This window comes from Pseudomonas sp. BRG-100 (assembly GCF_000737955.1).
GTDB classification, from domain to species: domain Bacteria; phylum Pseudomonadota; class Gammaproteobacteria; order Pseudomonadales; family Pseudomonadaceae; genus Aquipseudomonas; species Aquipseudomonas synxantha_A.
Map to the genome: position 1 here is coordinate 3,985,386 of NZ_JPRX01000001.1, position 51,481 is coordinate 4,036,866.

Below are 51,481 nucleotides of genomic sequence, written 5' to 3' on the forward strand. Positions count from 1 at the left end.
TTTGGCTTCGCTTTTTTTTATGAGCGCAGATCTTGGTGGTGCAAAAAATACAGCGCCGGAACTCAGCTCGTCTGCTGCAGCAACGGATACAGCGATATCACCAGCAACGCCGCCATGCCGAAGTTGAACACGCGTAACCAGCGCGGGTTGCGCAGCACGTTGCGCAACACACTGCCGAATCCTGCCCAAACCCCCACGCTCGGCGCATTGATCAGGGCGAACACCGTAGCGATGATCACCACGTTCATGGTGTAGCCCTGCAACGGTGTGTAGGTGCTGATTGCACCGATTGCCATCACCCACGCCTTGGGATTGACCCATTGAAACGCCGCCGCGCCCCAGAACCCCAGAGGCTTGCCTTTACCTTCAGTGTCTTCGGATGCCGGGCCCGAACGGGCGATGTTCCACGCCAGGTACAGCAAGTAAGCCGCGCCCGCGTAGCGCAGGATGGTGTAGAGCACCGGATAGGCGGTAAACGCCGCGCCCAGCCCAAGCCCCACCGCCAATACCAGCACCAGGAATCCGGAGCTGATGCCCAGGATATGCGGGATGGTGCGCTGGAAGCCGAAATTAACCCCTGAGGCCAGCAGCATGGCGTTATTGGGGCCCGGGGTGACGGACGTGACAAACGCAAATAAAGCAAACGCCAGCATCAAATCAAACGACAAGGACATGGTTTTTTCCTGGAACGGGCCTTAGCACGTCACCTGCCACTCGGGTTTCGCGGTTACAGGTGTACGGAGGCCACTTAAAGTTGGAGTCAGAGCAACGAACTGAGAAAGCCGATGGCAACCATCGAGTAGAACGCTGCGCAAATCAGCCCGAAGGACTTGCGGGTCCGGGCAAAAAAAGGTTCTGCCGAATGGGCGGAAAACGCCAGGGCGTAGGTGCAGAAAATCAGGAAACCCAACAACGCACAGGCCGCCACCAGCACAAAACTCGCCCATGCCGGTGCGTTGACGCTCAGCCCCACGGTGGTCACGGTGAACCAGGTCAAGGCCGCCTTGGGGTTGGTCAGGTGAATGCCCAACCCTTGTAGATAGAAGCCCAGGTTGCGCGTCTGTTTTGCTCGCGCTTTGGCCACCGTCGTGGCGTTATGCGCCAGCGCACTGCGCACCGACTTCCAGGCCAGGAAGAACAGGTAGCAGGCGCCGAACACCTTCAGCCACAGGATGATCTGGGTGTTGGACATTAACAGCGCCGACACGCCGGCAGCGGTCATCGCGCCCCAGCACAACGACCCGGAAATAACCCCCGCCGCCAGCGCCAGGCCCGGTGTGCGCCCGTAGTTCAAGGAGGTGTTGGCGATGGCCAGGTTGCCTGGGCCCGGGCTGGCGGTGCCGATCACGTAGACCCCCAGTGCCGCTGCAAAACTTGAAAACTCAAACATAGGTGCACTCATACCCGTGGCGCCAGCGCGCAGTGAGCACCCCAAGCCACCGCGGCTTGAAGTGATGGTCAAAAAAGCTACTTGAAGCAACGATGATCCGGCTCTTGGGCGCGAATCTTCTCCATCCAGGGCTTGAGTTCCGATTGCTTGTACAGGCGCTCGCCCCAATTTTCCGGCGAGACCGGCAATGGCCGCCCCTGCAGGATGTAGTCGGTGAGCAGGTGAATGAACTGCTGCAGACAATAGGCGCCCACGTGCAGGCGCAGCGAGGAAGCCGTCTCGGCGGGCGCGACGTTGAAGCGCGCCACATCGATGATCTGCCCGCTGTCCACCGAAGGGGCCAGGTGATGGCAGGTCGAACCGTAGGTTTCATCGTTGTAGTAGATCGCGTAATGCTGGCTGCCCAGGCCCCTATATTTGGGGGGCGCCGGGTGCAGGTTGATCGCGCCTTTGCGGGCATTCTTGTAGATGCTCTGCGGGAAGATGAAGTCGCCACGGTAGGAGATGATCCAGTCGCCTTCCCAATCATCCAGGTGATAAGGGTAGGGATCGCCCGGGTCCCAGCAAAATACCTCGAGGTTGGAGAACACGGTCTTGGCGAATTCCACGCCGTGATCACACCAGTCCATAGTGCACACCGACAGCAGGACTTTGTCCTTGCATGGTTCGATCGTCTGCATCTTCATTTCTCCCTTTCCAGCTAATGTGGGTGACAACGACCGTCCCCCGGTAAGCCCGCTCGATCGCTAGTAGGCGACAGCCCTGACCACTGCATTGAAGCGCTCGACCATTTGCCCCAGTTCCCCTTCGCTGGTGATAAACGGCGGTGCGAACAGCACATGATTGCCTTGTGTGCCTTGCACTGTGCCGCTGCCGGGATAAATCAGCAGGCCGCGTTGCAGCGCCTCTTGCTTGAGGGCCGCGGCATAGGCGCCGCCGCCTCTGAATGGCGCCTTGGTGGAACGGCTCTCGACAAACTCGACGCCCACGAACAATCCGCGCCCGCGCACATCGCCAACGATATCCAGGTCAGCCAGGCTTTCCCTGAGCCAGACGCGCAGTTGCTCACCCCGTTGGCGCACTTGCGTCAGCAGGTCTTCTTCGACGATGACTTGCTGTACCTCCAGGGCAATGGCGCAGGCCAGCGGGTGGTTGACATGGGTTTGGCCGTTGCCCAGTACACCCGAGCCACGGGCCATCACCGAATGCACCCGGTCACTGATCAACAGCGCCGAGATCGGCATGTAACCCGCCGCCAGGCCTTTGCCGACCGCGACCATGTCCGGCACGATGCCGTCGTCGGTATAGGCGAACAGCTGCCCGGTACGCCCCATGCCGGCCATCACCTCATCAAGGATCAGCAGCACATCGTGGCGCTCGCACACCGCCTTGATCTTGCGAAAATAACCGGGCACCGCAGGCACCGCGCCGTTGGTGGAGCCCACTACGGTCTCGGCAAAGAACGCCGCGACGTTTTCACTGCCCAGGCTACGAATCTTGGCGTCCAGTTCATCGGCCAGGCGTGTGGCGTACTGCTCCTGGCTTTCGTCGGGCCGTTGATCACGGTAGGCGTAGCAGGGGGAGACGAACTCGGCGGGTGCAAATAGTCGACCGAATACCGACTGGCGCTGCGGGTTGCCGGAGATGCTCAAGGTGCCCAGTGTGCTGCCGTGATAGCTCTGCTGGCGGGAAATGAACACTGATTTGTCGGGCAAGCCGCGCTCGCACTGGTACTGGTAAGCGATTTTCATCGCCAGCTCCATCACCTCCGAGCCGCCGGACAAGAACTGCGCACGCGCCAGGCCGCCACTGGCTGCCACCAGGCGCTCAGCGAGCTCCTCGGCGGCAGCGGTGGTGAAGCTGCCCGCATGGGCCCAGGCCAGTTTCTTCGCTTCGCGCTCGAATGCCGCGGCGATCCGCGGGTGCCCATGGCCCAGGCTCGACACTGCGACACCGCCGCAGGTGTCGAGGTAGCGTTTGCCCGTTGCATCCTCAAGCCAAACCCCACTCCCGCCGACCGCCAGGATCGGTGAGCTGTTGAGGTTCTTGTAGATCACTTTTGACATGGGCGCAGTTCCTCAGGCAATGGGCGTTACCGTTTACTCACAGCGTGATCCCAGGCTGTCGGCGCCTGGTGAAAGCGCCGGCCGAAACGGGAAGAGTGAAACACCGAACGCGTCAGCCCGATGGGCAGCAACACGACGATAAACATCAGAAACGCAAGAAATCTCAGCACGGTAAAAGCTCCATTGAGTTAAAGGTAAGGATCAATCCAGCGGGATCTCGCTGCGCCAGTCCACAGCCTCGACGAAGGCCGGTTGGCCGGGGCGTTCCAGCACGTAACGGCCCAAAACCAGTACGTCCATTTCGGTGCGCATGAAGCAGGCGTACGCTTCCTCGGGTTTGCACACGATGGGCTCACCGCGCACGTTGAACGAGGTATTGACCAGCACCGAGCACCCCGTGCGTTCCTTGAAACTGCGCAGCAGGTAGGTGAACGGTGCGTTGTTTTCCTCGGTCACCGTTTGCACCCGTGCCGACAGGTCGACGTGGGTCACCGCCGGCAATTGCGAGCGAATATTGTTGATACTGCCCAGCCCGCGCTCCGGGCCGCCTTCTTGCCGCGACTGCTGGGATTTGATCGAGTCGGTGACCGGCGCGACCATCAGCATGTAAGGGCTTTTTTCGCAGATATCGAAATAGTTGCCGGCGTCCTCGGCCAGCACGGCCGGGGCAAACGGGCGGAACGACTCGCGGTATTTGATCTTCAGGTTCATGGTGCGCTGCATCTCGGGGTTGCGTGCATCGCCGAGAATCGAACGCGCGCCCAAGGCTCGTGGGCCAAACTCCATGCGCCCCTGGAACCAGCCCACCACCGCGCCCTCGGCCAGGCGACTGGCAACCTGGTCATACAGCCCGGCGTCGTCATAGCGGGTGAAGGGGTAGTGGTTTTCCAGCAGGAAGCGGGCGATTTCTTCGTCGCCAAAGCCCGGCCCCAGCAGGCTGCCGCTCATGGCATCAGACTTGCCACCTTCCAGGTGCGGACGACCGCTGTGCTTGACGGCAAAGTCCAACGCCGCCCCCAGGGCGCAACCGGCATCACCGGCCGCCGGCTGGATCCAGATAGAATCAAAGCGCCCCGAGCGGCTGAGCACGCCGTTGGCCACGCAGTTCAAGGCTACGCCACCGGCCAGGCACAGATTGCGCTCGCCGGTCTGCTTGACCGCGGCAGTGGCCAGGCCAAGCACCACTTCCTCGGTGACTTTTTGAATCGACGCGGCCAGGTCGCACTCGCGCTGTGAGATCGGGCTTTCGGGTTGACGGATCGGCCCACCGAACAACTCTTCAAACGCTTCGCCGACCATGCGCTCACCGCGCAGGTACTCGAAGTACTTCATGTTCAGGGTGAACGAGCCGTCCTCGCGGATATTGATCAGCTCGTCGCGAATCTTGTCGGCGTAGATCGGCTGGCCATAGGGCGCTAGGCCCATCAGCTTGTATTCCCCTGAATCGACCTTGAACCCGCAATAGTAGGTCATGGCCGAATACAGCAAACCCACCGAATGGGGGTAGGAAATCGAGTTTTTCAGTTCAAGATTGGTGCCCTGGCCGTGCCAGATCGTGGTCGAATGCCATTCGCCGATGCCGTCGATGCACAACACCGCCGCGTTCTTGAACGGCGACGGGTAAAACGCCGCCGCCGCGTGGGAGCGGTGATGCTGGGAAGCCTGGGTGCGCGGCGCCTTGCCCCGGCCCAGGATTTCGAGTTGCTCGTCGACGAACTTGAGCACGTTCCACTTCCAGCGAATCCATTCCGGCATCGCATTGATGAACGTACGTGCGCCGCCGATGCCGCCGCTGGCAAACGACGAAATCACCCGGGAGAATTTTTCCTGGGGGTCTTCGTAATAAACCACCGCCTCCAGGTCATCCAGGCTGATGCCCTCGGCGTCCAGGCAATAGGCAATCGCCTGGGCCGGGAACGCCGGGTCATGGCGCACGCGAGTGAAGCGCTCTTCCTGGGCGGCAGCGACGGGCACGCCGTCCTTGACCAGGGCGGCAGCACTGTCGTGGTAGAAGGCAGAAATCCCTAAAACATAATTAGCCATTTAACTGTGCATCCTCATCACATTCCGCCAATCCATGGAGTCGCCTGCGCCAATCGAACTGCTGGCGTGTAGGCAACCTTCTCTGCGTATCAAGACCACCATTGCGCGAATGGCAGGCTTCGTAGAACCGGGATCAAGGACACCACGAGCACCAGGCTCATGGTGATATTGAACGCCTTCAAACGTTGTGGCTGGGTCAGGAAGCGCCGCAGGTACTGCCCGAAAAACACCCAGACCATCGAACACGGTGAACCGAATACAAAAAACAACAGCGCAATCAGAAACACCTGCACCGTGTACGAGCCCAAGGGCGAGGTGTAGGCCAGCACTGCGCCCACCGCCATCACCCAGGCTTTCGGGTTGACCCACTGGAACAGCGCCGCAGCGGTGAACCCCAAAGGCTTGCCTGATTGGTCACCCAGATCGGTGGTGGGGGCACTGGCAATCTGATACGCCAGGAACAACAGGTACAACGCGCCGACCACCTGCAAGCCGTCATGCAACCACGGGTACTGGCGGAACACCGCCCCGGCCCCCAACCCGACCGCCACCAGCATCAGCGGAAAGCCGATGTTGATACCGGCCACATGGCGCAAGGTACGGCCGATGCCGAAATTGGCCCCGGACGACATCAACATCACGTTGTTCGGGCCTGGCGTGACACAGGTGGCAATCACGAACAGCACGATCGAGTAGTAATCCAGTGCCTGCATGGTCATGCCCTGCTCAACGGTAATCTTCCAGCGTGCCCTGTCGACGAATGTCCACGGACACACAATGGAAACCGCCGCTCAGACTGCGCGCGTGGCGCATCTTCAGCGGTGCCACATCGATGCCGTGTTTTTCCAGTGCGCGAATCAGCGGCACTTGCTGGTCATTGATCACCGCCAGCGACGGGTTGACCATGATGAAGTTCATGCCCTGCCAGATAGAGGCACGCGGGTACGACCAGCAGTAACCGGTGTCCACCATGTCGGGGGCCCAGATGATGTCCCAGTGCTTGAACACTTCGGGCACCTGATCCTTGCCGATGCGTTCGGGGTTCAACACCACCAGCCCTGGACGCACCAGGGTGATGGTGGTGTCCAGGTGCGTACCGTCGTAGAACCCGCTGAGGGCGTGCACGCGGTATTGGTCGCCGAGCACGCGCTTGAGCCACTCGTAGCCCATGCGGTTACCGCTGCGCGACACCAGGTAAAGAATGTCGCGGCCCATGCGCAGCACGTTGGCGGCATCGAAAATCGGCTCATCGTTGGCGATGATCGAGCCCTCGCGCGGGTTGACCCGGTAGGTACTGTCGGGCAGTTCCGGCTTGGGCGCGGAAATCCAGTTGGCGCCGCTGGCGAAGTACGCCTGCAGGTGTTCGCGGTAGGCAAAAGGTTCGAAGTAACGGCTGCGCAAGGCCATCGGCGCTTCAATGATGGTTTTGCCGATCGGCAGCAGAACGTCCCTTGGGCAGTAGTTGTATTCGCCGTCGGTCTTCCAGTCGCCGGTGCCGAACAGTGCCGCGTGATAAGTCTCTTTGGGCCGGCGCACGGTCACCCCATGGCCGACCAGGAAGGCGGCAAAGGCGTCCAGGTCTTCCTGTGCTTCTTCAACCAGTTGTTCGGGGTAAGGCCCTGACGGAATCTCATTGGGCGAGTCGTGGTGCTCGCTGTAGTCGAGGGCGAACAGGCCCTTGTCCGGCCGCGGCACGCGTGCGCCATGGGCAATACCCACGATCATTTCCTCGAGGGGGTCCCATTCGTTATGCACTTCTACCAAAGACATAATTGCTCCTCGTGGCGTTATTGTTCGTGGGTTTGCAGCAATACCTGCCGCGTGATCGGCAAGTGATGCAGATAGCCTTTTGAAGCCGCTGTGCGGGTTGGGCGCGGGAGTACATGGTCGGCCGATGAGAGGCGCAAGCGACGCAACATCGAGGCCCATTTGCCTGGCATCGGCGCCAGGGACTCATAGCCCACGCGCACGCGCTGCCATTGCGCGGCGACCTGTTCGGCACTGGTCAACGCACGCATGTACGCATCGATCGCATCGGCAGCCCAGGCCGAATGTCCGGTGGACACGTTATCAATGGTGTTGTGCAGGTCGACGAACGCCGTGCTGAACCCGTAGTGCCGTAAAAAGCGCCGCGCCGAACGATAGCTGCCGCCCACGCCGGACAGCTCCATCGCCAGGTTCATGCCGAGCACTTCGGGCATGAACGTCATCGGCAGTTTGCCCAGGCACAGCCAATACACGGGCAGGCGGAAGGAGTCTTCCTCCAGGCGCGGGTCTTCGGCGAATTCACGGCTACCGGTGGGGGCCAGTTCGAAATCCATGTCACGCAGGCCATCGCGATAAATTTTTGGATGATTGAGCGCCTCGATGCCGTTGCCCAATTCATCCCAATAGGTCTGGAACAGGGTGTAGCCCACGTGGGAAGACGCCAGCCCCAGGTCGGTAAAGCCTTGCAGCCACGCACCGTCGATCAGCGTCAGCGGCGCCAGTTGCAGGGTCGACTCGATGATTTCTTCACGGCTGGGCATTTGCGCCGGGTCGCTGTCATCGAACTGTTGGCCGTTCTGGTCATGCTTGTCCAGCAACCAGGCGCGCAGCACATTGGGGCCCCACTGGTCGGGCAATTGGCGCTCGGACGTCTTCAGCGACTGGCGCGAACGCTCAAGCCAACGGCTCACATAGGCATGGGCAAACTGGCGGGTGGCCGGCTGCAGCGCACGCCCCTGCAAGACAAAATAGGCTTCGCGCAGGCTCTTGGGCCAGTGTCCGGTGTCGGCAGGGCTGGCTGAGTCAGGGCGGGGCACCGTGGCGGCGCTGTCGACTGGCTGGCGTGGCAGTTGCGGCGTGGCGCCAGCCTGGGGCAACCAGTCGATCCACTGGCGAATCACGCTCAAGTCTGCCTCGCTGAAGATGCGGAACATGCGCCCGGTCGGCGCCACCAGGCTGGTGACCAGCAGGCTTTTTTTCGAGTTGCCCGGCACGATCAAACGGCTGCGCGACAGCACATCCAGCAGGGGCAACGGGTCGCGCTGCGCTTCTTCGATCCACAGCGCCAGGCTGCGCCCTTCAATCAGGTAACTCTGGTGATACACCGCGCCCACCCGCGCCAGACGCTGCATCAAATGCGCCATGGCCTGTTGGGGCGAAGTGGCGGTCAGCGAGGCGTTATACAGCCGCGCATTCCAGCGTTGCAGCGCGCCGAACAGCCAGTTGGCGCCGCGTAGCAGACGGGCCTGGCGCTCTTCGCCCTGCTCGATGATGCGGTGCGCGACCCATTGGCTGATATGGCGCAACGAAGCCGGTTCCAGGCCGGGGAATGACGCGCTCAGATCCAGCCGGCCGAGTTCCAGCGCCAGCCCTTCAAGCTGGCCCATGGCTGCCCAGCCCGGGCAAAGCCCGACGGCGCGCAAGGCCCAATCGACACCGCAGAGTTCATCACCGTAGGCATCGCTGCGCCGGCTGAGGGCAAGCAACAGCGCGGGCAGTTCGAACGCGTCGTCATGCAGGTCCGGCAGAGTCGCCAATTGCGCCGGCGCCAAGGCGTAGGTGGTCAGCTGTAGCTGGCCCAACAACGCGTTGAAGTGATGGCCGCGGGAGGCGTTCGGGTAGCCGACGCCGATGTCATGGGCAAACAGTTGCATCAGGCGCAGCTGCGCGGGGTCTTCAAATACCCCGGGTGCGCTCAGGCCCTGCAGCCAGCAGCCGAGCACCGAGGCCATCGGTGCCGAATAAACCGCCAATGCCTGGGCAAAAGCGCGGGCGTTGTGCTGTTCGACGGCGGCGGTGGCGGCGCCGGCATACGCCGACGCCTGTTCTGACTGCCACGCATCGATCCGCTGTGACAGCAGCGGCAACTGCACCGGCTCGACGTCTTTGCCCAGCAGGGTGTCGAGGTACTCCGTATCCAGGAAACATTCAGGCTCCAGCGCCAAACGATAGAGTTCGCGCCACCTGTCGTCTGCGGGGATGCGTGTTGGAATCGAGCCATCCATAGCCATTACCTTCCAGTGCCGCGTCAGAACATCGGATAAATGGAGGAGTCAGGTTTCTTCTTCTTTTTTCCAAACAGGCGCTGGAAAAACTTCTTGATGGATTTCATGTGCAAGTCCTTTTAGCGGGTGACATCGAGAATAAGTTTTGAAACCAGGTCGTTGCCGGCATCGGTGAAATGGATGCGGTCGACGAACTGCCAGTCTTGCGGGCCCAGTGCCTCGGCCAGCAATGGCGTGATGTCGACAAACTCCACCCCCATGGCCCGCGCCCCGTCGCGCAAGCGCTGGGCGTAGGCTTCGCGCACCGAGGTTTGCAGGATGTCGCCATACACCTCGGTGAAATTACCGAGTTGGTCGAGTTCGGCAAACAGTTGCTCTTCCTCATGGCTGCCGGTCTCGCGGACCCAGCCGGCGAGCGGTTGCAGGATGAACGTCAGCTTCGCACCCATGTCGGTGGCCAGGGCGCGCCAGATATCCAGGTGCTGCAAGGTCAGGTTGGCGGCGTAGTCGATCTGTTCCTGCATCGACGGCGGCGTGGGTTGCTCGGGCTCCTGAGGCTTGCCGAACAGATTCGACAGGCTCCAGTTGCTGGCGGTCGGCTGCTGTGGCGTCAAGGCATCGAAAAACTGATGGCAGTTGAAAAACGCGCCGTGCTCGCCCCGATAGGCGTGAGGCTGACGTGCCAGGCCAAGGTTGTTGAAACCGGAGAACAGCACGATTTCATCCACCTTGGGCAGGTGGTGCCGGTTGAGGGTGAACAGCACCAGCTCTTGGGTAGAGTTGAAGCTGCGGCCGCCGAAATTGATCCAGCGCTGGCCACGGGGATCGTTCTTCGTGAGGCGCGAAGCAAGGGTCCAGCTGTCGGCGCTGGCGCCAATGCCGAACACGGTGGAGCTGCCCGCCAACAGGCGTACCGGGCCATTACCCTTGATACCGTCGACCACCGAATAGCGGGTACCCAATGACTCGGAGTAGCGAAAGCCGGATGAATCGGTATTGACCACGGGGGAAGCATGGTCAGTGGGGTGGAAGTACATCAAATAGGGCAGCCATCGAACTTCACCGGCATCGGTGAATTTCTGTTCGTACTCGGCCATCTGCGGTGTGAGCGTCGTCCTTGTCGTCATAGCGCTTGATCCATTTGGTATTCGCTGGGCAGATTCAAACACCTGGTTGGTTTGTCAGGTGCTTGCTTTGTAGGGCATTTCTGAAAATTTGGTGCGTACAGTGCTGCTTTACTATTTTGTGACTACTTTGTACCAACCTTGTCAAAGGTCTCGTGCACTGTTATGGGACCTATCATCCCAAGGCGACGACGTGTATTGCAGATACAGCAGAACTCAATCTTTTGAATACAGATTGGGGTTTTATGCTGAAAATTTTTCAAAAAAAGGCCAATCTGTAACTTCTTAAGCGACAGATCAGAAGCTACAGTCGGGCCTATGACTCTTTACCTGAACCTCGCCGAATTCATCAGCAGCCGCATCGAGCAGGGCCTGTACGGGCCCGGTGAGCGGTTGCCATCTGTACGCACCCTCAGCCATGAGCACGGCGTCAGCCTGACGACCGTGCAACAGGCCTACCGTGTATTGGAATGTTCGGGGTTGGCGGTATCGCGTCCCAAGTCGGGCTATTTCGTGCCGTCGGACCGGCGCGTGGCACCTTTGCCACAGATGGGCCGACCCATCCTGCGGCCGGTGGACATTTCCCAGTGGGACATGGTCCAGGAACTGATACGCCTCGATCAAGGCGCCGGTATCGTGCAACTGGGGTGCGGTATGCCGGACATCAGCGTGCCGACCCTCAAGCCGCTGCTGACCGCCATGGCCCGTATCAGCCGGCGCAGCGACAACACCAGCCTGCAATACAGCCACATCCAGGGTGTATTGGCCTTGCGCGAACAGATCGCCCGGCTGTCCATCGATGCGGGTGTTCGCCTGACCCCGGCCGACCTGATTGTCACGAGTGGCTGTCAGGAAGCCCTGTCTACCGCAATCCGTGCGATTTGCGCGCCCGGCGATATCGTGGCGATCGCCTCGCCGAGCTATTACGGGATGATGCAGATCCTCAAGGCGGCCGGTCTCAAGGCGCTGGAGATCCCCAGCGACCCCGTGACCGGCATCAACCTGGAAGCCCTTGAGATGGCCCTGGAGCAGTGGCCGATCAAGGTCATCCAATTGACCGCCAACTGTAACAACCCCATGGGCTACATCATGCCCGACGAGCGCAAGCTCAAGCTGATCCGCATGGCCCAACGCTTTGACGTGCCGATCATCGAAGACGATATCTACGGTGATCTGTCGCATCGCTATCCGCGGCCACGCTCGCTCAAGTCCTTCGATGAAGACAACCGCGTGGTGTTGTGCAGTTCGTTTTCCAAGACCTTGGCCCCTGGCCTGCGCGTCGGCTGGATCGCCCCGGGGCGTTACCTGCCCCAGGTGCTGCATATGAAGTTCATCGGCTCTGGCGCCACCGTCACCCAACCGCAATTGGCCGTGGCCGAATTTATCGCCAAGGGTAATTACCAGCTGCACCTGCGGCGTATGCGCAAGCAATACAAGCGCAACGGCGATCTGATGAGTGAGTGGGTCAACCGCTATTTCCCGGTGGGGACCCGCGTCAGCCAGCCTCAGGGCGGCTTTACGCTGTGGGTCGAATTGCCCGGGGAGTTCGATACCTACGCCCTCAACCGGCTGTTGGAAGCGCAGGATGTGCAGGTGGCCAACGGCAATATTTTCTCGGCAGCGGGAAAATACCGTAATTGCATCCGGCTGAACTTCGCCAACCCACCCACCCGCAAGGTCGAGATGGCCGTGCAAAAGGTCGGGCAAACCGTTGGCCAGTTGATACAGATGGAGCTGGACAACCCCCTCACCGCGCAACAATGGCAGCCTCAGCCCTCTGCGTTTTGATCGGCTGCGTGCTCACTTGGCGGCATTTGTTCTCAAGGATCACAAGAATTAGGCTGTAGCCCTCTTTGACAAGAAGGAAAGCAGCGATGACCTGGTCTGCCAAGCAGTACACCCTGTTCGAACAACAGCGCACTCGTCCGGTCCGTGACCTGGTGGCGGCGATTCCCGAAACCGACGTGCGCACTGCCGTCGACTTGGGCTGCGGGCCGGGCAACTCCACAGCGGTACTGGCCGAGCGCTTTCCCCAAGCGCGAGTCACCGGCATGGACAGCTCCGACGACATGCTGGCCGACGCCCGCGAGCGCTTGCCGGCGTTGAGCTTCGAACTGGCAGATATCGGCGCCTGGAATCCAGCACAAAAATTCGATGTGATTCTGGCCAATGCCTCACTGCAATGGCTGCCCGACCACGCCGCGCTATACCCGCACTTGGTCAAACAACTGAACCCTGGCGGTACGCTGGCGGTGCAAACCCCGGACAATCTCGACGAGCCCGCCCACCGGTTGGCCCGCGAAGTGGCGGCCGACGGCCCATGGTCGGCGAAGATCGGCGCGGTCAAACACAATGAGCGGCACACCGCGAGTTACTACTACGAGTTGCTGAGTAAGCACTGCAGTACGGTGGATGTGTGGCGCACTACCTATCAGCACCCGTTGGCGGATCATGCGGCGGTGGTGGAGTGGTTCAAGGCGTCGGCATTGCGGCCCTTTCTTGCGCCGTTGACCGACGATGAAAAGGCCGCCTTCCTGCAGCAATACCAGGCGCGAATTGCCCAGGCTTATCCAGCCCTGGCCGATGGCACTGTGTTGCTGCCCTTTCCGCGTCTGTTCATCATCGCGACACGCTAAAGTGATCGGCGTAAGTGGCGGTCACGCGGCCGCCGTTTGCGCCTGCAGGTATTCCTGCGCCGACATGACGCCCGCATAGCCAAATGCCAGGGATGCCATGTACGCCCCATGCACCTGCGCCGCTGGAATCACCTGGCCGTTGAACTCCTGATCGCGAGTAGCGCAAGCGTCATGGATCACCGTGACCTTATAGCCCAGGTCCGCCGCCGCCCGCACCACGGCGTCCACACACATATGACTCATGCTGCCGACCACCACCAGATCGGTGATGCTGCGCTGCTCCAGCAATTCGCGCAGGTTGGTTTGGCGAAACGCATTCACAAAATGCTTGAGCACTACCGGTTCATCACCCTCGTTCAACACCTTGTCGTGCAAGCGGGCGCCGTCGGAGCCGGGCGTGAAGAACGGCGCGTCGTCGCCTTCAAACTCATGGCGTACATGAATCACCGCATCGCCTGCCTGTCGAAATGCCTGTAGCACCTGCGCCGCCCTGTCCGCCGCGGCTTCTACGCCGTCAAGCGGCCACTTGCCCTGAGGGAAGTAGTCGTTCTGGATATCGATTAGGATGAGCGCTTGCTTGGCCATGTATGTTGCCTCCTGATGGGTTGATGGGCCCAGTATCTTAGCTGGCGCCGAGGTTGAGAATTGGGCGCACCGACAATAACAGGGGGAAAACTGACAATGGCCGTGGAACGCGCGACGCTCGAACTGGGTGTATTGATCTATCAGGGCGCGCAACTGGCCGCCGTGCATGGCCTGACCGACCTGTTCGGGGTCGCCAATCGCATCGCCGCCGAGTACCAATCTGCGCAACTGCCGCTGCTGCGGGTCAGCCACTGGCAGGTGGACGCCCACGGCACGCCTGCGCGCGTGTTCGACAGCCACCCGTCGCCGGCCCAACCGATGATGGCTCTGCTGGTACCGCCGTCGATTGGCGAGTTCACCGAAGACCAGGCGCCGCCCGCACTGCTGGAGTGGATCCGCCAGCAGCATGCTGCCGGCACGGTGCTTGGCGGTGTGTGCATTGGCTCGATCATGTTGGCGCGTAGCGGTCTGTTGGATGGGCGTAGCGCCACCGCTCACTGGTCGTCCTCGGAGTCCTTCGCGGCCCGTTACCCGGCAGTGCGCCTGGAAGCGGATAAGCCCATCGTCGATGACGGCGACCTGATCACCACCGCCGGGCTGATGGCCTGGTCCGAACTGGGCCTGCGCCTGGTCGACCGGCTGATGGGGCCCAGTGTCGCCGCCGACACTGCGCGTTTTCTGGTGATCGAACACCGCGACAGTGCCAGCCAGTGCGGCAGCAACTTTGCGCCGATCCTCAGGCATGGCGACAGTGCGATCCTGAAGGTCCAGCATTGGCTGCAAGCCAGTGGCGCAGTGGATGTTTCGGTGGGGGCGATGGCGCAGGCGGCAAACCTGGAAGAGCGCACGTTTTTGCGCCGTTTTCGCAGTGCGACGGGGCTTAAACCCACCGAGTACTGCCAGCATCTGCGGGTCGGCAAGGCGCGGCAGATGCTGGAGTTCACCAACGGCACGATCGACCACATCGCCTGGACCGTGGGTTATCAGGACCCCAGCGCTTTTCGTGCACTCTTCAAGAAGATTACTGGCTTGACCCCCAGCGACTACCGCACCCGGTTTGGCGTTTGAATCGTGCAGAACGCAGGGGGGTTGGGGCATCGTCGTGCAGAATAGAGCAGGCTAACTGCCATCGCTTTTAGTGCAACTCATTGATTTGATAAACATCCCTCACAAAGCCGCGTTGGCCTGATCCCTGCAACTTTCCCACCACACACATGGCGGGATAGCCAAGGGGGACGCATGACCCCGACAAATCGCAACAAATTGGTGGTCGCACACTCGACGCGCGAAGGTGCGCCATTGCATGAGGTTGAAACCAACCGCGCATTGGCCCGCTGGCTGGCGCAGATATTGGGGCTCAAGTTCGGTGGCAGTTACGACCCCCAGATGCACGCCGGTCGCGAGCTGTACCTGCTACCCACGCAAACTCTGGTCGGTCCCGCCCTGGCGTTGAAGCTTGACGTCAGAGGGCCGGAAGATTTGTGGGGGGGCTATGTCGATCACGATTTCATTTGTACCAAAGCGATCAGCCACGGCCTGTTGAGCCCTGAAGCAAAGGCACCTGAAGGTTGGTCGCCGATCTTCTGCGAGCGCGTACGCGACGTTGTGTTGGATGGCTTGAGTGTGTTCGCCCTGGAAGACGCCAAGCCCGCCGCCGCGCGCTTGCTCTATAGTGGCCCGATCCGTATGAAACCGGTGCACGCCTGTGCTGGACGGGGCCAGGAAGTTATCCACAGTCTCGATGAGTTCGACGCGATAGTGGCGCGTCCTGACGCCGCAAAGTTGTTCAGCGCCGGCGTGGTGCTGGAACAAGACCTGCACGACGTGGTTACCCACAGCGTGGGCCAGAGCTTTATCGGTGAGCACGTATTCAGCTATTGCGGCGAGCAATACCTGACCCAGGACGGGCAGGGCGAGGAGGTCTACGGCGGATCCAACCTGCTGGTCGTGCCCGGCTACTATGAAGACTTGCTGCAATTGGCCCTGCCTGACGATGTGCGGCAAGCCATCGAGCAAGCCCGGGTTTTCGATAATGCTGCCGACGAAGCCTACCCGGGGTTCTACGCCTCGCGGCGCAATTACGACATCGCCCAGGGCCTGGACAGTAACGGCCAGCGCCGTAGCGGCGTGCTCGAACAGTCCTGGCGCATGGGCGGGGCCAGCAGCGCGGAAGTCGCGGCGCTGCAGAGTTTCATCAACAACCCGAGCCTCAAGGCCATCCGCGTGTCCTCGGTGGAAACCTACGTGGATCAAGCGCTGCCGGCGGATGCCATTGAGGTGTACCGAGGCCCGGCCGAAAACAGCGACTTTCTTCTCAAGTATGTGACGGTTCAATCTTATGACGGCTAGAAGCGAGAGCATCAGTATCGATGTAGATGACGAACAGATGAGTGGGACATTCCTCAGCCCCAAGTCCAAAGTGCCCGGCGTATTGTTTGTGCACGGTTGGGGCGGCAGCCAGGAGCGCGACCTGGAACGCGCCAAAGGCATCGCGGGGCTGGGTTGTGTATGCCTGACCTTCGACCTGCGGGGGCACGCCGGCACCGGCATTCCCTTATCGCGCGTCACCCGCGAAGACAATCTGCGCGACCTGTTGGCCGCCTACGACCGGCTGCTGTCCCACCCGGCCATCGACACCTCGGCAGTGGCGGTGGTGGGCACCAGCTATGGTGGATACCTGGCGGCGATTCTCACTTCGTTGCGCCCGGTGCGTTGGCTGGCGCTGCGGGTGCCCGCGCTGTATCGCGACCAGGAATGGCTCAAGCCCAAGCGTGAGCTGGATAAAGCCGACCTGATGGATTACCGCGGCACGTTGGTACGTGCCGAAACCAACCGTGCCCTGCACGCCTGCGCGCAATTTACCGGTGATGTGCTGATTGTGGAGTCGGAAACCGACGACCATGTGCCCCATGCCACCATCATGAGTTATCGCGCGGCGTGCCAGCAGACTCATTCCCTGACCCACCGCATCATCGACGGCGCGGACCATGCGTTGAGCGACCCGGTGTCGCAACAGGCCTATACCTCGATCCTGGTGGACTGGATTACCGAAATGGTAGTGGGTGAGCGGTTGAGCATTATCCAATCCCGATAGACGTTAAGCGGGTGTCTTCTTCACCCGCAACGCCTTGGCCTTGGCCTCCACCCCCAGGTACATCACCAACGCAATCAGCAATGGGCAAATAAAGTAGATTGCCCGATACGCGATCAACCCTGCCAGCAGACTCCCGCGCGACGCCTCATGCTGCAACAACCCGATAAACACTGCCTCCAACACCCCAAGCCCGGCGGGTATATGGGTGACCACACCGGCAATCGCGCTGATCAGCAACACGCCCAATACCAGCGGGTAATCGAGTTTGGCGGGCAGCAAGGTAAAAATAACCGCTGCCATGAGTGACCAGTTCAAGGCGCCCAGGGCCAGTTGCAGGCAGGCCATGCGCAGCGACGGCAAATTGATCTCGATGCCGCGGATCGACCACGCACGTTTTTTCGAAAACCGGCACGCCGCCAGGTAACCCAGGCTCGCGATCACCAGCAACACGCCCACACCTTGCAGAGCGCCGGTGCTGAGCTTCCAACCCGGTGGCAAGGTGACCAGCCCGCTGCTGAACACTACCCCGGCCAAGGCCATATAGCCGAACCAATTGGTGGCCAGGCTCAGGCCGAGGATCTTGGCGATATTGCTGGTGCTTACCCCCAATCGCGAATACAGCCGGTAACGCATGGCGATGCCGCCGACCCAGGCGCTCAGATTGAGGTTGAACGCATAACTGATAATGCCCACCGGCAGGATCTGCTTCCAGCGCAGGGGCTGGCGAATGTAGGTCCGGCCGATCAGATCGAAGCAGGCGTACACGATAAAACTGCACAGCGTCAGGGCGCCGGCGATCAGCAATGTGCTGACTTTGAAGTCGCTCAACGTCTGCAGCACTTCGCTCCAGTCGATGCGCCGGGCAAGCAGGGTGAAGAGCACGATCAGCAGCAGGAAGAACGCAATGGTCAGGGGCTTCTTCCAGCGCTGGAACCGTGAGCCGTTTTTCTCAGACGTCATGGGCCGGACTCTCAATGGGTTTCAAACGCGGCTTGTGTGCCGGCAACCAACTCGCCAGCGCGGGAAAGTGGCGCATGACATGGAACACCAGAAACCCCACGGTCAGGCGCCACAACCACAGGCGCGGCTTGCGCTTGGCCGGCATGGTCTGGCAATGGTCTCGTGCCAGGGCTTCCAGGCTCTGGTACAGCTGCTGGTTGAAGGCGCGGTCACGAATCAGCACGTTGGCTTCCAGGTTCAGCGCCAGGCTCAGCGGGTCGAGATTGCTTGAGCCAACGGTGCTCCATTCGTCGTCCACCAGCGCCACTTTGCCGTGCAACGGGCGTTGGCAGTACTCGTGAATCACCACGCCATCCTTGAGCAGATAGTCGTAGAGCATGCGCGCCGCCAGCTTGGCCAGCAGCACGTCGGGCTGGCCTTGCATGATCAACTGCACCTGCACGCCCCGGCGCGCTGCGTTACGAATCTCGCGCAGCAAGCGATAGCCGGGGAAGAAATAGGCATTGGCAATTACCACCCGCTGCCGGGCCTGGCTCAAGGCGTGGATATAGGCTTCTTCGATGTCGTCGCGATGCTGGATATTGTCGCGATAAATCAGGCGCACCATCCCGTCGCCGTGCTCGTCTGCCCATGGCGAAGGCCGTTGCTGGCGTCGGCGCCAACCTCTACGGGCGCGCACCTGGCGGCCACTTTGGGCGAGGGCGAAATGGTGCAAGTCGGCCACTGCCGGGCCGATGATCTGTACCGCGTAATCCTGCTTGGCTTCGGGGCCGAAGTCCCCCAGGTGATCAGCGGAAAAATTGATCCCGCCGATAAACGCCACGCTAGCGTCCACCACCACGATCTTGCGGTGCAGGCGACGAAACCAGTTGGTGCGAATGCCGAGGGTTTTGGATGCCGGGTCAAACATCTGCACGATCACGCCGGCTTCAGCCAGTGCGCGCAGAAAGGCCGGGCTCAGTTCGCCGCAGCCGAAACCGTCAAGGCTGACCACTACCTTGACCCCGCGTTGCGCCGCTTCGATGAGAATGCCTTGCAGCTCATGACCGACCTTGTCTTCAAAGAGGATGAAGGTCTCCAGCAGGATTTCCCGCTGGGCGTCGCGCATGGCCTCGAACACCGCGGGAAAATAGGCCTCGCCATTTTCCAGCAATTGCACACGATTGCCGCTCTGCCAGCCGTAGTCCAGGTCGCGGGCCTTGCTGTCATCCGGCGGCTGGTCGGTGGCGATATGTTCTACCGCAATGCTCATAACTCAATCTCCACCGACAGGGGCACATGGTCTGACAGGTGCGACCACGGCCGCGTGGTGAGCACGCGCGGGTTGTGGATGGTCAGGTTGCGCACATAGATGCGATCCAGCGGCAGTAACGGCAGGCGTGCCGGGAACGTACGCGCAGGCTTGCCGTGGGCGTGGATGAACACCTCCTGCAGGCCGCTTTGACTCAGGTCGGCCTTTTGCCGCCAGTCATTGAAATCGCCGGCGACCACCAGGGGCGCATCCGCCGGGATCTGGCCAATACGCTGCTCAAGCAAGCGCAGTTGCTGTTGGCGATGTACCTCGCGCAAGCCCAGGTGGATGCAGATGGCATGCACCTCGCGTTCGCCGCCCGGCAGGCGCAGTACGCAATGCAGCAGGCCGCGGTTCTCATGGCCGCTTTGGGAGATGTCGAGGTTGTCGTAACGGATTATCTGGAATTTTGACAGCAGCGCGTTGCCATGGTCGCCATGGGGGTAGACCGCATTGCGACCATAGGCAAACTGCGGCCAGATGCTGTCGGCGAGAAATTCGTACTGCGGCATCTTCGGCCAGTCGCTATAGCGCTGGGGATGGCGCTCGTGGGTGCCGTGGATCTCTTGCAGGAACACCATATCGGCACCGACGCTGCGCACCGCTTCGCGCAGTTCGGGCAGGATGAAGCGTCGATTCAGGGCGGTGAAGCCTTTATGGATATTCACCGTCAGCACGGTAAAACGCGTGATGGCGGTGGTGGGGGGCACGGGGATCAGCTCGGGGTGAGTCATGGCAACACTCCCGGTTCCGGCAACTGCCCGGGTGCCGTGAGCAGGTGCTTGTCCAGCCCGAAGCGCTGTAACAAATGGCGCGCATCGAAAGGCGCGCGCACCTTGATGTCATTGTCGAAAAAGCAGAACACGTCACGCTGTTTACGCACGCGGGGTTTGCGTTGCGGGGCGACAAGGTGCGCATCCGCCGGTTGTTTGCCGTGCGCCCAGCGCTCGATACGGTCACCCCAGCGTTTGAGCGCTTCATCGGTATAGCCACTGGCGTAGAGCTGCTTGTCGCCGTGTAATCGTAGGTACATGAAGTTGGCGGTGACGTCTTCGATATAGGGCCACTTGCCGGCGGTGTCAGCCACTACGAGGGCAACACCGTACTTGTCCAGCAGCTGCACAAACTCCGGTACCGCAAAGCTCATGTGGCGAATTTCCACGGCATGGCGCAAGGGTTTTTTGCCATAGGCTTTCATGCTTGCCTTGCCGTTCAGGCGCGGCTCGTGCTGGCGGGCGAGGGCGGCGGCCTGTTGGGTGTTGGTGGGTAAATCGGCCAGGAAGGCTTCGAACAGTGCGACGTCGAATTTGAAGCTGGGCGGGAACTGCCAAAGGATGGGGCCGAGTTTTTCTTTGAGCTCCAGTACCCCGGAGGCGAAGAAATTGGCCATGGGCTTGTGCACCTCGCGCAAGCGCAGGATATGCGTGACATAGCGTGGCGCCTTGACGCTGAACATGAATCCCTCAGGCGTATCGGCGTACCACTGCGCATAGCGCTTGGGGGTTTGCAGCGCATAGAAAGAACCGTTGATTTCAATGCTGCTCACGGCGCGTGACGCAAACTGCAACTCGCGTTTCTGGGTCAGCCCGTCGGGGTAGAAGTCCCCGCGCCAGGGCGTGTAGCGCCAGCCGGAAATGCCGATATGAATCGCCGCCATGGTTGCTCCTGTGGAGGTGGGGTGCGTTATGGGATGACTGCGATATTTGGCTGAAAGTTTCCACGTTCCTACAGACGGTACGGGGTGCGAAATGTGGGAGGGGACTTGCCCCCGATAGCGGTGCATCAGTCATGAAGTTGTTGACTGACAGCCTGCTATCGGGAGCAAGCCCCCTCCCGCAATTTGAATCACATGCCCGCAAACACAGGGAACGATCAAGGCTCAAACCCGTCAGTTCCTTACAGACCCTTCTGAAGGAGCCCGCTGTTTTGCTGAATTTAAAGACTGCATTACTGCTAGGGGCGCTGCTGTTCTGCGGCAGCGGCGCATTGCAAGCTGCTGCCACCGCGCCTGAGTCCGACGCGGCGGCCAAGCCCGAGTTGCTGGTGGAGGGCGGCCTGCTCGGGGCCATCAGTTCCAGCATTGATGATGTGCAGCAGAAGCTCGATCTGAACCAGAACTTTATCGACGAGTGGCGCCTGCGGGCCGACCGGGCCGCGAATGAAGTCGGGCGGCTGGTCGACCAGACCGCCGCACGCTCGCCGTGGAGTGTGGCCGGGGATTTCCTGCTGTTATCCGCCGTTTGGGTGGGTGCTTTTGCGCTGCTGACGTTACTGGGGCGCTTTATCGTGCGGCGCTTGAGCCTGCGCGCCTTTTTTCGCCGGCGGGCACGCTTGCTGGGCGTGCTGGGGTATGTGGTGCCTTACACCATCCCTGCGGTTATCTGCCTGCCATTGACGCTGTATGTCAGCCATTTTCTCGCCTCTTCCGTAGGACGGGCACTGGCGCTGTGTTTTGCCTACGCCACCAGTAGCGGCATCTTTTCCACCTCCATGCTGCTGTGCGTGATCGTCATGTTCAATGTCGGCCACAAGCGCCCGGCGGTGCAGATCATTCGCGACTATTGCCCCAAACCGCTGTTCCTGATCGGCTTCCTTGCCGCTCTCAGCGACGCGCTCACCAGCCCGCAGATCGCCCGGCAGCTGGGCGGCAACATCACCAGCAGTGTTGCGGTGTTTACCGGGCTGTTCGCGACAGTGATCTTCGGTGTGCTGGTGGTTCGCCTACGTCGCCCGGTGGCGCATTTGATTCGTAACCGGCCGTTGGCGCAGCGCCTTAAGCATCCGGCGTTGCAGCAATCGCTGCGGGTATTTTCCGGGCTGTGGTATTGGCCGATCCTGTTGATGGTACTGGTCTCGGCGATCAACTTGATCGGTGCCGGCGACGATAATCAAAAGGCCCTGCGCTGCGCCTTGTTGACCACCATCCTGCTGATCGGCACGGTATTTCTCAGCACGGTGCTGCAACACTTGTTCAAGTCGCGCAGCCAAGTGGCGATACAGCGCAGCAGTGCCTACAAGGAGCGCTTTCTCAGCCTGTTGCACGCGATATTGCGCATTGTGATGGCCATCGCTTTTATCGAGATACTGGGGCGTATCTGGGGCGTGTCGCTGTTCGAGTTCGCCCAACGCAACTCAGTGGGCCGGGCGATCAGCGATTCGCTCAGCAGTATCGGCCTGATCCTGCTGATGACGTGGCTGTTCTGGGTGGTGCTCGATACGGCGATTCAGGAAGCGCTCAAGCCCCCGGTGAACAAACGTTCCAGCCGCCAGCCCAGTACTCGGGTCAAAACCATCCTGCCGCTGCTGCGTAATGCGGTGAAAATTATTCTGGTGGTTATCTGTGCGATCACCACCATGGCCAATCTGGGTATCAACGTTGCGCCGTTACTCGCGGGTGCGGGGGTGGTCGGCCTGGCGATTGGTTTTGGCTCCCAGCAGTTGGTGCAGGACGTGATCACCGGCCTGTTTATCATCATCGAAGACACGCTCTCCATCGGCGACTGGGTGGTGCTCGATTCCGGCCACGCCGGTACCGTCGAGGGCCTGACCATCCGCACCCTGCGCCTGCGCGACGGCAAGGGCTTTGTGCATTCGGTACCGTTCGGGCAGATCAAGGCGGTCACCAACCAGTCGCGCCAATTCGCCTATGCGTTCTTCTCGGTGCAGTTCACCTACGACACCGACGTGGACAAGGCCGTGGAGCTGATCCGTGAAGCAGGCCAGTCGATTCGTGACGACGTGTTCCTCAAGTACAACCTGCAAGGGCCACTGGAAGTGTTCGGCGTGGACAAGATGGACCTCAATGGCGTGGTGCTCACGGCGCAATTCCGCACGGTATCGGGTGGGCAATATGCGGTGAGTCGAGCGTTCAATCAGCGCTTGAAAAAGCTTGTGGATAACTGTGACGAGGTGCATTTTGCGCAGACTTATCCACAGCAGGTGTTGTTGCCCAAGCGTGTGGCGCAGGAGGATGAGCCAGAGGCCGAGCAAGCCAGGCCGCAATGATGAGAGTGGCTGTTCCGGCCCCATCGGGAGCAAGCCCCCTCCCACATTTGAATGTGTTCACACATCAACATGTGGGAGGGGGCTTGCTCCCGATGAGGGCCTAAAGGTCAGCGCCTGATCAACTTCTCCTGAACTGCCTGCTGATCCATCTCCAGCAACACCTGCTGCTTGCCGGCGACCATCACCGCCGCCGGCAGCCCATCGCGATATACAATCCGATTACCGCTCACCGCCGGCACTTTGGCCCCCGGTAGCAGCGTGCCCACAAGGTTCAATGGATCCGCCCCGCACACCGCGATCAAGCTCCCGTCATGTGCCCGCCGCCGCACCTCGCGCAGCAAGGGTATCGCCTCCGGCAACGCAAACTGTTCGCCCGCCAACCCACTGACAAACCGCCCGCCACGAATCTCCCCGCGTGCCTCCAGCCGATGGAAGGTGCGCAGCAATTCACGCCAGCTCGGCAACCAATCCGCCTCGCGTTCCAGCAAGCGCCAGAACACCACGCCGTAACGGCGCAGCAGGGTCATCGCCACATGCTCCAGGGTCTCGGCCGAATGTGGGCCGGCAGCGCTGGCTGAACGGCGGACCAAGGCCCAGCGACCGGCATCATCCATGCCGCCGACAAACGCCCCGCGCCCACGTCGACTGCTGCGAGCCTGGCGTTTGCTGGCAGGCGTGGTTAGGGCGCGCAGCCCGGCGAAGCTGTCGGCATTCACCAGGCCGGCGCCTACCAGTTCCTGCAAGGCTGTCTCCAGCTCGCTGCGCAGCAGGTGGGCCTCGTGCACCAGTTCATCAAAAAACAAGGCGCCGTGTTCGCGCAGGGCCGAGTGGACTTTCTGCGCCTTGGGCGACAGCGTGGTGCTGTCGGTGGGCTCGGTCAGCCCGCTCCACAACGCTACCTGGCTACGGGGGAGCAAAACCACCGGGGTGCTGCGCAACGCCATGGCGCCGGCCTTGTTGCTTAAGCGCGTCCATACCAGCTTGCCGCTGCGGCACAGGTCATCGAGCCAGGTCGATGAATAATCCTTGATGCGCGCGCTGAGCAGGTCAGTGTCCCAGGCCGACGTGGCGGCGGCGTAGCCCTCGAGTTGGCTGACTATCTGCGGCAATACGGCGCTGCCCTGGCCACGGGTGCTGTCGGACAGGTGCTGCCAATCGAACAGAAAACGCATGAAATCCTGCAACGCCACCGGCTCGATTTCCCGGCGCAGGCGCTTGACCGTGTAGCGATGAATGCGCGCCAGCAAGTGACGTTCGCACCATTGTTCCTGCGTGGCACCGGGGCTGAAGTGCCCGCGCAGCACGTAGCCTTCCTGCTCCAGGCGCGACAGGGCCTGAGTGATTGCCGCCACGGGCAGCGCCAGGGGGGCAGCGATTTCGACCAGGTTCAACGGGCCAAAACCACTGAGGCGCGCACGCAGTACTTCTAACAGTGCTTCGTCAAATTCCCAGGGCTCGTCGAACCCGGGCAGCAGTGGCAAATCGTTAGGGTAGAGCGCTTGCAAGCAACTCAAGCGCTCCACGGCGACCCACATGCCGTTGTGCAACTGACAGGCTCGCCCGGCCTTGGCCAAGGCGTGCAGCCATGCGGCCCATTGCGGCGCAACTTCAGGGGCTGCGATGCACGCCAGGCTCATCAGCGCTTCATGCATTTCATCCACGCCGTTGGGCGCGGGCCAGGCTTCTTCGCGAACGCCGGCGATGGCCTCGGCATCCAGTGCGCCCAGGTCGTCGGTGCTCTGCGGGTCGCTCCAGCGTCGGTTGAGCACGGCCTGGGTGCGGCGCTCTTCCAGCGGGGCGTCGTCGAGAAAGGTGTAGGGCTTGGCGCTGAGAATTTCCGCAGCCATGGGCGAAGGGGCGGGCAGGTCGCGGCTGATCAATCGGACTTCACCGCGCTCCATGCGCCGCAGCAGTGCCAGCCAGGCTCCACTGTCCATGGCTTCATGCAAGCAATCGTCGAGGGTTTGTTCCACCAGTGGGTGATGGGGGATTTCGCGCTCGCCGGCGAGGTTTTCCAGGCAGGCGATCTGGTCTGGAAAGACGCTGGCGATCAGGTCTTCGCTCTTCATGCGCTGGATCTGCGGCGCCACCTTGCGCCCACCGGTGTAGCGCGGCAACGCCAGGGCCACGCCGGCATTCCAGCGCCAGCGCACGCCGAACAGCGGCGCATCCAGCACGGCCTGGATCAGGAGGTGTTCAGCACTGTTGCTGTTGAGGTAACGCCACACCTCATCCAAGGCAAAACTGTGGCTGGTAGACAGCGACAGCACGATGGCGTTTTCGCTGGCCGCCGCTTGCAGCTCGAAGTTGAAGGTGCGGCAGAAGCGCTTGCGCAACGCCAGGCCCCAGGCGCGGTTGATGCGGCTGCCAAACGGCGTGTGGATGATCAACTGGGTGCCGCCGGACGCGTCGAAAAACCGCTCCATGATCAACGTGTCCCGGGAGGGCAGGGCGCTCAGGGCCTGGCGCGACCGGGCCAGGTAATCCAGCAGTTGTTCGGCGCTGGCGCGATGCAGGCCCAGGGTGCCGGTTAGCCAGTCGAGGGCCGGTTGCAGGTCGCCGGGCGTGGCACCCAGCAAGCTGTCGATTTGCCCTTGCAAGCGCGCCACGGCCACCGACAACTCGTTGCTGCGCCCGGGTGCTTCGCCCAGCCAGAACGGGATGGTCGGCGGTTGGCCATGGGCATCCTCGACACGCACCTTGCCCGCTTCGACCCGCAGGATGCGGTAAGAGGTATTGCCGAGTTGGAAGATGTCGCCGGCGATGCTTTCCACCGCGAAGTCTTCGTTGACGCTGCCGATGTTCAGGCTCTGAGGCTCCAGCAACACGCTGTAGTCGGCGTTGTCCGGGATGGTGCCACCGCTGGTGACGGCGGTGAGCCTGGCACCGCGGCGGCCGCGCAGGGTGTGGGTCACGGCGTCACGGTGCAGGTAGGCGCTGCGGATACCCTGGCGGCCGTTGTAGCCCTCGCTGAGCATCTGCAACAGGGCCTGGTAGTGGCGCTCATCCAGCTCGGCGTAAGGCGCAGCGCGGCGAACAAGCGCCAGCAGCGCCTGTTCCGGCCATTCACGGGCGCTGACTTCGGCAATGATCTGCTGGGCCAGCACGTCCAGCGGCGCCACTGGAATATGCAAGGTATCCAGCTCGCCACGGCGTACGCAGTCGAGCAACGCGGCGCATTCGATCAAGTCGTCACGGGTGGTGGCAAACAAGCGCCCTTTGGGCGTACCGCCGACCTGGTGCCCGGAGCGGCCGACGCGTTGCAAAAAGCCATTGATCGAGCCGGGTGAGCCGATCTGGCAGACCAGATCCACCTCGCCAATATCGATGCCCAGCTCCAGGGACGCGGTGGCGATCAGCACTTGCAGTTCGCCGGCCTTGAGCCGTTGCTCGGCGTCCAGGCGCAGTTCCTTGGCCAGGCTGCCATGGTGGGCGGCCACGGCGGTCTTGCCCAGCCGCTCGCTCAGATGCCGGGCCAGGCGTTCGGCCAGGCGCCGGGTGTTGACGAAAATCAGCGTGGTGCGGTGTTCGCGGGCCAATTGCGCGAGGCGGTCGTAGACCAGGGCCCACACATCGTTGGCCATCACCGCCGAAAGCGGCACTGGCGGCACTTCGATATCCAGGTCCCGTGGGCGCGCATGGCCGATGTCGACGATGGCACACTCACGGTCGGTGCCGACCAAAAACCGCGAGACCGCTTCGATGGGTTTTTGCGTGGCTGACAGGCCGATACGGGTCAATGGCTCGGCGCACAGCGCTTGCAGGCGCTCCAGGCTCAAGGCCAGGTGGCTGCCGCGCTTGCCGGCGGCGATGGCATGGATCTCATCGACGATCACCGTACGCGTGCTGGCGAGCATGTGTCGGCCGGAATCCGAACCCAGCAGCACATACAGAGATTCGGGCGTGGTCACCAGGATATGCGGCGCGCGCTTGCGCATCTGTGCGCGGTCTTTTTGCGGGGTGTCGCCGGTGCGCACGGCGGTGCGGATCACCAGCGGCGGCAGGCCCAGGCTTTGAAGCTGCTCGGTAATGCCGGCCAGCGGGTTTTGCAGGTTGATCTGGATGTCGTTGGACAGCGCCTTGAGCGGTGACACATACACCACCAGGGTCTCGTCCGGCAGTTGCCCGCCGTTGGCCAGGCCTTGGTGGACCAAATCGTCGAGTACCGCCAAAAAGGCCGTCAAGGTCTTGCCCGAGCCGGTGGGCGCGGCGATCAGCGTTGACCGCCGCTGGCGGATCAGCGGCCACGCCTGGGCCTGGGCGCCGGTCACCGAGGGGAAGGTCCTGCAAAACCAGGCACTGACGGCGGGGTGAAAACCATCCAGTGCGCTGGCCGTTGATTCGGGAAGGTTCATGAAGTGATTGATGCCACCTGCTCCAACAAGTTGCAAACACGTACTTTATCCGTGACGGTTGCGCTACAAACCCGCAAAATGCAACGATTCTGGCAACTACCTACGGCAAGGCGCACACGCCTGTCGATAATAACCATCGTTCCAAACAGACCGGGCCTGCTCAATCTATGCGAATGCGCCTTATGTTACTGGGCGGCGGGAATGCCCTCGGGCAGGCGCTGATTCGCCTCGGTGCAGAGGAAGACATCGGTTTCCTCGCCCCCAAACCGCCCCAAGACGGCTGGGATGCCGCGAGCCTTACCCAATTGCTCGACGACACCCGTCCCGATGCATTGATCAACCTCGCCTACTATTTCGACTGGTTCCAGGCCGAAACCGTGAGCGAAACCCGTCTGGCCGCCCAGGAGTTCGCCATCGAACGCCTGGCTGAATTGTGCCAGCACCACAGCATCACGCTGCTGCAACCGTCCAGCTACCGGGTGTTCGATGGCTCGCGCGCCACCGCCTACAGCGAAAAAGACGAGCCGGTGCCCCTGGGCCTGCGCGGCCAGGCGTTGTGGCGTATCGAACAGAGCGTGCGCGCCACTTGCCCACAACATGTGCTGCTGCGATTTGGCTGGTTGCTCGATGACAGTGTCGACGGCACGCTCGGGCGGTTCCTGGCCCGGGCCGAAAAACCTGATGAGCTGTTGATGGCCGACGACCGTCGTGGCAACCCGACGCCGGTGGACGATGCCGCACGGGTGATTATCTCGGTGCTCAAGCAGCTTGATTGCGCGGCGCCGCTGTGGGGCACCTATCATTACGCCGGGCATGAGGCGACTACGCCGTTGGCCCTGGGCCAGGCGATCCTGACCGAGGCGCGCAACTTCCACGCGCTGGCCATTGAATCCCCCACTGCCCAGGCCCACGCGGCTCGGCCGGATGCGGCGGATGAACCGCAGCACGCGGTGCTGGCGTGCAAGAAGATCCTGCATACCTTTGGCATCAAGCCAAGGGCATGGCGGGCGGGGCTTCCGGCGTTGCTGGACCGGTTCTACCGCCACAGCTGACACGCTACAAAACCAAATGTGGGAGGGGCGGTGCGACGATTCGACTTGCTCCCGATAGCGATGGGTCAGTCCATGAATCTGTTGACTGACACTCTGCTATCGGGAGCAAGCCCCCTCCCACATGGGTTATGCAGTGTTGCTTAGAACTTGTAGCCAATACCCACCATGTAAACCATCGGATCCACGTCCACATTGACCTTGGCCCGAGTGCCCTGGCCCAGCGCATTGTTATCCACAGTCGCCTTGGTGCTGATGTCGATGTAGCGCGCCTGGGCGTTGATCATCCAGTTGTCGTTGATCATGTAGTCGGCGCCGATCTGTGCGGCCCAGCCCCAGGAGTTTTCGGCCTTGAAGTTGCTGAAGCCGGCTTGTTGAGCGCGACCGCCGACGTGTTCGTCGTAGATCCAGGTGTAGTTGATACCGGCGCCCACGTACGGCTGGAATGCCGACTTGTTGTCCAGCGGGTAGTACACGACGCTCAGGGTCGGCGGCAGGTGCTTGAGCGAACCGAGCTTGCCGTTGGCGGCGCCCAGTGCGGTGTTCTTGAGTTTCACGTCATGCTCGAAGGGCGTGGCGGCCAGCAATTCGATACCGACGTGGTCGGTGATCATGTAGGCGAAGTTCAAGCCCAGTTGGGTGTCGCTGCTCATGGTCGCCTTGCCGCCCAGGTTGGTGCCGGCCAGCGGGCCCTGGTCAACCTTGACTTTGCCGCTGTCGGCCTCCGGGTTGACGGTGATTGCACCGGCACGCACCAGAATATCGCCCGCCTGGTGAGCGTGTGCGACCGGGGCGACGAGGGCGAGCGCGAAGAGGGACGCGCCGAGCAGAGACTTGTTCATGGGAGCTCCAAAGGACGTTTAAAAGTTGTACGTCCAATGGTAAAGATCGTTCCGTTCGGTCTTTTGACTCAGCTCAATGAAAGGGTGATCAGCGCTACTCCTGCAGCTCGTACATGTAAATCTTCTGGGCATCCATCTGGTAACCGGCGTCGGCCAGTTCACTCGTCGACGGCTTGACCTGCATCGCGCCTTCGATCCAGTACGGCTGGTACAGCTCATCGAGCTTCACGCCGACTTCGCTTTTGACATGCACGATCTGGTTCGACGGCGGTGGCGGCACATGGATGCACGCGCCGAAATACGGCACCAGCAGAAACTCGGTGGTGCGGCCTTCTTCACTGACTTCCAGTGGCACGATATACCCCGGCAGGCGGATGTGCTGGCCGTCGAGGCTCTGCACCACCGGCGCGTTGGGCAGATCCTGCTTGGCCGCCGGCGCCGCCTCGACGGACAAGGCATCGGCCATGTTCGACAGGTCGTGCAGCGGCTTCATATTAGGCACTTCCGGTGGCGCATCCGGCGGGATCATTTCCTGCCAGGACAGGTCCTTGGGCTGTTCATCCGCCCACACGGGCACGGCCGTCAGCAGCAACAGGGCAAACAGGGCACGACGCATCGAAGCCTTCCTCATAAACGGATGGACAGGCCATCGGCCAAAGATTGTCGATAGGCGCGCCACGCGGGCACGCTGCCCATCAACAGCGCTGCCGCGAGGATACCCGCCAGCAGGGTCCATTCATATTCGCTCGGCCAGGACATCGGCAGGTCCAGCCCGTAGTTGGCCTGCAAGTAACCACGGGAGGCGGCGATGCAGACATACAGCAGGCCCACGCCTGCTACCACACCGGACAAGGCCAGGGCGAAGGCTTCGAAGATCAGCAGGCTCGCGATATGCCATGGGCGTGCACCCACCGAACGCAGAATCGCCATCTCGCGGCGGCGCTCGTTGAGGCTGGTGAGGATCGCCGTGAGCATGCCGATCAAGCCGGTCAGCACCACGAACAGCGAGATCACGAACAAGGCTTTCTCGGCGGTGCTCATCATGCTCCACAGCTCTTGCAGGGCCACGCCCGGCAGGATCGCCAGCATCGGCTCGCCACGGAACTCATTGATCTGCCTTTGCAACGCGAAGGTGGAAATCTTGTTGTTCAGGCCGAGCATGAACGCGGTGATGGCTTGCGGCGTCAGGTCCATATTGCGCGCCTGGTCGGCGCTGATGCGGCCTTTGCCCTGGGCCGGCACACCGTTGTGCCAGTCGACATGGATCGCCTCCATGCCACCCAGGCTGATGTGCAACGTGCGATCTACCGGCGTACCGGTACGCTTGAGGATGCCGACCACAGTGAAGGGTTTGTCGTCGTGCTTGACCAGGCTGACCACCGCTACACCGTGGGCCAGCACCAGCTTGTCGCCGAGTCTGTAATGCAGGGCGTCGGCGACTTCGGCGCCGAGCACCACTTCAAACGGGTCGGTAGCGAAGGCGCGGCCGCTGGCCAGTTCGAGGTTTTGCTTGCGCCCGTACTGGTAATGCTCGAAGTAGGATTCGTTGGTGCCCATCACGCGGTAACCGCGATGGGAGTCGCCGAGGGAAATCGGAATGGCCCATTTCACCTGGGGGCTGGCGGCGAAATGCTCAAAGCTGTCCCAGCGGATGTTGTTGGTGGCGTTGCCGATGCGAAACACCGAATACAGCAGCAGGTTGACCGAGCCCGAACGTGCCCCGACGATCAGGTCGGTACCGCTGATGGTGCTGGCAAAACTGTTGCGCGCCTCGACACGCACGCGCTCCACCGCCAGCAACAAGCACACGGAAAGCGCGATGGCGAAGGCAGTGAGGATCGCAGTAAAGCGGCGGTTAGCCAGGCTGGCCATGGCTAGACGAAACAGATACATCTCAAACCTCTGCGGGCGTGGCGGCGCGATTGAGTTCGGCCAGTGACAGGTTGCGGTCGAACAGTGACGCCAGGCTCTGGTCATGGCTGACAAACAACAGGCTGGCGCCAGCTTCACGGCATTCAGCGAACAGCAACTGGATGAACGCTTCGCGGGCGTCATAGTCCAGGGCTGAGGTGGGCTCGTCGGCGATCACCAGTTCCGGTTGGCCGATCAACGCACGGGCGGCAGCCACCCGTTGTTGCTGGCCGATGGACAGCGAGTCGGCGCGGCGCTCCAGCAAGTCCTTGTCCTTCAAGCCCAGGTGCGCGAGCAAGGTCGCAGCCGCCTGGTCGACACTGCCGTGGCGCTGTTTGGCCCGTTGTGCGCGCAACCTGGAAAAATGGCAAGGCAACTCGACGTTTTCGCGCACCGATAGAAACGGCAGCAGGTTGAACTGCTGGAAGATGTAGCCGGTGTGGTCCACACGGAAACGATCACGGGCGCCGGCCGAGAGTTCGGTCAACTCCTGCCCAAGCAGGCGGATGCTGCCCTGGCAGGGTTTCTGCACGCCCCCCAACAGCCCCAGCAGCGTGGTCTTGCCACTGCCGCTCGGGCCCTTGAGGAACAGGGTTTCCCCGGGTTCCAGGCGGAACGCGGGGATGTCCAGCAACTGCGGGTGACCGGGCCAGTTGAAGCCCAGGTCGGACAGTTCGATTAACGCTTGAGTCATGGGAAGTCAGTGTCGCCTGGTAGTCGAAAATGGCGCCGATCCACTGTGGGAGCTGGCTTGCCTGCGATGGCATCGCTACGGTGTGCCTGCTGCACCGCGTCGCCAGTATCGCAGGCAAGCCAGCTCCCACATGGACTGTGCTTTCAAGTCAGAACTTCAGGGTGGCGGCGGTGGCCGTCGCGTCAACACCTTGCTGACCGCTCGGGCCGATCAGTTGTACCTGAATTTTCTTGGTGGCGGGGAAGGTCTTGAACACTTGGCTCAAGTCCAGGTTGCCCAAGGCCGTCGGCGTGGCGCAGGTGAATTGGTAGTGGGCGTGGATTTCGCTGTGGTCGTGATGGTGCTCGTGAGCGGCGGCGCCTTTGCCGTCGGTGGCGTGGTCATCGTCGTCATGGTCGGCTTCTGGTTTGTCACCGAACAGCGGGCTATTGAGCTCCTGGCTGCTGACCACACACCCTGCGGCCTTGGGCAGGTTGAACAGGGCCAACGGGTTCTCCAGTTGTTTGCGTACACCGGCGACCTTGGCTTTATCGGCGGCGCTGGTCGCTACATGCTCGAAACCCACCAGGTTCATGGCCGGGCTGTCCAGTTCAAGCTCAAGGGCCTTGCCATCCAGCACGGCATTGAGACGGCCGACCCCATGTTCATGGGCGCCGAGGCTGCCGTGCTCGTGGTCATGCTCTTCGTGAGCGTGGGCAACAGCCAGTGGCAGCAGGGCGAACGGCAAAGCAAGCAGCAAACGGCGCATGGGAGGGCTCCAGGATGAAAGTTTTGTTATGTGATCTTATAACAATGAGCCGAGAGTTTGACCGCCTGCTTGGTGTTGCGCAAGCTGCATGGGAGCATGACGGTCAGAAAAATGCAGGAGTACAGCGATGTTGCGAATTCGTGGAACCATCGGCGATCTGCCGGTGGACTTGACCCTGGAACTGGACGACGGCGATTGGGCGCGCTTGGGCGCACAGCTTCAGGCCGCCCCAACGCCCAGTGCGCCAACCGCGGCGCCGGTCAAACAAAACGACGACCTATGGCAGAGCGCCCAGGAGGTGCTGCGCAAGGCAGGGCAGCTCAACGGTCTGGAATTACTCGATCAACTGGAAGGGTTGGCAGGCGATGCGGGCGCGGGCAAGCGCCTGTTGGTGCGCCTGCGCCATAGCGCCAAAGTCAAGGTGAGCAGCGGCGGGGATACGCCGCTGTACCGTTGGATCGGTGATTAGTACAACGCGGCAAACAATTTGCGGCGGTACACCGTGACCAGCGGGTGCTCATTGCCCAGCAATTCGAACACCTGCAGCAACGTCTTGTGCGGCAAGCCTTCGCTGTAGCTGCGGTTGCGGGTAAACAACTTGAGCAAACCTTCCAGTGCCGCATCGTACTGCTGGCGCGCCAGTTGCTGGATCGCCAACTGATAGGCCGCCTCGTCGTCCTGCGGGTTCTGTGCCAGACGGCTCTTCAGATCGGCGGTGTCCGGCAAGTCTGCGGCCTGGCGCAGGAAGGTGATCTGCGCCTTGGCCCCGGCCAGGGCGGCCTTGTGCTCGTCGCTTTTGACTGCGTCAAGCACGGCCTGGGCTTCGCCCAATTCGCCGCGTTCGGCCAGGCAGCGTGCGTACAGGATCAATGCGGGGGCGTTAGTGTTGTCTTCGCCCAACAGCGCCACCAGCAGCCCTTCAGCTTCACTGATGCGTCCTTCGCTGAACAGCGCCTGGGCCTGTTCCAGCGGATCCGCCGCAGCCGGTGGTGGCATCTGCACATGTGGCTCCAGCATCGCCCGTACTGCCGACTCCGGCTGCGCACCGGCAAAGCCGTCCACCGGCTGGCCATCCTTGAACAACACCACCGTCGGCAGGCTTTGAATGCCGAAACGCGCGACGATGTCCTGTTCGGCCTCGCAATCGACCTTGGCCAACAGCAACTCGCCGCGATAGCTCTCGGCAATCTGCGCCAGCATCGGCATCAGCGCCTTGCATGGCGCACACCATTCGGCCCAGAAGTCCACCAGCACAGGTTTTTCAAAAGAATTCTGAATCACCGCCTGGTCGAAGTTGGCGGTGGTGACGTCGAAGATGTACGGCGTGGGCTCACTCATGGGGCGTCTCGAATAAAGCGGGAATGGGGGCAACTATAAGGGCTGGCGCCGCGAATGGTACAGACTCACCTTGCGAAACTCCCAAGGCTCGGCCAGGTCCGGCAGGGTCAACGCGTCCAGAACCTCCAGCCGTTGATAACGCGGGTGTTGGAAGTCCCGCACCCGCGAATCGGCCACCAGCGCTTCGCGGCCACGAGTGAGGAATTGATCCAGCAGCGGCAGGTTGGCGCGGTCGTAAAGCACGTCGGCCACCAGGATCAAGTCAAAACGGTCGGCTTCGGCGAAGAAGTCGGCGCAATAGCCCAGCTCCACCGCATTGAGTTCGGCGTTGGCGCGGCAAGACGCCAGGGCCAGCGGGTCCAGGTCACACGCCACTACTTCCAGGGCACCCGCCTTTACGGCGGCGATCCCGGCTACGCCCGAACCTGCGCCGAAATCCAGCACGCGTTTACCGGCGACCCACTCGGGATGCGCCGCCAGGTAGCGCGCCAACGCCAGGCCGCTGGCCCAGCAAAAGCTCCAATAGGGCGGCTCATGCAGGATGCGCCGGGTTTCTTCCTGGCTGAAGGCGCGGTCCATATTGTCGGCATCGAGCAGCCATAGCGATAATTCGGTGCCCGGTAGCGGGCAGGGCACCAATTGCGCGTCGCCGATCAGCTCGCTCAAGGCGCGCTGCAGGTGCAGCGGTGGCGTCATGGCGCCTTGACGAGTTGCAGGGGGCCGGTGCTCTGGGTGATCGCCTGGGTGACGCGCACGGCGGGCAGGTGCAGGATCAACTGGCCGGACTGGCTGGCGCGGCCACGCAATTCAACGCGTGCACCGGCCGGGAAGGCTTCAGGGTTGAAGCGCAGGCGGAAGGCCAGGGGCTTGCCATTGCCGCTCAGCACGCTGCTGGCGAGCAGTTGCTGCGGGCGCGAACGGTCGTCGATCACCAGCAGCGCCATCTCGACTTCGGCGCCGGCGGGCACGTTGGTCAGGCTGCCGCTGATTTCCCGTTGATAGGCGGGCAGGGGGCCGAGGTCTTCAATACCCGGGACTTTTTTCTCTTGTGCCGGTGTCGGTTGAGGCGCGGCCGGTTTGGGGGCTTCGCTGCTGCAGGCGACCAGAAAACTGAACAGCGTGAGTAGAGCGAGTGGTCGTAACTGCATGTACGGCTCCAGAAAGGACAAAATCCGTGGCTTAAAAAATATCAAACATATAAGCCTGCCTATATACCGTAAAGGCTATGGCTTGTCTTGCGACGGGGATGCGCTACCATGGCCCTCCCATTTTTTGTTGCCTGCCAACCATGCACTGTCCCTTCTGCGGTGCCAACGACACCAAGGTCATTGACTCGCGTCTGGTCGCCGAGGGCGATCAAGTGCGTCGCCGGCGCGAATGCCTGGCCTGTGGTGAACGTTTCACCACCTTCGAAACCGCCGAACTGGTATTGCCCCGTCTGATCAAGTCCGACGGCAGCCGCCAGCCTTTCGACGAAGAAAAACTGCGTGCCGGTATGCAGCGCGCCCTGGAAAAACGCCCGGTGAGTGTCGAGCGCCTGGAAGCGGCGCTGGTGCATATCAAGCACAAGCTGCGGGCGACCGGCGAGCGCGAGGTCAAGAGCCTGGTGGTCGGCGAGCTGGTGATGGGCGAACTGCAAAAGCTCGACGAAGTCGCCTATATCCGTTTTGCCTCGGTGTATCGACGCTTCCAGGACCTCAATGAGTTCCGCGAAGAAATCGACCGCCTGGCCCGTGAGCCCTCCAAACAATGAAGTCTGAACAGGCAGTCCTCGACGCCCATTACATGGCGCGTGCCCTCGAATTGGCGCGCAAGGGCCTGTACACCACCCACCCCAACCCACGGGTGGGCTGTGTGATAGTGCGTGACGGGCAGATTGTCGGCGAAGGCTGGCATGAGCGCACCGGCGAGCCCCATGCCGAGCCGAATGCCCTGCGCGCCGCCGGTGAAAAGGCCCGCGGCGCGACGGTGTACGTGACGCTGGAGCCGTGCAGCCACCATGGCCGTACGCCGCCGTGCGCCGATGCACTGGTGAGCGCCGGTGTGGCGCGGGTGGTGGCAGGTATGCAGGACCCGAACCCGGAAGTGGCCGGGCGTGGCATGCAGCGTCTGGCCCAGGCGGGTATCGAGGTGCGCAGTGGTGTCCTGGAAGCTGAGGCGCGGGCGCTTAACCCGGGGTTCCTCAAGCGCATGGAGCACGGTTTGCCGTTCGTGCGGGTCAAGCTGGCCATGAGCCTGGACGGCCGCACGGCGATGGCCAGCGGCGAAAGCCAATGGATCACCGGCCCCGCTGCCCGCGCCGCCGTCCAACGTCTGCGTGCCGAGGCGAGTGTGGTGTTGACCGGTGCCGATACGGTGCTGGCCGACGGCGCCCGCTTGACTGTGCGCGCCGCTGAGTTGGGCCTGGATGAACAAACCACCGCCCTGGCCATGTCGCGCCCGCCTCTGCGCGTGTTGATCGACGGCCGCTTGCGCGTGCCGCTCAATGCACCCTTCTTCAAGGCAGGCCCGGCACTGGTCATCACCTGCGTAGCTCCGGAGAACCAGTTTCCCCGTGGCCCAGAGTGCCTGGTGGTACCGGGCGTGGAGGGCCAGGTCGACCTGCGCTCGGCGCTGGTGGCATTGGCCGCCCGTGGCGTCAACGATGTGCTGGTGGAAGCGGGCCCGAGCCTGGCGGGCGCGTTTGCCCAGCAGGGCCTGGTGGATGAGTACGTCATATTCATCGCCGGCAAGTTCCTCGGCTCCGCTGCCCGGCCGTTGCTGGACTGGCCGCTTGAGAAGCTGGTCGACGCGCCCCAACTCAAGATCACTGACATGCGCGCTGTAGGCGACGACTGGCGAGTCACTGCCATTCCCGTCCCGACAGCGAGCGTATAATTCCCGGCCTGCGCTTAAGCGTCAGCCCCTCGTTTTCAGGAGAGCGAAATGTTCACCGGCATTATCGAATCCATCGGCAGCATCCGTGCAATGACCCCCAAAGGCGGCGACGTGCGCCTGCTGGTTGAAACCGGCAAGCTGGACCTCGGCGACGTCAAGCTGGGTGACAGTATCGCCGTCAGCGGCGTGTGCCTGACCGTTATTGAGCTGCCGGGCAACGGCTTTGCCGCCGACGTCAGCCGGGAAACCCTGGACTGCACCGCGATGAACGACCTCAAGGCCGGCAGCCCGGTCAACCTGGAAAAAGCCCTGACGCCGACCACGCGCCTGGGCGGTCACCTGGTCAGCGGCCATGTCGACGGTGTCGGCGAAGTGGTGGCCCGCAGTGAAAACGCACGCGCCGTGGAATTCCGCATCCGTGCGCCCAAAGAGCTGGCCAAGTACATTGCCCACAAGGGTTCGATCACCGTTGATGGCACCAGCCTGACCGTGAACGCCGTCAATGGCGCCGAATTTGAACTGACCATCATTCCCCACACCCTCAGCGAAACCATCATGGCCTCCTACCAGCCGGGGCGCCGGGTGAACCTGGAAGTGGACTTGCTTGCCCGTTACCTGGAGCGCCTGTTGCTGGGCGAAAAGGCCGCAGAGCCTGCATCAGGCAACATCACCGAAAGTTTTCTGGCCGCTAACGGCTACCTGAAATCCTGACCAAGGGGGTGCCGCGTGGCGCTCAATAGCATCGAAGAACTGGTTGAAGACATCCGCCAAGGCAAGATGGTCATCCTTATGGATGACGAAGATCGCGAGAACGAAGGCGACATCATCATGGCCGCCGAGGCGTGCAAGCCTGAGCACATCAACTTCATGGCCAAGCACGCCCGTGGTTTGATTTGCATGCCCATGAGCCGCGAACGCTGCGAGTTGCTCAAGCTGCCGTTGATGGCGCCGCGCAATGGGTCGGGTTTCGGCACCAAGTTCACGGTATCGATTGAAGCCACCACTGGCGTCACCACCGGTATCTCCGCCGCTGACCGCGCCCGTACCGTGCAAGCCGCCGCCGCCAAAGATGCCAAGGCCGAAGACATCGTCAGCCCCGGTCACATTTTCCCGCTGATGGCTCAACCGGGTGGCACCCTGGCTCGCGCCGGTCACACCGAAGCCGCCTGCGACCTGGCGCGCATGGCCGGTTTCGAGCCGAGCGGGGTGATCTGCGAAGTGATGAACGACGACGGCACCATGGCCCGTCGCACTGAACTGGAAGCCTTTGCCGCCGAACACAACCTCAAGATCGGCACCATTGCCGACCTGATCCACTACCGCATGATCCACGAACGTACCGTTCAGCGGATTGCCGAGCAGCCGCTGGACAGCGAACTGGGCCAATTCAATTTGGTGACCTACCGTGATTCAGTGGAAGGCGACGTGCATATGGCCCTGACCCTGGGCAACATTTGCGCCGAAGAACCGACCCTGGTGCGGGTGCACAACATGGACCCTCTGCGCGACCTGTTGATGGTCAAGCAACCCGGCCGCTGGAGCCTGCGCGCCGCCATGGCCGCGGTTTCCGAGGCTGGCAGCGGTGTGGTGCTGTTGCTCGGTCACCCGTTGGACGGCGACGTATTGCTGGCGCACATCCGCGAAACCGCTGACGCCGTGCCGGTGAAAAAACCGACCACCTACAGCATCGTCGGTGCCGGTTCGCAGATCCTGCGCGACCTGGGCGTGCGCAAAATGCGCCTGATGAGCGCACCGATGAAATTTAATGCGATATCCGGATTCGACCTGGAAGTTGTAGAATACGTGCCCTCCGAATAAAGGCCGGCGATTTCTGCCCCTTGTTCGCGGTTAAATCATCACTGAGGGACGCACTTTTCGCGTCCCGGCTCTTTAAGAGATTTGTCGAATGACCCTGAAGACCATCGAAGGTACCTTCATCGCCCCCAAAGGCCGCTATGCCCTGGTGGTTGGCCGCTTCAACAGCTTCGTGGTTGAAAGCCTGGTAAGCGGTGCGGTTGACGCCCTGGTTCGCCACGGTGTGAGCGAGAGCGATATCACCCTTATCCGCGCCCCTGGCGCCTTCGAAATTCCACTGGTTGCGCAAAAAGTTGCTCAGCAGGGTGAATACGCGGCGATCATCGCCCTGGGCGCGGTCATTCGTGGCGGCACCCCGCACTTCGAATACGTAGCCGGCGAATGCACCAAGGGCCTGTCCCAGGTGTCCATGGAGTTCGGCGTGCCAGTCGCTTTCGGCGTACTGACCGTTGATTCCATCGAGCAAGCCATCGAGCGTTCCGGCACCAAAGCCGGTAACAAGGGCGCTGAAGCTGCCTTGTCCGCGCTGGAAATGGTCAGCCTGCTGTCGCATTTGGAGGCCAAGTGATTTCCGACGAAAGCGATCGTTTCAACCCGCGTGACGAGCGTCCAGCCGATGCCGGCAAGCCTTCGAAAAGCGAAAAGCGCCGTGCGGCCCGTCAGCTCGCCACCCAGGCGCTGTACCAGCGTCATATGGCTGGCACTTCGCTGAACGAGATCGAAGCGCAATTTCGCGTCGATAACGACTTCACCTTTGCTGACCAGAGCTACTTCCACGACATCCTGCACGGTGTTCCGGCCAACATGACCGAGATCGATGCTGCGCTGACGCCATGCCTGGACCTGACCCTCGAAGAGCTGGACCCGGTTGAGCTGGCGGTACTGCGCCTGTCCACCTGGGAGCTGCTCAAGCGCGTTGACGTACCGTACCGCGTGGTGATCAACGAAGGCATCGAACTGGCGAAGGTCTACGGTTCGACCGACGGTCACAAGTTCGTCAACGGCGTGCTCGACAAGCTGGCCCCGCGCCTGCGTGAAGCCGAAGTAAAGGAACACAAGCGCTAATCTGCGCTTGAGTCCCGCATGGGCGAGTTCGAGCTGATCCGCAAGTACTTCGCCGCCGCGCCTTGTGCGCAAGGCGGCGATGGCATTGCCCTGGGGATCGGCGACGACTGTGCCTTGCTGGCGCTGCCCGCCGGAGAGCAACTGGCGGTCTCTACCGATACGCTGGTGGCCGGCGTGCATTTTGCCGACCCCTGTGACCCGTACCTGCTCGGCCAGCGCTCGCTGGCCGTGGCGGTGAGCGACCTGGCCGCCATGGGCGCCGACCCCCTCGCGTTTACCCTTGCCCTGACCACGCCGACCGTGGATGCCGATTGGCTGCAACGCTATGCCCAAGGCCTGAACGCCATGGCGCAACGTTGCGGCGTGGGCTTGGTGGGCGGCGATACCACCCGAGGGCCACTGAGCCTGACCCTGACCGTATTTGGCCGCGTACCGCCCGGGCAGGCGTTGACGCGCAGTGGTGCGCAGCCGGGTGACCTGCTGTGTGTGGGCGGCGAACTGGGCGATGCCGCTGGTGCTTTGCCATTGGTCTTGGGCCAACGCACGGCGGATGCGGCAGTTGCCGAGCCGCTGCTGGCACATTACTGGTCGCCGCAACCGCAGTTGGCCCTGGGGCTGACGTTGCGGGGCAAGGCGAGCGCGGCCATGGATATCTCCGACGGGCTGCTGGCCGATTGTGGGCATATCGCCAAGGCTTCGGCGGTCAGCCTGGTGATCGAACGTCACAGGTTGCCGTTATCTACCGCCTTGCTGACATTTGTCGGCGAGGATCAGGCCCGCGTCGCGGCGTTGAGCGGGGGGGATGACTACGTGCTGGCATTTACCTTGCCGATATCCGCGTTGGCACCTTTGCGAGCGGGCGGCTGGCCGATTCACGTGATCGGTCGGGTCGAAGCGGGGCAGGGCGTGACCCTGCTCGATGCCCATGGTCAGGACATTACACCGGCCGTGCGCGGCTATCAGCATTTTCGCGAGACGCCGTAGCCAGCGTCCTGCGCTACCCTTTATCTGATGATTACCACGTAGGAAGCCGTCACTATGGTCGTGCGCTGCTGGCTGCTGATCGCTCTGTGTGCCTTTACCTCTGTACTTCAGGCGGATGAGGCGTCGGTGCCCGGCAAGGTCATGCTGGCCGGCGAAGAGTGGAACGACTACACCAATAAAGATGGCAGCGGCCTGGCCTGGGACGTGGTGCGCCAGATCTTCGAGCCGGTAGGCATCACCCTGCAGACCCGCAGCGAGCCCTACACCCGCTCGGTCGGCCTGGCCCAGCGTGGCGAGGTGGATGGATGCGTCGGCACCTATCGCAATGAAGTCAGCGGGGTGTTGTACCCCCGCTGGAACTTCGACGCCGACCACGTATACGCCCTTGGGCTCGCCACTGCGCCTACGCCGACACAGGCGACGCTGGGCGACTACCGCCTGGCCTGGGTGCGTGGCTACAAGTACGAGCAATACCTGCCCAATGTGCGCCGCTTCAACCAGATCGAACGGCGCGACGGTATCCTGCCAATGCTGCAATACGGTCGCGCCGATTTCTATATCGATGCCCTCACTGAAGCCAAGTATGTACTCAGCCAGGCGCAAGACCCGGCGTTGTTCAAACTTACGCATATCGCCGAGTTGCCGCTCTACATAGCCTTTGCCGATACCGAGCGCGGCAGGGCGTTGATGGCGGTGTATGACCAGCGTTTGGCCGCCCTGGTCAAGACCGGCGAGCTCAAAGCGACTTTTGCGCGCTGGAAACAGCCGTATCCGTTCCCGGGCCCATAGAACTGACGTGAAGGCCAATCGAACCTATTGATCTTTATCAGCGATAATTCAGCTTAAGCGTCTGTAGGAACCTGCTGTTACAATGGCCGCCTCTGTGAAATCTGAAATCAGGAGCACACGGTGCCCGTCGTTTTCGTCGCCGCTTCCAAGCTGCCTACCCCTTTTGCCACGTTCACCATGAACGGCTTTCTCGAAGAAGCCACCGGGCGCGAGCACGTTGTGCTCAGCCTCGGCGACATCACGGATGGCGCGCCGGTGCTGGGGCGCGTGCATTCCGAGTGCCTGACCGGCGATGCGCTGTTCAGCCAGCGCTGTGACTGCGGCTCGCAACTGGAAGCCGCTTTGCAAGCCATCGCCCGTGAAGGCCGTGGCGTGCTGCTGTACTTGCGTCAGGAAGGCCGTGGCATTGGCTTGTTGAACAAGATCCGCGCCTACGAACTGCAAGATGGCGGCGCCGACACCGTGGAAGCCAACGAGCGCCTGGGCTTTGCCGCCGACCAGCGCGACTACGCGATCTGCCTGCCGATGCTTGAGCACCTGGGGGTCAAATCCCTGCGCCTGATGACCAACAACCCGCGCAAGGTCAAAGCCTTGACCGAGATGGGCATCACCGTGGCCGAGCGCGTGCCGCTGCACACCGGGCACAATCCGCACAACAAGCTCTACCTGGCGACCAAAGCCAGCAAGCTCGACCATATGATGGGCAACGAGCACCAGGGCGAGGTCGACCGCGCGTGACTCGCGGCCAGGTGAAACGGCGGTTATCCTTCAACTGGTGGCAGTACCTGGCTTTGGCATTGCTGCCCCTGTTTGTGATCAATCTGCTGTTTGGTCGCGCTGAACCCCTGCTGCCCGTGCTGGCCATGCCGTTCTTCATTGCCGGCGTGGCCTCGATGTTTCTCAGCCTGCGTTATTTTCACGGCTATAAACATGCGCTGATCGCCACTTCCAAAGCCCTCGATACCCCTGAAGAACCTGCTGCCTGGATCACCCTGGCGGCGCGTCGGCGCACGGCTTTGCTGGTAGCCGCGCTACCGGCCTGGATCGGTGCGCTGGCGGTGTTCGTGGGGCTGGAAGCGGTGCCACTGTTCCTGCTGGCAATGTCGACCATGGTGCTGTTTTACCTCTACCGCATTCCGCGTCAACTGGGATGAGCCGCTACTGGCTGGCACTGCTGCTCGTATTGAGTGTTCAGGCGATGGCAGCCGAACGAGTGGTCAGCCTGGCGCCGTCGCTGTCTGAAATCGTCGTTGAGCTGGGCGCAGCCGACCTGTTGGTGGGTGTGCTTGATGGTGGTGAGCGGCCAACAGCACTGGCAACGGTTGCGTCGGTCGGGCATTACGGCCAACTGGATATGGAGCGTCTGCTCAGCCTGAAGCCCGACCTGATCCTGCTGTGGCCCGGCAGCGTCGGCCCGGCCCAGCGTGAGCAGCTTCAGCGGTTGAATATCCCGGTGTATATCGCCGAGCCCCATAGCCTTGCGCAACTGACTACTCAGGTCCAGGCCATTGCCGAGCAATTGGGCCGAGCTGAGGCAGGGCGCCAGCTCGCTGCACAACTACGCCAGCGCTTGGCCGAGTTGCGCCAGCGCTATCAGCGGGCCGAGCCGTTGCGGGTGTTTTACCAAGTGTGGAACCAACCGCTGTACACCGTGGGTGGTGGGCAGATCATCAGCGATGCGCTCAGTGTGTGCGGGGCGCGTAATGTGTTTGATGATCTGAAGTTGCCGGCGCCGCAGGTCAATATCGAGTCGGTGCTGGCGCGTGATCCCGAGGTGATCCTGGTGGGTGATCAGGCTCAGAAGGAGGCCTGGAAGGCATGGCCGGCGATGGCTGCTCGGGTACGGTTAGTGCCGGACAAGGGCCTGGAGCGGCCCAGCGGGCAGATGTTGGAGGCGGTGGGGCGGTTGTGCCAGGTGATTGCGCCGAACCTGTGACAACGCTATCGCAGGCAAGCCAGCTCCCACAGGGGAATGCATTTCAATTGTGGGAGCTGGCTTGCCTGTGATTACGTCGGTGCAGGTCCCTCAGAACTCAGGCGTCCATGTCAGCCCAACCATCCACACCCGACCTTCTTCACGATAATTCTGAGCCTCGCCGAGGTAGCTGTACTTCGCCCGGGCATAAGACCTGTCCAGCACGTTATCCACCTTCAGCGACAACGACACCTCTCGGTTCAACGCCCAACTGCTGCGTAGCCCCAACAAGGCATACCCGCCCAAACGGTTGCGGTTGGCTTCATCATCGTAGCTGCTGCTGATCGCCTGCCAGCTCGCGCCAACGCCCAGCTTGTCGAACTGCCGATCCAGATCCAGGTTCAATGTACGCCGAGCGCGACGTGCCAGGGTGTGGCCGCTGTCACGGTCACGCGGGTCGATAAGCGACAGGCCCAGGTTGCCCTGCCAGCCAAACACTTCCTGCTTGAGCGCCGCTTCAAAGCCGTTGATCCGCGCCGATGCCACGTTTTGCGGCTTGCCGGCGTCAAGGATGATCGCGTCGCTCAGGTCGGTACGATACAGCGAGGCTTCCACCCGTGTGCTGTCGGTCAGTTGGCTGCGCCATTGCAGCTCGTAGCTCTTTGATGTCTCGGGCTGCAGATTGGGGTTGCTGTACTGCGTGTCGGGGTAATAGAGGTCGTTGAAGGTCGGCGCGCGGAAGCCTTCGCTGTAGCTCAAGAGTAGGTCGTTGTCAGGGTTGACCGGTACGGTCAGGGTGCCGCTCCAGCTATTTTGACCGCCGAACTGCTGGTTCTGGTCGCGACGCAGCCCAAGCTCGGTGGAAAACCACTCGCTGTGGAAGCGGTGCTGCACAAAGGCGGCGCGGTTCCAGCGGCTGTTTTCGGTAAAGGTGGTGGAGCCGTGGAAGCGGTCTTCATACCAGTCGCCACCGACGATCAGGTTGTTCTGCTCATTCAGCGTCAGGTCGTTCTGCCAGTTGACCGAGTCGCGGTAGGTATTGAACACGCTGAAATCATCACTGAGCGTATCGCGCTTGGTGTCACGGTTTTCGCTGTGGCCCAACTCCAGGCGCGACTGCCAGGTCTCATTGAGCTTGGCATCGACATAACCGCTGGCGCTGCTGACGGTGTAATCGGTGTAGGGTTTCTGGCCGACGCTCTGCCCGGTGGCGCCGTTGTAGCGGCCATAACTGTTGTCGTACTCCGACTTGCCACGGTTATCCAGCAGATTGAAACCTACCTCCAGCTCATCGCTGAACGAATGGCGGAGGTTCAGGCTGATGGACTGGTTTCGGTAGGCATCATGGTCGCCGTCACTGGGGAACGACGCGTGGCTCGCGTTGATACCTGCGGTTTCATCCAGGCTTGCGCCCAGGTTGAAGCGCGTATGTTCATCGCCGCCCGACAAGCCCAGGCTACGTTCCCACGTCTGGTTACTGCCAAACCCGAGCTTCAAGCGCGGCTGCAAGCCTTGCTCGGCATTGCGCCGGGTAAACACCTGGATCACTCCGCCAATCGCGTCGCTGCCGTAAATGACCGAGCGGGAACCGCGCAGCACTTCTACACGCTCAATCTGATCGACGTTCAGATATTGCAGGCCACTATCACCGGTGGTGGTGTTGGCAATGCGCTGGCCGTCCACCAGTACCAGGCTTTGTGCGGCCTTTGTGCCTCGAATGAAGATCCCCGGCAAACTGCCACGCCCACCGGTCGGCGCAACCTGCACACCGGGCACGCGGCTGAGCAGGTCGGTGACGCTGGTGGGTTGCAGGCGGTCGATGTCGGCGCGGGTGAAGACGGTGTTGGCAGCGCTGCTGTCGTTACGTGCCTGCACTTGGCGGTTGGCGCTGATGACCACATCGGAGAGCTTCAAGGCCTGGTCGCGGGTGTCGGCGAGCAGATCGGCGGCGGGTAAAAGCAGCAGGGCGAGGCACAGGCGTTTCATGGGCTGTCCATAGCGATTTTGAAGGTGATACAAGTTAAATGTGGGAGGGGCGGTGCGACGATTCGACTTGCTCCCGATTACAGTGTGTCAGTCAGAACATCTGGTACTGATACACCGCGATCGGGAGCAAGTCGAATCGTCGCACCGCCCCTCCCACATTTAGTCCCGGTTTCTACAGGGCCAGAAGCGCCAAACGCTCGCGCACCGAAGCCTCGATGCCGGCCTCGTCCAAGCCACACTCAGCCAGCATCTGCGCCGGCTTGGCGTGCTCGACGTACACATCCGGCAAGCCCAGGTGCAGCACCGATTTGAGGATGTTCTCCCGCGCCAGGAACTCGCTGACTGCCGCGCCGGCGCCGCCCATGATGGCGTTCTCTTCGACGGTCACCAACAACTCATGGCTGGCGGCGATTTCGCGTACCAGCGCCTCATCCAACGGTTTGACGAAACGCATGTCCACCACTGTGGCATCAAGCTTTTCAGCCACTTTCAGCGCTTCGGCCAGTTGTACGCCAAACACCAGGAATGCAGTTTTGCTGCCTTGGCGACGCACGACGCCTTTGCCGATTTCAATCGGCTCCAGGTCTTTCTCGATCACGGCATTCGGGCCATTGCCCCGGGGATACCGCACAGCGGCCGGGCCGTTGTACAGGTGGCCGGTGCTGAGCATCTTGCGCAGTTCGTTTTCGTCGCTGGGCGTCATCACCAGTATGCCGGGGATGCAGCGCAGGTAGGACAGGTCGAAGCTGCCAGCATGGGTCGGGCCGTCTTCGCCCACCAGGCCGGCGCGGTCGATGGCGAACAGCACGTCGAGGTTCTGCACCGCCACATCGTGAACCAACTGGTCATAACCGCGTTGCAGGAAGGTGGAGTAGATCGCCACCACCGGCTTGGCGCCTTCGCAGGCCATGCCGGCGGCGAAGGTGACAGCGTGCTGCTCGGCAATCGCCACGTCGAAGTAACGCAACGGGAAACGCTCGCTGAACGCCACCAGGTCGGAGCCTTCCTTCATCGCCGGAGTAATGCCCACCAGGCGTGGGTCGGCAGCCGCCATGTCGCACAGCCATTCGCCAAACACACCGGAATACTTCGGCCCGCTGGCCTTTTTCGGCGCGGCGGCGGGCGCGTCCAGGGGTTCGAGCTTGGTGATCGCGTGGTAACCAATCGGGTCGACTTCAGCCGGGGCGAAGCCTTTGCCCTTCTTGGTGACGATATGCAGGAACTGCGGGCCCTTGAGGTCGCGCATGTTGCGCAAGGTGGCGATCAGGGTCGGCAGGTCGTGGCCATCGATAGGGCCGATGTAGTTCCAGCCCAGCTCTTCGAACAGGGTGCCGGGCACCAGCATGCCCTTGGCATATTCTTCGGTGCGACGGGCGATTTCCCACGCGCCAGGCAGACGCGACAGCACTTTCTTGCTGCCTTCGCGCATGCTGGCGTAGGTGCGGCTGGAGAGGATTTTCGCCAGGTAATTGGACAGGCCACCGACATTGCGCGAGATCGACATGTCGTTGTCGTTGAGGATCACCAACATGTTGGCATCCACTTCTGGCGCATGGTTGAGCGCTTCGAAGGCCATGCCGGCAGTCAGCGCGCCATCCCCGATCACGGCAATCGCCTTGCGATCGCTGTTTTGCAGACGGGCGGCAATCGCCATGCCCAACGCTGCACTGATGGACGTGCTGGAGTGGCCGACGCCAAAGGTGTCGTACTCGCTCTCGGAACGGCGCGGGAAGGCGGCCAGGCCGTCCTTCTGGCGCAGGCTGCCCATGCGCTCGCGACGGCCGGTGAGGATTTTATGCGGATATGCCTGATGGCCCACGTCCCACACCAGCCGGTCGTCCGGGGTGTCGAACACGTAATGCAGGGCGATGGTCAGCTCGATCACGCCCAGCCCGGCGCCGAAATGCCCACCGGTCTGGCCGACCGTGTAGAGCAATTCCAGGCGCAACTCATCGGCCAGGGTTTCCAGCTCGGCTTCACCCAGTCGACGCAGGCCGTCCGGCGTGGCAGCGCGGTCGAGCAGGGGCGTGGACGGGCGTTTGCGGGGAATCTCTTGAAACGTCGTGGGCATCAGGCGAATCGTTATAGGTATAGAAGAGGCGGCAGTTTACCTCAAGCGGTGCAAACTGCCCACGCAGGGCGCCGAACTTGGCCGATATGCGGCGCAAATGGCCGGGGTTGTCAGTGGCGGCGCTCGACGATATACCGCGCCAGGTCACGCAGCGGCTCGGCCGCCGCGTCGAAAGGTCGCAGGGCATCCAGGGCCTGGTCACGCAGCTCAATGGCGTATGCCTTGGCGGCTTCCAGCCCCAGCAGAGCCGGATACGTCGGCTTGTCCCGTGCAATATCGGCGCCTTGGCGTTTGCCGAGGGTGGCGGTATCGCTTTCCACGTCGAGAATATCGTCCTGCACCTGGAAGGCCAGGCCGATCGCGCGGGAATAAGTCTGCAGGGCCGCCAGTTGCTCGGCGTCGGCGCGGCCGCTGGCCAGGGCGCCCAGGTGCACGGCGGCTTCGATCAACGCGCCGGTCTTGTGGCGATGCATGTATTCAAGGGCTTCTTGATCCAGCTTGAGGCTGACCGAACCCATGTCGATGGCTTGGCCGCCGACCATTCCGGCCGGGCCAGCAGCGTGGGCCAGAGCAGTAACCATGCGCAGGCGGATCTCGGCGTTGACGCTGCTTAGCGCCGGGTCCAGCAACGCGCTGAACGCCAGGCTCTGCAAGCCATCCCCGGCCAGGATCGCGTAAGCCTCATCGAAGGCTTTGTGGGTCGTGGGCTGGCCGCGACGCAGATCGTCGTCATCCATCGCCGGCAGGTCGTCGTGTACCAGGGAGTAAGCGTGGATCAACTCCACCGCACACGCTGCGCCATTGGCCTCGGCCGCCGGCGCGCCCAGGGCTTCGCAGGCCGCATAGGCCAGCAACGGGCGCACCCGCTTGCCGCCATTCATCACGCTGTAGCGCATGGCTTCATAGAGGCGCGTCAATTCCGGGCTTGGCGCAGCAAACAAGGGCTCCAGCGCCGCATTCACCCGGGCTTGGCTACTGGCCTGATACGCGCTGATCATTCCGGCTGTTCCGCATCGAAAGGCTCTTGCGCCAACTCCCCGTCGCGCTCCAGCAGCACCTGGACCTTCTGCTCCGCCTGCGCCAACGCGCTCTGACAGTCGCGGGTCAGGCCAATGCCTTGCTCAAATGCCGTCAACGAGTCTTCCAGCGACAACTCGCCGTTCTCCAGACGCTCGACCAGGGTTTGCAGGTCGGCGAGGGATTGTTCGAAATCCAGTGCAACTTTTTTGCGGGCCATGGCGGCAATTCCGGTAGACGGTAAACCGGCGCGACACTAGCAGACATGGGGGATTGGGGCAAATGAGTGGGGCTGTTACTGCTGGGCGGGATTGATCTGATAACGCGTGCTGCGGCCGCCTCCGGGGAGGCGTGTCAGGCAGTTTTTTTCCAGTAGTCGGCCAGGTGGCGTGTTGCTGTTGCCTTGGACACTTTCGCCACGGCTTGGTACTGCGCGGCACTGATTCCGTGTTCGAAGCCCCTCTCACCCCATCGAGCAGGCGATTGAGTACCTTGACCTGTTCGGCGGACAAAGCGACGCCACGGTGTTGTTGCCAGAACCGGCTCTTGCCTAACACCCGGTCAATCCGCGCCATCGCCTGCTGCAGGTTGCGCAGCAGGGTTTTCAGGAACCATTCCAGCCAGTTGGTGATATCCAGGGTGGCTTTTTGACTGGACTCCAGCGCGTTGTAGTAACCGGCACGATCCTCAAGGATGCTGGCCGACATGGCGTAAAACCGGATGGCTTGGTGTTCGCCCTGGGCCAGGCCAAATCAGTGTGTTGCCAGATCCAGTGCGGGTGATTCATGGAAGAGCGCCTAGGGACTGACTCTCTTATCAAGGAGTATGCGGCGCAGTGGTTGAAGTCGTGCTCAGACGTTTGTTGGGTATAGATGAATGGTATTTACTCTCAACTCTACTAAATCGAGTTCCTGTCTTATTGGCTCATCGAGCTCAATAAGGATTATTGAGTCGCCAAGCTTTAATGCGGCACAACTATCGTCTCCATCTTGAATGAATTTGCCAGTTATGGAGTGTGTGTCATTGGTAAAAGTAATCTGTGGTGTCTTTTCAATCGACGGCATGATGTTTTTTTGCCAAGAAAATACTTCGTCCAGCTCGAACTCTACGTCTAGATCTTCACCAATTTCTGGTGCGGGATCGCTCCATAAAGCCACACCATCTCCGAAGGGTGAGTTGAATCTCACACGTAGGATGTTCTGGTCAGAAACTACGTCGGTTACTCTTATCTTCATTTGGCTTTGGGGGCTGTATTTTATAATTGATTTTAATATGCCTAAGTTTTCAAACAACAAGAGCTAGCGGTTTGGATATTCTAAAATTTTGCAAAGTCAACATCACCCTCAAATGAAATGCAAGCAATCCAGTCTAACGGTTTTTGAAGTATGTACGTATGTTGGGGGGTTGTCGAAAAAAATTGTAGTGCATGCATAAGTCCGCAGGTCGTAATTGAATATGCATTGTCGGTTGCATCGCCAATGAAAATTACATTCTGCTCGGTAGTGGATTTTATTTTTTTCTCTAATTTCTCTAGCGTGACTTGCGAAGAGGATGGGCCGATATAAGTTTTCTCCTTAAAAAAACTCCAAGCTATTTGGCTTCCTGAAAAAGGGATGGTCTCATTTGTTAACTCAACAATTAAATCGTGTTCGGCTTCTGACAGAATGCTGAATTTGACGCTCATTTTCTTGAGGTCGTTGATTATTTCGTCGTCAAGGTAGCTCATTTCTTTGCGAACCTCTTGGTGAGCTGAAACACAGTTTTTGACGTGCCTTCAAAAGTGTAATGAGGACCGTTCTTTCTGTGGGTCCATACATTAATATGAGCACCATGCCTTTCGTCGTATTCAATACGATAACCAGTTCTCGCGTCAGCTGTTTGCATCCCGATGGGCTGACCTTTACGTTCACCGAATTTTCCTAGTTTTGGTTTTTCCGCCCGAAAGTCGTTTTCCAGTAACCATTCAAGGGCTTTGTTCAGCGCTTGCTCATAGGTTGCGGAATGAGTTGAACTCCCTACCTTTGGAGTTTCTTCTTCATGTTTATGAGAGGCTTGGCCTTTTTGTCCTTGGCAATTGCCACGAGTGCACGCTAATCCTAGCGGATCCACCCACCCCGTAGGATTGGGCACGTACTGATACCCATTGATCCCACCCGCCAACTTCACCGGATCCGGCGTGAGGTAACGACCAATGTCCGGATTGTAGTAGCGATGGCGGTTGTAGTGCAGCCCGCTTTCTTGGTCGAAATACTGTCCTTGGAAACGCAGCGGATTTTCGATTTTGCCCACGTCGAACCGGGCGATCTGGCCGTAGGCGCGGTAGTGGGCGGACCAGACGATTTCGCCCTCGGGGCTGGTCAGTTCCTGCGGTGTGCCGAGGTGGTCGAGTTGGTAGTTGTAGGGCGTTGTGGCTTGTGGTCCGTAGCCTTCCAGCAGTGCCAGCGGGCGGAAGCTGTTGGGCTCGTAGATATAACTGTGATGACAGTCCGCATGGTGCTCGGCAATCAGCTTGTCGCCTTGCCAGAAAAACTCCGTGGTTATGTCATCCACGGTCTTGCTGACACGCCGGCCAAACGGGTCATAGCGATAACTAGCGGTTTCGCCGTTCGGTTTTGTGATGCTGATTAACCGATGCTGGCAGTCGTAGCGGTATTCCGTGACAAGTTGATGGCCTTTGCCGCGCCGTTCGCGGATCAGGTTGCCGAAGGCGTCGTAGTCGTAATGGCGGTCGCCCTGGATCATCAGGCGGTTGCCGGCAACGATGTCCGGGCCGGGGCGGTCTTGCATCAGCAGGTTGCCCGCCGGGTCGTGGGCGAAGCGTTCCTGGACGTCTTGGGAG

General features: G+C 61.4%; 50 protein-coding genes and 1 pseudogene. 19 read left to right on the forward strand and 32 right to left on the reverse strand.

Features of this window, described 5'->3' with window-relative positions:
* Nucleotides 1-62 precede the first annotated feature (62 nt).
* The 10 genes from JH25_RS09650 to JH25_RS09610 form a co-directional block, all read right to left on the reverse strand.
* A complete protein-coding gene (locus tag JH25_RS09650; RefSeq protein ID WP_032879215.1) occupies nucleotides 63-674 on the reverse strand; it encodes a LysE family translocator in 612 nt (203 codons plus the stop codon).
* Nucleotides 675-760: 86 nt separating this feature from the next.
* Nucleotides 761-1,390: a LysE family translocator gene (locus JH25_RS09645; protein WP_005791901.1), complete on the reverse strand. Its 630-nt coding sequence runs from the start codon at nucleotides 1,388-1,390 to the stop codon at nucleotides 761-763.
* Between the two features lie 77 nt (nucleotides 1,391-1,467).
* A complete protein-coding gene (locus JH25_RS09640; protein WP_005791900.1) occupies nucleotides 1,468-2,070 on the reverse strand; it encodes a formyltransferase family protein in 603 nt (200 codons plus the stop codon).
* A gap of 66 nt (nucleotides 2,071-2,136) precedes the next feature.
* On the reverse strand, nucleotides 2,137-3,456 hold the full coding sequence (locus JH25_RS09635; protein ID WP_005791898.1) for an aspartate aminotransferase family protein: 1,320 nt from the start codon (nucleotides 3,454-3,456) through the stop codon (nucleotides 2,137-2,139).
* 26 nt (nucleotides 3,457-3,482) lie between these two features.
* Nucleotides 3,483-3,626, reverse strand: coding sequence for a hypothetical protein (locus JH25_RS28710; protein ID WP_005791897.1), 144 nt, complete (start codon nucleotides 3,624-3,626; stop codon nucleotides 3,483-3,485).
* A 31-nt stretch (nucleotides 3,627-3,657) separates the two neighbouring features.
* Complete coding sequence (locus JH25_RS09630; RefSeq protein ID WP_005791895.1) at nucleotides 3,658-5,499, reverse strand: carbamoyltransferase family protein; 1,842 nt, start codon at nucleotides 5,497-5,499, stop codon at nucleotides 3,658-3,660.
* An 89-nt stretch (nucleotides 5,500-5,588) separates the two neighbouring features.
* Entirely contained in the window at nucleotides 5,589-6,212 is a 624-nt protein-coding gene (locus tag JH25_RS09625) for a LysE family translocator (RefSeq protein WP_032881200.1), read from the reverse strand.
* A gap of 13 nt (nucleotides 6,213-6,225) precedes the next feature.
* Nucleotides 6,226-7,269: a hypothetical protein gene (locus tag JH25_RS09620; RefSeq protein ID WP_005791891.1), complete on the reverse strand. Its 1,044-nt coding sequence runs from the start codon at nucleotides 7,267-7,269 to the stop codon at nucleotides 6,226-6,228.
* Between the two features lie 17 nt (nucleotides 7,270-7,286).
* Nucleotides 7,287-9,491 (reverse strand): iron-containing redox enzyme family protein, encoded by a 2,205-nt coding sequence (locus tag JH25_RS09615; RefSeq protein ID WP_032879217.1) that lies wholly within the window; start codon nucleotides 9,489-9,491, stop codon nucleotides 7,287-7,289.
* Between the two features lie 119 nt (nucleotides 9,492-9,610).
* Nucleotides 9,611-10,618, reverse strand: coding sequence for an SGNH/GDSL hydrolase family protein (locus tag JH25_RS09610; protein WP_032879218.1), 1,008 nt, complete (start codon nucleotides 10,616-10,618; stop codon nucleotides 9,611-9,613).
* 315 nt (nucleotides 10,619-10,933) lie between these two features.
* Between JH25_RS09610 and JH25_RS09605 the strand changes: the two genes are divergently transcribed.
* Both JH25_RS09605 and tam read left to right on the forward strand, forming a co-directional pair.
* Nucleotides 10,934-12,403: an aminotransferase-like domain-containing protein gene (locus JH25_RS09605; protein WP_032879220.1), complete on the forward strand. Its 1,470-nt coding sequence runs from the start codon at nucleotides 10,934-10,936 to the stop codon at nucleotides 12,401-12,403.
* 86 nt (nucleotides 12,404-12,489) lie between these two features.
* On the forward strand, nucleotides 12,490-13,251 hold the full coding sequence (tam, locus tag JH25_RS09600; protein WP_032879221.1) for a trans-aconitate 2-methyltransferase: 762 nt from the start codon (nucleotides 12,490-12,492) through the stop codon (nucleotides 13,249-13,251).
* Nucleotides 13,252-13,272: 21 nt separating this feature from the next.
* Here the strand turns inward: tam and JH25_RS09595 are convergent, their stop codons facing one another.
* Nucleotides 13,273-13,836, reverse strand: a complete 564-nt coding sequence (locus JH25_RS09595) for a cysteine hydrolase family protein (RefSeq protein ID WP_032879223.1) — start codon at nucleotides 13,834-13,836, stop codon at nucleotides 13,273-13,275.
* Between the two features lie 96 nt (nucleotides 13,837-13,932).
* Here JH25_RS09595 and JH25_RS09590 point away from each other — a divergent pair, with 96 nt between their 5' ends.
* From JH25_RS09590 to JH25_RS09580, 3 genes are all read left to right on the forward strand, one after another.
* On the forward strand, nucleotides 13,933-14,904 hold the full coding sequence (locus JH25_RS09590; protein ID WP_032879224.1) for a GlxA family transcriptional regulator: 972 nt from the start codon (nucleotides 13,933-13,935) through the stop codon (nucleotides 14,902-14,904).
* Between the two features lie 171 nt (nucleotides 14,905-15,075).
* Nucleotides 15,076-16,185, forward strand: coding sequence for a DUF3182 family protein (locus tag JH25_RS09585; RefSeq protein ID WP_005791884.1), 1,110 nt, complete (start codon nucleotides 15,076-15,078; stop codon nucleotides 16,183-16,185).
* A complete protein-coding gene (locus JH25_RS09580; RefSeq protein WP_032879226.1) occupies nucleotides 16,175-16,930 on the forward strand; it encodes an alpha/beta hydrolase family protein in 756 nt (251 codons plus the stop codon). Before JH25_RS09585 ends, JH25_RS09580 begins: the two co-directional genes overlap by 11 nt.
* A 3-nt stretch (nucleotides 16,931-16,933) precedes the next feature.
* Here the strand turns inward: JH25_RS09580 and JH25_RS09575 are convergent, their stop codons facing one another.
* The 4 genes from JH25_RS09575 to JH25_RS09560 are packed head-to-tail and all read right to left on the reverse strand — an operon-like array spanning nucleotide 16,934 to nucleotide 20,838.
* Complete coding sequence (locus tag JH25_RS09575) at nucleotides 16,934-17,890, reverse strand: lysylphosphatidylglycerol synthase domain-containing protein (RefSeq protein WP_005791882.1); 957 nt, start codon at nucleotides 17,888-17,890, stop codon at nucleotides 16,934-16,936.
* The gene (gene clsB / locus JH25_RS09570; protein WP_032879228.1) at nucleotides 17,880-19,142 is read right to left on the reverse strand and encodes a cardiolipin synthase ClsB; all 1,263 of its coding nucleotides are present in this window, start codon (nucleotides 19,140-19,142) and stop codon (nucleotides 17,880-17,882) included. The genes JH25_RS09575 and clsB overlap by 11 nt, the downstream gene beginning before the upstream one ends.
* The gene (locus JH25_RS09565) at nucleotides 19,139-19,915 is read right to left on the reverse strand and encodes an endonuclease/exonuclease/phosphatase family protein (protein ID WP_032879229.1); all 777 of its coding nucleotides are present in this window, start codon (nucleotides 19,913-19,915) and stop codon (nucleotides 19,139-19,141) included. Before JH25_RS09565 ends, clsB begins: the two co-directional genes overlap by 4 nt.
* Nucleotides 19,912-20,838 carry a DUF72 domain-containing protein gene (locus JH25_RS09560; RefSeq protein WP_032879230.1) on the reverse strand — a complete coding sequence of 309 codons (927 nt, stop codon included), beginning with the start codon at nucleotides 20,836-20,838 and terminating at the stop codon, nucleotides 19,912-19,914. The genes JH25_RS09565 and JH25_RS09560 overlap by 4 nt, the downstream gene beginning before the upstream one ends.
* A gap of 269 nt (nucleotides 20,839-21,107) precedes the next feature.
* Here JH25_RS09560 and JH25_RS09555 point away from each other — a divergent pair, with 269 nt between their 5' ends.
* Entirely contained in the window at nucleotides 21,108-23,186 is a 2,079-nt protein-coding gene (locus JH25_RS09555; RefSeq protein WP_032879232.1) for a mechanosensitive ion channel family protein, read from the forward strand.
* Between the two features lie 107 nt (nucleotides 23,187-23,293).
* Here the strand turns inward: JH25_RS09555 and JH25_RS09550 are convergent, their stop codons facing one another.
* Nucleotides 23,294-27,541, reverse strand: coding sequence for a DEAD/DEAH box helicase (locus JH25_RS09550; RefSeq protein ID WP_032879233.1), 4,248 nt, complete (start codon nucleotides 27,539-27,541; stop codon nucleotides 23,294-23,296).
* 167 nt (nucleotides 27,542-27,708) lie between these two features.
* Between JH25_RS09550 and JH25_RS09545 the strand changes: the two genes are divergently transcribed.
* Complete coding sequence (locus JH25_RS09545) at nucleotides 27,709-28,593, forward strand: sugar nucleotide-binding protein (protein WP_032879234.1); 885 nt, start codon at nucleotides 27,709-27,711, stop codon at nucleotides 28,591-28,593.
* Between the two features lie 140 nt (nucleotides 28,594-28,733).
* Here the strand turns inward: JH25_RS09545 and JH25_RS09540 are convergent, their stop codons facing one another.
* The 5 genes from JH25_RS09540 to JH25_RS09520 form a co-directional block, all read right to left on the reverse strand.
* Nucleotides 28,734-29,432, reverse strand: coding sequence for an OmpW/AlkL family protein (locus JH25_RS09540; RefSeq protein WP_005791869.1), 699 nt, complete (start codon nucleotides 29,430-29,432; stop codon nucleotides 28,734-28,736).
* A 94-nt stretch (nucleotides 29,433-29,526) separates the two neighbouring features.
* Complete coding sequence (locus JH25_RS09535; RefSeq protein WP_032879236.1) at nucleotides 29,527-30,048, reverse strand: DUF3299 domain-containing protein; 522 nt, start codon at nucleotides 30,046-30,048, stop codon at nucleotides 29,527-29,529.
* Nucleotides 30,049-30,059: 11 nt separating this feature from the next.
* Nucleotides 30,060-31,325: an ABC transporter permease gene (locus JH25_RS09530; RefSeq protein WP_032879237.1), complete on the reverse strand. Its 1,266-nt coding sequence runs from the start codon at nucleotides 31,323-31,325 to the stop codon at nucleotides 30,060-30,062.
* A 1-nt stretch (nucleotide 31,326) separates the two neighbouring features.
* Nucleotides 31,327-32,037, reverse strand: a complete 711-nt coding sequence (locus JH25_RS09525) for an ABC transporter ATP-binding protein (protein WP_032879239.1) — start codon at nucleotides 32,035-32,037, stop codon at nucleotides 31,327-31,329.
* 148 nt (nucleotides 32,038-32,185) lie between these two features.
* Complete coding sequence (locus tag JH25_RS09520) at nucleotides 32,186-32,785, reverse strand: DUF2796 domain-containing protein (protein WP_032879240.1); 600 nt, start codon at nucleotides 32,783-32,785, stop codon at nucleotides 32,186-32,188.
* Between the two features lie 127 nt (nucleotides 32,786-32,912).
* Here JH25_RS09520 and JH25_RS09515 point away from each other — a divergent pair, with 127 nt between their 5' ends.
* On the forward strand, nucleotides 32,913-33,254 hold the full coding sequence (locus JH25_RS09515; RefSeq protein ID WP_032879241.1) for a hypothetical protein: 342 nt from the start codon (nucleotides 32,913-32,915) through the stop codon (nucleotides 33,252-33,254).
* On the opposite strand, the gene trxA is transcribed toward JH25_RS09515, so the two are convergent.
* Genes trxA through JH25_RS09500 form a run of 3 tightly spaced genes read right to left on the reverse strand, consistent with a single transcriptional unit; the run spans nucleotide 33,251 to nucleotide 35,271 of the window.
* Nucleotides 33,251-34,123 carry a thioredoxin gene (gene trxA / locus JH25_RS09510; protein ID WP_032879242.1) on the reverse strand — a complete coding sequence of 291 codons (873 nt, stop codon included), beginning with the start codon at nucleotides 34,121-34,123 and terminating at the stop codon, nucleotides 33,251-33,253. The two genes, JH25_RS09515 and trxA, sit on opposite strands and share 4 nt — an antisense overlap.
* A 33-nt stretch (nucleotides 34,124-34,156) precedes the next feature.
* Complete coding sequence (locus JH25_RS09505) at nucleotides 34,157-34,819, reverse strand: class I SAM-dependent methyltransferase (protein WP_032879244.1); 663 nt, start codon at nucleotides 34,817-34,819, stop codon at nucleotides 34,157-34,159.
* Nucleotides 34,816-35,271 carry a YbaY family lipoprotein gene (locus JH25_RS09500; protein WP_032879245.1) on the reverse strand — a complete coding sequence of 152 codons (456 nt, stop codon included), beginning with the start codon at nucleotides 35,269-35,271 and terminating at the stop codon, nucleotides 34,816-34,818. The genes JH25_RS09505 and JH25_RS09500 overlap by 4 nt, the downstream gene beginning before the upstream one ends.
* A gap of 140 nt (nucleotides 35,272-35,411) precedes the next feature.
* On the opposite strand from JH25_RS09500, the gene nrdR reads away from it, so the two are divergent.
* The 11 genes from nrdR to JH25_RS09445 all read left to right on the forward strand — a co-directional run bounded on the left by nrdR (nucleotide 35,412) and on the right by JH25_RS09445 (nucleotide 43,589).
* The gene (nrdR, locus tag JH25_RS09495; protein ID WP_019818855.1) at nucleotides 35,412-35,876 is read left to right on the forward strand and encodes a transcriptional regulator NrdR; all 465 of its coding nucleotides are present in this window, start codon (nucleotides 35,412-35,414) and stop codon (nucleotides 35,874-35,876) included.
* The gene (ribD, locus tag JH25_RS09490) at nucleotides 35,873-37,000 is read left to right on the forward strand and encodes a bifunctional diaminohydroxyphosphoribosylaminopyrimidine deaminase/5-amino-6-(5-phosphoribosylamino)uracil reductase RibD (protein WP_032879247.1); all 1,128 of its coding nucleotides are present in this window, start codon (nucleotides 35,873-35,875) and stop codon (nucleotides 36,998-37,000) included. Before nrdR ends, ribD begins: the two co-directional genes overlap by 4 nt.
* A 48-nt stretch (nucleotides 37,001-37,048) precedes the next feature.
* Nucleotides 37,049-37,711 (forward strand): riboflavin synthase, encoded by a 663-nt coding sequence (locus JH25_RS09485; RefSeq protein WP_005791849.1) that lies wholly within the window; start codon nucleotides 37,049-37,051, stop codon nucleotides 37,709-37,711.
* Nucleotides 37,712-37,726: 15 nt separating this feature from the next.
* Nucleotides 37,727-38,818, forward strand: coding sequence for a bifunctional 3,4-dihydroxy-2-butanone-4-phosphate synthase/GTP cyclohydrolase II (gene ribBA, locus JH25_RS09480; protein WP_003194579.1), 1,092 nt, complete (start codon nucleotides 37,727-37,729; stop codon nucleotides 38,816-38,818).
* A gap of 88 nt (nucleotides 38,819-38,906) precedes the next feature.
* The gene (gene ribH / locus JH25_RS09475; protein ID WP_032879248.1) at nucleotides 38,907-39,383 is read left to right on the forward strand and encodes a 6,7-dimethyl-8-ribityllumazine synthase; all 477 of its coding nucleotides are present in this window, start codon (nucleotides 38,907-38,909) and stop codon (nucleotides 39,381-39,383) included.
* The gene (gene nusB / locus JH25_RS09470; protein WP_032879249.1) at nucleotides 39,380-39,880 is read left to right on the forward strand and encodes a transcription antitermination factor NusB; all 501 of its coding nucleotides are present in this window, start codon (nucleotides 39,380-39,382) and stop codon (nucleotides 39,878-39,880) included. The genes ribH and nusB overlap by 4 nt, the downstream gene beginning before the upstream one ends.
* Nucleotides 39,881-39,898: 18 nt before the next feature.
* Entirely contained in the window at nucleotides 39,899-40,864 is a 966-nt protein-coding gene (thiL, locus tag JH25_RS09465) for a thiamine-phosphate kinase (RefSeq protein WP_032879250.1), read from the forward strand.
* Nucleotides 40,865-40,918: 54 nt separating this feature from the next.
* Complete coding sequence (locus JH25_RS09460; protein ID WP_032879252.1) at nucleotides 40,919-41,653, forward strand: substrate-binding periplasmic protein; 735 nt, start codon at nucleotides 40,919-40,921, stop codon at nucleotides 41,651-41,653.
* Between the two features lie 120 nt (nucleotides 41,654-41,773).
* Nucleotides 41,774-42,391 (forward strand): GTP cyclohydrolase II, encoded by a 618-nt coding sequence (ribA, locus tag JH25_RS09455; RefSeq protein WP_005791841.1) that lies wholly within the window; start codon nucleotides 41,774-41,776, stop codon nucleotides 42,389-42,391.
* The gene (locus JH25_RS09450) at nucleotides 42,388-42,807 is read left to right on the forward strand and encodes a nuclear FMR1 interacting 1 family protein (protein WP_032879254.1); all 420 of its coding nucleotides are present in this window, start codon (nucleotides 42,388-42,390) and stop codon (nucleotides 42,805-42,807) included. Before ribA ends, JH25_RS09450 begins: the two co-directional genes overlap by 4 nt.
* Nucleotides 42,804-43,589 (forward strand): cobalamin-binding protein, encoded by a 786-nt coding sequence (locus JH25_RS09445; RefSeq protein WP_032879255.1) that lies wholly within the window; start codon nucleotides 42,804-42,806, stop codon nucleotides 43,587-43,589. Before JH25_RS09450 ends, JH25_RS09445 begins: the two co-directional genes overlap by 4 nt.
* Before the next feature lie 90 nt (nucleotides 43,590-43,679).
* On the opposite strand, the gene JH25_RS09440 is transcribed toward JH25_RS09445, so the two are convergent.
* The 8 genes and pseudogenes from JH25_RS09440 to JH25_RS0127260 all read right to left on the reverse strand — a co-directional run.
* Nucleotides 43,680-45,554, reverse strand: a complete 1,875-nt coding sequence (locus tag JH25_RS09440) for a TonB-dependent receptor domain-containing protein (protein WP_032879256.1) — start codon at nucleotides 45,552-45,554, stop codon at nucleotides 43,680-43,682.
* A gap of 172 nt (nucleotides 45,555-45,726) precedes the next feature.
* Nucleotides 45,727-47,625, reverse strand: a complete 1,899-nt coding sequence (dxs, locus tag JH25_RS09435; protein ID WP_005791833.1) for a 1-deoxy-D-xylulose-5-phosphate synthase — start codon at nucleotides 47,623-47,625, stop codon at nucleotides 45,727-45,729.
* A gap of 110 nt (nucleotides 47,626-47,735) precedes the next feature.
* Nucleotides 47,736-48,623, reverse strand: a complete 888-nt coding sequence (ispA, locus tag JH25_RS09430) for a (2E,6E)-farnesyl diphosphate synthase (protein WP_032879258.1) — start codon at nucleotides 48,621-48,623, stop codon at nucleotides 47,736-47,738.
* On the reverse strand, nucleotides 48,620-48,862 hold the full coding sequence (locus tag JH25_RS09425; RefSeq protein WP_005791829.1) for an exodeoxyribonuclease VII small subunit: 243 nt from the start codon (nucleotides 48,860-48,862) through the stop codon (nucleotides 48,620-48,622). The genes ispA and JH25_RS09425 overlap by 4 nt, the downstream gene beginning before the upstream one ends.
* 75 nt (nucleotides 48,863-48,937) lie before the next feature.
* Nucleotides 48,938-49,388: pseudogene (locus tag JH25_RS28195) on the reverse strand (Fic family protein); the annotation flags it as partial.
* 105 nt (nucleotides 49,389-49,493) lie between these two features.
* Nucleotides 49,494-49,799 (reverse strand): hypothetical protein, encoded by a 306-nt coding sequence (locus tag JH25_RS09420; RefSeq protein ID WP_032879260.1) that lies wholly within the window; start codon nucleotides 49,797-49,799, stop codon nucleotides 49,494-49,496.
* A 158-nt stretch (nucleotides 49,800-49,957) separates the two neighbouring features.
* Entirely contained in the window at nucleotides 49,958-50,368 is a 411-nt protein-coding gene (locus JH25_RS09415) for a hypothetical protein (RefSeq protein WP_032879261.1), read from the reverse strand.
* Nucleotides 50,365-51,481: RHS repeat-associated core domain-containing protein (locus JH25_RS0127260; RefSeq protein ID WP_177327408.1), on the reverse strand; the 1,117-nt coding region annotated here is incomplete at its 5' end. The genes JH25_RS0127260 and JH25_RS09415, both read right to left, overlap by 4 nt.

Excerpts from the sequence above, each read along its gene's own strand:
- JH25_RS09525 (WP_032879239.1), bottom strand. The coding sequence starts at position 32,037 with ATGACTCAAGCGTTAATCGAACTGTCCGACCTGGGCTTCAACTGGCCC.
- JH25_RS09505 (WP_032879244.1), bottom strand. The coding sequence starts at position 34,819 with ATGACGCCACCGCTGCACCTGCAGCGCGCCTTGAGCGAGCTGATCGGC.
- JH25_RS09540 (WP_005791869.1), bottom strand. The coding sequence starts at position 29,432 with ATGAACAAGTCTCTGCTCGGCGCGTCCCTCTTCGCGCTCGCCCTCGTC.
- JH25_RS09425 (WP_005791829.1), bottom strand. The coding sequence starts at position 48,862 with ATGGCCCGCAAAAAAGTTGCACTGGATTTCGAACAATCCCTCGCCGAC.
- ispA (WP_032879258.1), bottom strand. The coding sequence starts at position 48,623 with ATGATCAGCGCGTATCAGGCCAGTAGCCAAGCCCGGGTGAATGCGGCG.
- JH25_RS09565 (WP_032879229.1), bottom strand. The coding sequence starts at position 19,915 with ATGACTCACCCCGAGCTGATCCCCGTGCCCCCCACCACCGCCATCACG.
- JH25_RS09500 (WP_032879245.1), bottom strand. The coding sequence starts at position 35,271 with ATGCAGTTACGACCACTCGCTCTACTCACGCTGTTCAGTTTTCTGGTC.
- clsB (WP_032879228.1), bottom strand. The coding sequence starts at position 19,142 with ATGAGCATTGCGGTAGAACATATCGCCACCGACCAGCCGCCGGATGAC.
- JH25_RS09595 (WP_032879223.1), bottom strand. The coding sequence starts at position 13,836 with ATGGCCAAGCAAGCGCTCATCCTAATCGATATCCAGAACGACTACTTC.
- JH25_RS09485 (WP_005791849.1), top strand. The coding sequence starts at position 37,049 with ATGTTCACCGGCATTATCGAATCCATCGGCAGCATCCGTGCAATGACC.
- JH25_RS09640 (WP_005791900.1), bottom strand. The coding sequence starts at position 2,070 with ATGCAGACGATCGAACCATGCAAGGACAAAGTCCTGCTGTCGGTGTGC.
- JH25_RS09460 (WP_032879252.1), top strand. The coding sequence starts at position 40,919 with ATGGTCGTGCGCTGCTGGCTGCTGATCGCTCTGTGTGCCTTTACCTCT.
- JH25_RS09645 (WP_005791901.1), bottom strand. The coding sequence starts at position 1,390 with ATGTTTGAGTTTTCAAGTTTTGCAGCGGCACTGGGGGTCTACGTGATC.
- JH25_RS09605 (WP_032879220.1), top strand. The coding sequence starts at position 10,934 with ATGACTCTTTACCTGAACCTCGCCGAATTCATCAGCAGCCGCATCGAG.
- JH25_RS09560 (WP_032879230.1), bottom strand. The coding sequence starts at position 20,838 with ATGGCGGCGATTCATATCGGCATTTCCGGCTGGCGCTACACGCCCTGG.
- JH25_RS09415 (WP_032879261.1), bottom strand. The coding sequence starts at position 50,368 with ATGAGCTACCTTGACGACGAAATAATCAACGACCTCAAGAAAATGAGC.
- trxA (WP_032879242.1), bottom strand. The coding sequence starts at position 34,123 with ATGAGTGAGCCCACGCCGTACATCTTCGACGTCACCACCGCCAACTTC.
- JH25_RS09615 (WP_032879217.1), bottom strand. The coding sequence starts at position 9,491 with ATGGATGGCTCGATTCCAACACGCATCCCCGCAGACGACAGGTGGCGC.
- JH25_RS09635 (WP_005791898.1), bottom strand. The coding sequence starts at position 3,456 with ATGTCAAAAGTGATCTACAAGAACCTCAACAGCTCACCGATCCTGGCG.
- JH25_RS09630 (WP_005791895.1), bottom strand. The coding sequence starts at position 5,499 with ATGGCTAATTATGTTTTAGGGATTTCTGCCTTCTACCACGACAGTGCT.
- dxs (WP_005791833.1), bottom strand. The coding sequence starts at position 47,625 with ATGCCCACGACGTTTCAAGAGATTCCCCGCAAACGCCCGTCCACGCCC.
- JH25_RS09585 (WP_005791884.1), top strand. The coding sequence starts at position 15,076 with ATGACCCCGACAAATCGCAACAAATTGGTGGTCGCACACTCGACGCGC.
- JH25_RS09440 (WP_032879256.1), bottom strand. The coding sequence starts at position 45,554 with ATGAAACGCCTGTGCCTCGCCCTGCTGCTTTTACCCGCCGCCGATCTG.
- JH25_RS09445 (WP_032879255.1), top strand. The coding sequence starts at position 42,804 with ATGAGCCGCTACTGGCTGGCACTGCTGCTCGTATTGAGTGTTCAGGCG.
- JH25_RS09610 (WP_032879218.1), bottom strand. The coding sequence starts at position 10,618 with ATGACGACAAGGACGACGCTCACACCGCAGATGGCCGAGTACGAACAG.
- JH25_RS09535 (WP_032879236.1), bottom strand. The coding sequence starts at position 30,048 with ATGCGTCGTGCCCTGTTTGCCCTGTTGCTGCTGACGGCCGTGCCCGTG.
- nrdR (WP_019818855.1), top strand. The coding sequence starts at position 35,412 with ATGCACTGTCCCTTCTGCGGTGCCAACGACACCAAGGTCATTGACTCG.
- JH25_RS09590 (WP_032879224.1), top strand. The coding sequence starts at position 13,933 with ATGGCCGTGGAACGCGCGACGCTCGAACTGGGTGTATTGATCTATCAG.
- JH25_RS09620 (WP_005791891.1), bottom strand. The coding sequence starts at position 7,269 with ATGTCTTTGGTAGAAGTGCATAACGAATGGGACCCCCTCGAGGAAATG.
- JH25_RS09530 (WP_032879237.1), bottom strand. The coding sequence starts at position 31,325 with ATGTATCTGTTTCGTCTAGCCATGGCCAGCCTGGCTAACCGCCGCTTT.
- tam (WP_032879221.1), top strand. The coding sequence starts at position 12,490 with ATGACCTGGTCTGCCAAGCAGTACACCCTGTTCGAACAACAGCGCACT.
- JH25_RS09515 (WP_032879241.1), top strand. The coding sequence starts at position 32,913 with ATGTTGCGAATTCGTGGAACCATCGGCGATCTGCCGGTGGACTTGACC.
- JH25_RS09625 (WP_032881200.1), bottom strand. The coding sequence starts at position 6,212 with ATGCAGGCACTGGATTACTACTCGATCGTGCTGTTCGTGATTGCCACC.
- JH25_RS09545 (WP_032879234.1), top strand. The coding sequence starts at position 27,709 with ATGCGAATGCGCCTTATGTTACTGGGCGGCGGGAATGCCCTCGGGCAG.
- JH25_RS09650 (WP_032879215.1), bottom strand. The coding sequence starts at position 674 with ATGTCCTTGTCGTTTGATTTGATGCTGGCGTTTGCTTTATTTGCGTTT.
- JH25_RS09580 (WP_032879226.1), top strand. The coding sequence starts at position 16,175 with ATGACGGCTAGAAGCGAGAGCATCAGTATCGATGTAGATGACGAACAG.
- JH25_RS09575 (WP_005791882.1), bottom strand. The coding sequence starts at position 17,890 with ATGACGTCTGAGAAAAACGGCTCACGGTTCCAGCGCTGGAAGAAGCCC.
- JH25_RS09550 (WP_032879233.1), bottom strand. The coding sequence starts at position 27,541 with ATGAACCTTCCCGAATCAACGGCCAGCGCACTGGATGGTTTTCACCCC.
- thiL (WP_032879250.1), top strand. The coding sequence starts at position 39,899 with ATGGGCGAGTTCGAGCTGATCCGCAAGTACTTCGCCGCCGCGCCTTGT.
- JH25_RS09520 (WP_032879240.1), bottom strand. The coding sequence starts at position 32,785 with ATGCGCCGTTTGCTGCTTGCTTTGCCGTTCGCCCTGCTGCCACTGGCT.
- ribH (WP_032879248.1), top strand. The coding sequence starts at position 38,907 with ATGACCCTGAAGACCATCGAAGGTACCTTCATCGCCCCCAAAGGCCGC.
- ribD (WP_032879247.1), top strand. The coding sequence starts at position 35,873 with ATGAAGTCTGAACAGGCAGTCCTCGACGCCCATTACATGGCGCGTGCC.